Origin of the sequence: Cupriavidus sp. L7L, assembly GCF_004353535.1 — a bacterium.
GTDB classification, from domain to species: Bacteria; Pseudomonadota; Gammaproteobacteria; order Burkholderiales; family Burkholderiaceae; genus Cupriavidus; species Cupriavidus oxalaticus_A.
Map to the genome: position 1 here is coordinate 56088 of NZ_SMNY01000021.1, position 55382 is coordinate 111469.

Below are 55382 nucleotides of genomic sequence, written 5' to 3' on the forward strand. Positions count from 1 at the left end.
CGCGCCGCTGACATCGACGTTCTCGACCAGATGCGCGAAACGGACCTCGGCGCCCTGGCGTGCCGCCTCGCGGATCAGCACATCGTCGAAGCGGGCACGCTGCACCTGGTAGGTCGTGCCCCAGCCGGGAGAGAATTTTTCCCGGAAGTCGAAGGTGGTGTGCTGGCCGGCGCGGGAGAACGCGGCGCCGTTCTTGTACTGGAAGCCGGCTTCGACCACCGCGCGCAGCATGCCGGCACTTTCGATATAGGCCATGCTCTGCGGCAGCAGACTCTCGCCGATCGAAAAGCGCGGGAAGATTTCCTTCTCGATCACCAGTACCGGGATTCCGTGCTTGCGCAGCAGGCCCGCCGCGACCGAGCCGGCCGGGCCTGCGCCGATGATGACGACATCCGTGGTTTCCGTTTGCATGGTGTCCGATCCTTGTTCCTGGTCAGGCCGGCGGGGTGGGCGCCGCCGGCAAACGCAAGAATATGGCGGTAAATCGTCGCCAGTTGGCGTTCCAGCAACATCTTGAAACCATTTCAGGGCGCTGTCGCGCGGAATCGGGTGTGCAGCAAAGGTGCTGCAAGGGGCGCAATAAAAAGAGCATGGCGGCCGCGTTTATTTCGCTGCCCGCCATCTGACGGTGCGCTTGCCGGCAAGCCTGCCCAACTCCCGGCAAAATGTGGGACCGTGGTCACACCCCCCTTCCGGAGAATCCCATGCCAGCCACCCCCATGCCCTACCGCCGCCTCGGCGTCAGCAACCTGCGCGTTTCGGCGCTGTGCCTGGGCACCATGATGTTTGCCGACCAGACCGACGAGGCCGAGGCGGCGCGCATCGTTGCCAGCGCGCGTGACCACGGCGTGAATTTCATCGATACCGCCGATGTCTACACCAAGGGCGCGTCGGAGCAGATGGTCGGCCGGCTGCTGACCGCGAACCGCCACGACTGGGTGCTGGCGACCAAGCTCGGCAACGCCATGCAGCCCGCGCCCAACCACTCGCACTACTCGCGCGTGTGGATCACGCGCGCGGTCGAGGACAGCCTGCACCGGCTCGCGACCGACTACATCGATATCCTCTACCTGCACCGCGACTATCCCGGCGAGAACCTGGAAGAGGCGGTCCGCGCGATGGGCGACCTGGTGCGCAGCGGCAAGATCCGCTACTGGGCGGTGTCGAACTTCCGCGGCTGGCGCATTGCCGAGATCGCGCGGCTGTGCGGCGAGCTGGGCGTGCCGCGCCCGGTGGCCTGCCAGCCGTACTACAACCTGCTGAACCGCTTGCCCGAGGTGGAGATCCTGCCGGCTTGCGAGCACTACGGCCTGGGCGTGGTGCCCTACAGCCCGGTGGCGCGCGGCGTGCTGACCGGCAAGTACGCGCCCGGACAGGCGCCGGAACAGGGCACGCGCGCCGGCCGTGCCGACCGCCGCATGATGGAAACCGAATTCCGCGAAGAATCGCTGGTGATCGCACAGCAACTCAAGGCGCATGCCGAGGCGCGCGGCCTGACGCCGGGGCAGTTCGCCACGGCGTGGGTGCTGGCCAACCCCATCATCTCGTCGGTTATCGCGGGGCCGCGCACGCTGGCGCAGTTCGAAGATTACTTCGGTGCGCTCGGGGCTGCGATCACGCCCGACGAAGAATCGATGATCGATGCGCTGGTCGCGCCGGGGCATGCGTCGACCCACGGCTACAACGACCCGGGCTACCCGTTCGGGGGAAGGCCGGTGGCACGCGCGCAGCAGGCATGACAGCGACGCACGCCGGCGGTGCAGGGCACGCCGGCATGTGGCGCAAGCGCGTCTCCGAATGACGCGCGTTAGCGACGGCGCGATGCACGGCGAGGGTCAATAACGCCATGACCTCGCGCATGCTTGATGCACGCCGGCCAGACTCCTACTAATATCAAGACAGGCGGCACGCGCAATGCGCGTGCCGCGAGAACATTGCGCTTCGAGCTGGTGCGCGGATTCCGATGCGCGCAACGCCGGCCAAACAGGGAAGCCCAAACGTGTCGCGTCGTGGCTGGATTTTCGCTGGCTTGGCGGTCGCCCTCACCGGGGGCGTCTACGTCGTGTATAGCTTTGTCGCGAGCGAAGTGCGCAATTCGCACTGGCAGGCGCGGCTCATCGGCGAGCTCGGCCAGCGGCTGACCTTCGAGATCCAGCCTGGCGCCAGCGACAGCATCCGCTTTCCGCATTCCGGTCCTTACGACGCACGCATGGGCTACGGCCTGCTGCCGCAGTTCGCGCAACGGCTGCAGCAGCGCGGCTACGTTCCCGCCGAGCAGGCGCGCATGTCGCCCGACATGGTCAGGCTGATGGACCAGGGCTTGTTCGCGCCGTACCGCGAGAAGAACCAGGCCGGCCTCCTGCTGCGCGACTGCAACGGGCTGACGCTGGCGTTCGAGCGCTATCCGCAGCGCCAGTATCCCGACTTCGCCACGGTGCCGCCGCTGCTGGTGAGCGCGCTGCTGTACGTCGAGAACCAGGGCCTGCTCAACCCCGAATACCCCAACATGAACCCGGCGCTGGACTGGCGCCGGCTGTCGCGCGCGGTGCTCGACCAGTTCATCCGGCTGGCCGACCGTTCGCACGACGCGCCCGGCGGCAGCACGCTGGCCACGCAGATCGAGAAGTACCGGCACTCACCCGAAGGACGCACCGCGTCGATCCCCGAGAAATTCCGGCAGATGGCATCGGCGTCGTTGCGCGCTTACCTGGACGGACCCGACACGCAGCGCGCGCGCGAGCGCATCGTGGTCGACTACCTCAACACCGTGCCGCTGTCGGCGCGCGAGGGCTTCGGCGAGATCAACGGCATCGGCGACGCGCTGTGGGTGTGGTATGGCGAGGACTTCGGCGAGGTCAACCGGCTGCTCAAGGAAATGGACCAGCGCGCGCCCGAGCCGCGCCAGGCGCAGGTATTCAAGCGAGCGCTGTCGCTGATCATCTCGCAGCGCCGGCCGTCTTACCATTTGCGCCGCGACGACACCAACCTGGATGCGCTGACGGCCAGCTACCTGCGTCTGCTGGCCGCCAACAGCGTCATCACCGCCGAGCTGCGCGACGCGGCGCTGGCGCAGCCGCTGGACAAGGCCGCGCCGCCGCAGCGCGGGCCGCAGGAGCCGTTCGTCACGCGCAAGGCCGTCAACCGCGTTCGCGCCGATGTCACCCGCCTGACCGGCGTGGAAAGCCGCTACGACATGGACCGGCTCGACCTGACGGTCGACAGCACCATCAACCGCGAGGCGCAGCGCATCGTCACCGAGACGCTGCAGCGCGTGAACAACAAGACGGACGCGCGCGCCATGGGCCTGTACGGCCATAACCTGCTGCGCGACAACGACGACCCGTCGAAGCTGATGACCAGCTTCACGCTGTTCGAGCGTGTCGGCAACGCCAACGTGGTGCGGGTGCAGGCCGACAACATCGACCAGCCGTTCGACATCAACAGCGGCGCGCGGCTGAACCTCGGTTCGACCGCCAAGCTGCGCACGCTGGTGACCTACCTGGAAATCATCAGTGAGCTGCATGCGCAATACGCCGGCATGGGCCGCGCCGAACTGGCCGGGGTGCGGCTGGCACGGCAGGATGTGCTTGCCCACTGGGCGGTGGATTACCTGTCCAAGGCGAAGAAGCCCGAGGAGCGCGAACTGATGGCGATGCTCGAGGCCGCGATGGAGCGCAAGTACTCCGGCAGCGCCGGGGAAGGCTTCTACACCGGCGGCGGGCTGCAGAGCTTCACCAACTTCGAGCGCTCGGCGGGCGAGCGCAACATGACCGTGCGCATCGCGTTCCAGCATTCGGTCAACCTGGTCTTCATCCGCATGATGCGCGACATCGTGCGCTACGAGACCTTCCACGCCAATCCGGACATCGGCGACCTGTTCGAGGACCGCAACGCCCCGGGCCGGCGCGAGTACCTGGAGCGCTTTGCCGACCAGGAAGGCAGCGCCTACATGGTCAACTTCTACCAGCGCTACCGCGGCAAGACTTCCGAGCAGCGGCTGGATACGCTGCTGGGCCGCGTGCGCATGACCATCCCGCACATCAACGCGGTGCGCATGTCGGTGACGCTGCTGAGCGCGCGCCCCTACCTGGACGAGGACAGCTATATCCGCATCATGCGCGCGCGCCTGGGCGACAAGCAGCTCGCCAAGGAAGACCTGCCCGCGCTGTACCGCAAGTACGGCAAGGACAAGTTCAACCTGAACGACCGCGGCTACCTGTCACGGGTGCATCCGCTGGAACTGTGGATGGTGGAGTACCTGGACCAGCACCCCGACGCCACGCTGACGGAGCTGCTGCGCGCCAGCACGGCGGAGCGCCAGGAAGTCTACAAGTGGCTGTTCAAGACGCGCAGCAAGGCGGGCCAGGACAACCGCATCCGCACGCTGCTGGAGCAGGACGCCTTCACCCGCATCGCCAGGCGCTGGCAGCGAGTGGGCTATCCGTTCGATTCGCTGACGCCGTCGTACGCCAGTGCGATCGGCGCGGCGGGCGACCGTCCGGCGGCGCTGGCCGAGCTGGCCGGCATCCTGCTGGCCGGCGGCGTGGCCACGCAGAGTGCAGCGGTGCGCAGCCTGGCCTTTGCCGACGGCACGCCCTACGCCACGCGCTACGTGCTGCAGCCGGGCCCGGGCAAGCGCGTGCTGCCGGCCGAGGTGGCCGAGCTGGCGCGGCGTTCGATGCTGGATGTGGTGGAACGCGGTACCGCCAAGTCGATCCGCGGCGCCTTTACCGTGCCGGGCCGCGACGGCGCGACGCTGGTGGTGGCGGGCAAGACCGGCACCGGCGACCAGCGCTTCCAGGTGTACGGGCCGGGCGGGCGGCTGATCTCGTCGCGCTCGGTGAACCGCTCGGCGACGTTCGTCTTTACGCTGGGCGAGCGCTTCTTCGGCACCGTGGTGGTCAATGTGCGCGAGCCGTACGCGGTGCGCTACAGCTTTACCAGCGCGCTGGCGGTGCGGGTGCTGCGCGCGATCGCGCCGCAGGTGGCGGCGATGGCGCCAGGCGGCGACCGTGCGCTGCTGCGCTGCCGTGATGCGGCGCCGGGCCTGCGCATGCCGCGCGTGCCGACCATGGCGTCACCGGCCGAAGCCGTGCCGGGCGCCAGCATGGCGCAGGGGCTGGAAGCCCCGCCGCCCCGCGCCGACGCGGTGGCTCAGCCCGCGGCGCCTGCGCCGGCCAAGCCCGAAGCGCCGAGCCTGGCCGACGCCAACGATGCCATCACCGTGCGCAAGGCCAGTCAGCCCTTGCGGCGGACCATGCCGTAGATCACCAGCAGCACGATCGCTCCGATCACCGAGGCGATCCAGCCAGCCGGTTGGCCCGGCTGGTACCAGCCCATCGCGCGGCCGACGTAGCCGGCCACCACCGAGCCCAGCACGCCGAGGATGATGGTCATGATCCAGCCCATCTTGTCTTCGCCGGGCTTCACCGCCCGTGCGATCAGTCCGACGATGAGGCCAACGAACACGGTGCCGATGAATGCCATCATGGTGCGCTCCCGGTAGTGGACTGCTTAGGATGGGGGCCGGCTGCATGGTGTAGCCGGCTGCGCTTCATGATACACGCAGCCGCCGGCCGCGTATGACGCTGACGTGACAGCGCCGCTGCGGTCAGGCGCGCGCCAGCCGGAACTGGCCGACGGCCCGGTGCAGCATGTCGGCCTGGTCCTCCAGCGACGCCGCCGCGGCCGCCGCCTCTTCCACCAGCGCCGCGTTCTGCTGCGCCATCTGGTCCATCTGCGACACCGCCTGGTTGACCTGCTCGATGCCGCCGGTCTGCTCCTCGGTGGCGGCCCGCATCTCGCCCATCAGGTCGGTCACGCGCTTGACCGCTGCCACGATCTCGTCCATCGCCTTGCCGGCGCTTTCCACCAGCACCGCGCCGTCTTCCACGCGCTGCGCCGAGTCGCCGATCAGCGCCTTGATCTCCTTGGCGGCGGTGGCGCTGCGCTGCGCCAGCGTGCGCACCTCGCCGGCCACCACGGCGAAGCCGCGGCCCTGCTCGCCGGCGCGCGCGGCTTCCACTGCGGCGTTCAGCGCCAGGATGTTGGTCTGGAAGGCAATGCCCTCGATCACGCCGATGATGTCGGCCACCTTGCCCGAGGCCTGCTTGATCTCGCCCATGGTGCCGACCACCTGGTTGACGATGGTGCCGCCGCGCACGGCGATGTCCGAGGCACCCTCCGCCAGGCGGCTGGCCTGGCGCGCGTTGTCGGCGCTCTGGCGCACGGTGCTGGTGAGCTGCTCCATGCTCGCCGCGGTTTCCTGCAGCGAGGCGGCCTGCTCTTCGCTGCGGCGCGACAGGTCGGCGTTGCCCGCGGCGATCTGCTTGGCGGCGCCGGCGATCGAATCGGCCGAGCCGCGGATGCTGCCGATCGCGCCGGTCAGGCGCGCCTGCATGCGCTGCATCGCGAACAGCACGCTGTGCTCGTCGCCCGGGCGCACTTCGACATGGCCGGCGAGGTCGCCCTCGGCAATGCGGCCGGCGATCTGCGCGGTGGCCGCCGGCTCGCCGCCGAGCTGGCGGTGCAGGCTGGCGGAGACGCGCACCATCACCAGCGACATCAGCGCGCCGACCGCCAGCAGCAGGCCCAGCGCCTTCCACAGCTCGGCGCGGAACGCCGCCTCGATGTCATCCAGGTACAGCCCGGCGATAAAGTTCCAGTCCCACGGGCGGAAGTTGGCCACGTAGCTCAGCTTCGGCTGCGGCGCCTCGGCGCCCGGCTTGGGCCACAGGTATTCGACGAAGCCCTTGCCGGCACCCTTGCCGATCGCGGCGATATCGCGGAACAGGTAGACGCCGTTAGGGTCTTTCATCCCCTCCATCGCCTTGCCGTTCATCTCCGGCTTGAACGGGTGCATCAGCACCACGGTGTCGGAGCGCATCAGCGTGAAGTAGCCGTCGGCGCCGAAGCGCATCGCACGCACGCGCTCGATGGCCTGCTGCCTGGCCTCGTCGGCGGGCAGCTTGCCGGCCCTGGCGAGCGCTTCGTACTCGGCCACCACCGAGACCGCGGTGTCGGTGACGTGAGCCAGGTCGAGCCGGCGCTCATCCATGCGCAGCGTGCGTATGTGCCAGGCGTTCCACAGCGTGATGCCGAGCAGGCAGACCCAGCTCAGCACCAGCGGCAGCATCAGTTTTTTCTTCAGGCTCAGGTTGTCCAGCATGCTTCCATTCCTCCTTCAGCGCATTGCGCATTGCTCATCGGTGACACGCATCTGCGGCGTCATTCGTGGTTGGCGCCTGTCCGGGCATGCGTGTGCGTCTGCGGGCTAACGGCGGGGCAGGAAACTAACTTGATTGGGGTAATACCGTCCATGGAAGCGGTGTGGTTGTTTGGCTTTAATGCATTTGCCGTATAAGTGCTGTAGTGAGCGCTTATTTTTTATGGGTGGCATGCGAGACGTGCTGCTGCCGGCTCTTGTCACGCCGTTGCCCCCGGAAATCCGGCAGAATCGGCGCGTTGCACCGACGTAGCCTTTCTTATCTCCATCATTCCCCGCGCACATGGCCACCTTGCCGAGCCCCTCCGAAAACACCCACCGCCACGACGGGCCGCTTGCCGTGTTCCTGGTGTTCCTGCACCTCGGCCTGACGTCGTTCGGCGGTCCGGTTGCGCACCTGGCGTTCTTCCGCGATGAGCTGGTGCGGCGCCGCCAGTGGCTGAGCGAGGCCGCCTATGCCGACGTGGTCGCGCTGTGCCAGTGCCTGCCTGGCCCAGCCAGCAGCCAGACCGGGATCGCGCTGGGGCTGTCGCGCGCGGGGTACGCTGGCGCGCTCGCCGCATGGCTGGGTTTCACGCTGCCGTCGGCATTGCTGATGATCCTGTTCGCGCTGGGCGTTTCGCACTACGGCATGGCCGCGGCACCCGGGGTGCTGCACGGGCTCAAGCTGGTGGCGGTGGCGGTGGTGGCGCAGGCGGTGTGGGGCATGGCGCGCACGCTGTGCCGTGGCCCGGTGCGCATCGCCATCATGATCGCCGCCACGGGCGCGGTGCTGGCGCTGCCGGGGGCGTGGACGCAGGTGGCGGTGATGGCCGTTGCGGCGCTGGCGGGCGCCCTGCTGCTGCGGCCGGCGCTGGCCGGCACGCATGAGCCGCTCGGACTGCCGGTCAGCCATCGTGCCGGGGCGCTGCTGCTGGTGGCATTCGCCTTGCTGCTGGCCGGTCTGCCGGTGCTGGCGCAGCTGAGCGCCGATCCCGCCGTGCGCCTGTTCGATGCCTTCTACCGCGCTGGCGCGCTGGTCTTCGGCGGCGGCCACGTGGTGCTGCCGCTGCTGGACGCCGAAGTGGTGGCGCCCGGCTGGGTCGGCAAGGAAACCTTCCTCGCCGGATACGGCGTGGCCCAGGCCATGCCCGGCCCGTTGTTTACGTTTGCCGCCTTCCTGGGCGCCTCGTTGCAGGTGCCGCCGTCCGGCTGGGCCGGCGGGTTGCTGTGCACGGTGGCGATCTTCCTGCCCGGCGCGCTGCTGGTCATCGGCGCGCTGCCTTACTGGGATAGCCTGCGCCGCAACCGCCGGGCACAGGCGGCTCTGGCCGGCGTCAACGCGGCCGTGGTGGGGCTGCTGCTGGCGGCGCTGTGGCAGCCGGTGTGGGTCAGCGCGGTGCGCGGGCCGCTCGATATCGTGCTGGTCGCGCTGGCGCTGGTGGCGCTGATGCTGTGGAAGCTGCCGCCCTGGCTGGTGGTGCTGGCCAGCGGCGTGGCGGGGTGGGCGGCGGGCACGTGGTTGTAGCGCCGCTGTCATAGCGGCTATAGCGGCGCATCCGAGGAGGGCGCGCGCCGCACACACACACAACAAAGCCTGCCCCTTGTAATGCGCCGTAACCTGACGCGCCCGGAACCGTTTGCGCATTCAAATGCGAACGATTATCCTTCTCTCCTGCGTCCGTCATTGTGATGGCAATGGCACAACCCCTGCGTCTTGTGTGCAAGGCGGCGCTCCAGCTTCCCAGGATTCCCAGCAGGGCCGGCCGCCGGTCCTACCGGGGCCAGCCGCCTACCACCGCGATGACCGAATCCCAGCCAGCTTTCGGCCAGCAGCGCCGCGCGTTCTGGCTCAAGCACCTTCACCAGTGGCACTGGATCAGTTCCGCGATCTGCCTGATCGGGATGATGCTGTTTGCCGTGACCGGATTTACGCTTAACCACGCATCGCAGATCGAGGCAAAGCCCGCGGTCGAGACGCGCCATGCCACCGCGCCCGCTGCGCTGCTCGACACGCTGCGCGCGCAGGAGCCCGCTGGCGACGGCAAGGCCCGCGATCGCAAGGCGCCCGTGCCCGAAGCGCTGGCCGCCTGGCTGGCACAGGCGCTCGATGTCGATGCCGGCGGGCGCGAGGCCGAATGGTCGGCCGATGAAATCTACGTGGCGCTGCCGCGCCCGGGCGGCGATGCCTGGGTCAGCCTTGAGCTCGACAGCGGCGAGGCCCAGTACGAGAAAACCACGCGCGGCGCGATCTCCTACCTGAACGACCTGCACAAGGGCCGCAACACCGGCCAGGCATGGAGCCTGTTCCTGGATGTGTTCGCGTTCGCGTGCCTGGTCTTCAGCGTCACCGGCCTGTTCCTGCTCAAGCTGCATGCGGGCGGGCGGCTGGCGACCTGGCCGCTGGTCGCCCTGGGGCTGGTGGTGCCGCTGCTGCTGGCGGTGTTGTTCATTCACTGAGCCTGGCCCTGGCCAGGCTCGCCGGCATCCCGATCGATTTTCCTGCTGCATCTCACTGACGAGGTTTCTCCGAATATGCGCCGACTGCTCTCCGTCACCCTGACCGGCATGGCCACGGTCCCGTTCGCGGGCCCCGCGCTGGCCGCCGACCTGAACGTCAAGGTGGAAATCCCGCGACTCAACGTGGCCGAGTACCACAAGCCCTATGTGGCGATGTGGGTCGAGCGCGCCGACCAGAGCCCGGTGCAGACCCTGGCGGTCTGGTATGACGGCAAGCTCAAGGAAAACGAGGGCACCAAGTGGCTCAAGGACATGCGCCAGTGGTGGCGCAAGGCCGGCCGCGACCTGAACATGCCGGCCGACGGCATCTCGGGCGCGACCCGCGCGCCGGGCGAGCACACGGTCAGCTTCCGCGACGGCAAGAACCCGCTGGGCAAGCTGCCGGCGGGCGACTATCAGCTGGTGGTCGAAGCCGCGCGCGAAGTCGGCGGACGCGAGCTGGTGCGCGTGCCGTTCACCTGGCCGCCGCAAGCCGCACAGACCACCCGCGCCAAGGGCGACCACGAACTCGGCGGTGTCACCGTCGACCTGAAGCCGTAATCCTTCCCGGAGCCTGACGATGAAACCCGCCGCCAACCTGTCTGCCATCCTGTCCCCCGCCCGTTCCCGCATGGCCACCCACATGGCCACCAACCTGGCCGTGCTCGCCCTGGCCGCGCTGGCGCCGCTGGCCGCGCACGCGCACCGCCAGTGGCTGCTGCCGTCGGCCACCGTGCTGTCGGGCAACGATTCGTGGGTGACCGTGGACGCCGCGGTCTCCAACGACCTGTTCTACTTCGAGCACGTGCCGCTGCGCCTCGACAACCTGCAGGTGACCGCACCGGACGGCAGCGCCGTCAAGGCCGAGAACGCGGCGACCGGCAAGTACCGCAGCACCTTCGACGTGCACTTGACGCAGCCGGGCACGTACCGCGTGGCGGTGGTCAACCAGGGCCTGTTCGCCAGCTACAAGGTCGATGGCCAGGCAAAGCGCTGGCGCGGCTCGGCGGAGAACTTCGCCAGGGAAGTCCCGGCCAACGCGCAGGAGCTGACGGTCACGCAGGCCGAAGGGCGGGTCGAGTCCTTCGTCACCGCCGGCAAGCCCAGCGACAAGGGCCTGCGCACCACCGGCCGCGGCCTGGAGCTGGCCCCGATTACGCATCCCAACGACCTGGTCGCAGGCGACACCGCCAGCTTCCGCCTGCTGCTCGACGGCAAGCCCGCCGCCAATCTGAAGGTCGAGGTGGTGCCGGGCGGCATCCGCTATCGCGACAAGCTGCAGGAGCTCAGCGTCACCACCGACGCCGACGGCAAGTTCAGCGTCAAGTGGCCGGCGCCCGGCATGTACTGGATGGAAGCCGAGGTGCGCGACGACAAGGCGACCTTCAAGCAGGCCAAGTCGCGCCGCGCGACCTACGCGGTCACGTTAGAAGTGCTGCCGCAATAAGCATTGCGCTGATGAACCGCATCCTGGTCCCCGTCGCGCTGCAAGCACCTCCGGTGCCGCCGGCGCGCGATGCGCGGCAGCACCGCTGGGGCGGCGCGAGCATGGGCACGACCTGGTCGGTCGTGGCCATGTTGCCGCCGGTTGCGGATGCCGATGCCATCGGCGCAGGCATCGCCGCGGTGATCGACGGCGTGATTGCGCAGATGAGCAACTGGGCGCCGGATTCCGATATCAGCCGCTTCAACCGCGCCGGGGCGGGCAGCTGGCACGAGCTGCCGCCCGATTGCTTTGCCGTGCTGCAATGCGCGCTGCAGGTGGCGCGCGCGAGCGGCGGCGCATATGACCCGAGCGCCGGGCCGCTGGTCGACCTGTGGGGTTTCGGCCCGGCGCCGCGGCGCGGCGCGCCGCCGTCGCCCGATGCCGTCCAGGCAGCGCGCGGCCGCTGTGGCTGGTCGCGCATCGAACTCGATGACGATGCAAGGCGCGCGCGCCAGCCCGGCGGCGTGTCACTGGATTTCTGCGCCATCGCCAAGGGCTTTGCCGTCGACGCGGTGGCGCGCTACCTCGACACGCAGGGTTTGGCGCACCACCTGACCGAGATCGGCGGCGAACTGCGCGGCCATGGCGTCAAGCCTGACGGCATGCCGTGGTGGGTCGCGCTGGAAGCGCCGCCGGGCCTGGGCAGCGACGAACAAGAAAAACAGGAAAAACAGCACGGGCAGACCCTGCTGGCGTTGCACGGCCTGTCCGTCGCCACCTCCGGCGACTACCGGCGCTACTTTGACCGCGACGGCCGGCGCTATGCGCATACCATCGACCCGCGCACCGGCTACCCGGCCAGCCACGCGCTGGCTTCGGTCACGGTGATCCACCCGCAGTGCATGCTGGCCGATGCGCTGTCCACCGCGCTGACCGTGCTCGGCCCCGAGGCCGGCATGGCGCACGCGCGCCGCCACGGCATTGCCGCGCGCTTCCTGGTGCGCACGCCGGGCGGTTTCGACGAACATCTTTCCCCGGCTTTTGCCGCGATGCTGGCATGAGCCGTCCCATCCTTTCACCCTTTGCCGGCGCCAGCTGGCTGGCGCTGGCCGGCGGCGTGGCGCTGTCGCTGCTGGGACCGTCGCGCAGCGCCATCGCCGCCGGCGTGGTCGCCGCCTATGCCGGCTTCTGCGGCACGGTGCTGGCGACCCACCGCCAGCGGCGCACGCGCGTGGCGGCATTGGCAGGCACCACGGACGGCGCCACGCTGGTCGCCTATGCCAGCCAGACCGGGTTTGCCGAGCAGCTCGCGCTGCAGACCGCGACCGCGCTGCAGGGCGCCGGCATGCCGGTGCAATTGCTGTCGCTGGCCGATGTCGATGCCGGCCGGCTGGCCGCCTGCCGGCAGGCGCTGTTCGTGGTCAGTACCACCGGCGAGGGCGACGCGCCCGACAGCGCCTGCGGGTTTGCGCGCCGGCTGCTGGCTGGCCGCGCGGACGGGCTGCGCGAGCTGCGCTACGGCATCCTGGCGCTCGGCGACAGCAGCTACGCGCGCTTCTGCGCCTTTGGCCACGCGCTCGACCACTGGCTGCAGCGCCATCGCGCGCAGCCGCTGTTCGACCTGATCGAGGTCGACAACGGCGATGCCGGCGCGCTGCGCCACTGGCAGAACCACCTGTCGGCGCTCAGCGGCGGCGCCGAGATTGCCGACTGGGAGCGCCCGCGCTACGGCGACTGGGTGCTGGCCCAGCGCCGCCGCCTGAATCCCGGCAGCCACGGCGCGCCGGCGTTCCACGTGGTGCTGGAGCCGCGGGACCGCGACGCGCTCGACTGGCAGCCGGGCGATATCGCCGAAGTCGGCCCATGCCATGCGCCGGCCGAGGTCGCGCGGCTGCTGGCGCGCCTCGCGCTGGACGGTGCCACGCCGGTGCGCTGCGACGCCCGCGACCTGACGCTGGCCGAGGCGCTGGCCACGCGCATGCCGCTGCCCGACGTCCACTTTGCCGCGATGCAGGCCGTACCGCCGCAGCAGCTGGTCGATGCGCTGTCGCCGCTGCCGCACCGCGAGTATTCAATTGCTTCGCTGCCGCAGGACGGCCGCCTCGAACTGCTGGTGCGGCAGGCGCGCCGCGACGACGGCCGGCTGGGGCTGGCCTCCGGCTGGCTGACCGAGCATGCAGCCGTGGGCGCGCGCATTGCGCTGCGCATCCGCGCCAACCGCAGCTTCCATCCACCCGCCGACGATCGGCCGCTGATCCTGGTCGGCAACGGCACCGGGCTGGCCGGCCTGCGCGCCCACCTGAAGGCGCGCGCCGCGGCGGCACGGCGCCGCAACTGGCTGCTGTTCGGCGAGCGCTCGGCGCAGCATGACGCCTTCTTCGCCGACGAACTGGCCGCATGGCGGGCCGACGGCACGCTGCAGCGTGTCGACCACGCCTGGTCGCGCGACGGCGCCACGCCGCACTACGTGCAGGACGCGCTGCGCGCGCAGGCGGCGCTGGTGCGCGAGTGGGTGCAGGAAGGCGCGGCCATCTATGTTTGCGGCAGCCTGCAAGGCATGGCCGGCGGCGTCAACGAGGCCCTCACGGAAATCCTCGGCGAACCCGCGCTGCGCCAGCTTGCCGACGAGGGCCGCTACCGGCGCGACGTCTACTGATTGCACCACGTGCCGTGCGGAGATCGGCCGCGCCTTCCTTTACCCACTCGCGCCCCGGCCGCGCATGCACTATCTTCGGTGTGGACTGCAAAGCATTTGCAGCGAACACAGAACCGAGGAGACCTGATGCGACGCACCCCCCGCCGCCTTGCCGCTGCGCTGGCTTTGGCTGCCACCACCGTTGCCACCACCATCCCCGCCGCCATGGCCGAGGCGCCCGCGCGCGCCGACCCCCTGGCCGTTCCCGGCCTGGAGAAACCCGCGACCGTGCTGGTCGACCGCTGGGGCGTGCCGCATATCTACGCCGGCACGCTTTACGACGCCTTCTACGTGCAGGGTTTCATGGCAGCGCGCGACCGCCTGTGGCAGATCGACCTGTGGCGCAAGCGCGGCCTCGGCGAGATGGCGAAGGACTTCGGCCCCGCCTATGCCGACGGCGACCGCATGGCGCGCGCGGTGCTGTTCCGCGGCGACATGTACCGCGAATGGCTGGCCTACGGCTCCGACGCCAAGCGCGTCGCCGAGGCCTTCGTTGCGGGCGTGAACGCCTACGTGGCGCTGACCGAGCAGAAGCCGGAACTGCTGCCGCCCGAGTTCCGCAAGCTCAACTACAAGCCCGCGCGCTGGCAGGCCGAGGATATCGTGCGCATCCGCCACCACGGCCTGACGCTGAACTTCACCGGCGAGATCGATCGCGCCCGCCTGTTCTGCGAAGCCAAGGCCGATGCCGTGCGCGCCGACTGGATCCGGCGCGAGCTCGACCCGCCGGTCGAACCCAGACTCAGCGCCGGCCTCGATCCCTGCACGGTGCCCGCTGCCGAGCTGCGCCGTGCCTACGAGCTGGCCACCGCCGCTGCGCGCTTTCCCAAGGACGCATGGAGCGGCGCCCAAAACGCCAGCATCCCGCTCGACCAGCTCTACGCACTGGTCGACCCCAACAGCGACACCGGCCGCAGCCTCGGCTCCAACAACTGGGTCATCGGCGGCAAGCGCACCACCACCGGCCGGCCGATCCTGGCCAACGACCCGCACCGCTCGCATGGCGCGCCCAGCCTGCGCTACATCAGCCACCTGAACGCGCCCGGCATGTCGGTGATCGGCGCGGGCGAGCCGTTCCTGCCAGGCATCTCGATCGGGCACAACGGCACCATCGCGTTCGGCCTGACGCGCTTCTACATGGACCAGGAAGACCTCTACGGCTACGAGCTGAACCCGGCCAACGCGCGCGAATACAAGTACAAGGGCCGCTGGGAGCCGATGGAGACCGTCACCGAGGAGATCGTCGTCAAGGGCGAGTCAGCACCGCGCAAGGTCACCGTCGACTTCACCCGCCACGGCCCGGTGCTGTACGCCGACGCCGCGCGCGCCTGGGTGCTGCGCGCCGCGTGGCTCGACTACGGCATGGCGCCGTACTTCGGCTCGATGGACTACATGCGCGCGCGCAACTGGGACCAGTTCCGCGCCGCCATGAACCGCTGGGGCGCGCCCGGCGAAAACCAGGTCTATGCCGACACCGGCGGCAATATCGGCTGGATCCCCGGCGGCCTGACCGTGAAGCGCCCCAACTGGGACGGGCTGACGCCGGTGCCGGGCGACGGCCGCTATGAATGGGCCGGCTACCGCAACATGGACGAGCTGCCGTGGGCCTACAACCCGGCGCCCGGCTATATCGTCACCGCCAACGAGAACAACATCCCGCCCGAGCATCCGGCGGCAAAGCCGGGCGTGGGCTACGAATGGAGCGACAGCTCGCGCGCGCGGCGCCTGAAGGCGGTGGTGGGCGCCAGTCCGCGCAGCTCGGTGCAGGACTCGATGGCGTGGCAGAACGACACGGTGTCGCTGCCGGCGCAGCGCGTGGTGGCGCTGCTGAAGGACGTGCGCAGCGACGACGCGCAACTGGCGCGCGGCCTTGACCTGCTGCGCGGCTGGGACGGCAACGAACGCGCCGACAGCGCCGCGGCGGCGTTGTTCGAAGTCTGGTTCAGCAAGCACCTGCGCCCGGCGGTGGTGCGCGCGGCCTTGCCCGCCGATGCCGCCCGGCTGGTCGGCGCCGGCGATGCAGCGCGCGTGGTCGCGGTGCTGGAGCAGCCAGATCCGTGGATGCCGGCGGCGCGGCGCAATGCGGTGATGCTCGAATCGCTGAAGGCCGCGCTGGCCGAGGTGGAAGGCAAGCTCGGCCCCGACCCGCGCGGCTGGCAATGGGGCAAGCTGCACACCGCGGTGTTCACGCATCCGATGGACCCGATCCTGAACGACGCCGAGCGGCAGCAGTTCAACATCAACGCTGGCCCGATCGGCGGCTCGGCCTTTACGCCGATGAATACCAGCTACCGAAACAACGATTTCCGGCTGACCGCGGGGGCCTCGTTCCGCATGGTGCTGGATGTTGGCAACTGGGACGGCTCGCGCGTGATCAACACGCCGGGGCAGTCGGGCAATCCTGCGAGCGCGCATTACCGCGACCTGGCGCCGTTGTGGGCCAAGGGGGAGTATTTCCCGCTGGTTTATACGCGCAAGGCGGTGGAGAGGGTGAGCAGGGAGAGGTTGGAGCTGGTGCCGCAGTAAGAACCTTCAACCGGCGCATCGCAAGCTCAACCGTCTGCCGCAAGCTACCACCCCCTGCAAACGCACCCCTCTCCCGCAAGCGGGCGAGGGGTGCAAACCGCCAGCAGGTGGAAGACTCTCGCCTTACTTCAACAACCCCAACACCGCCTCAGCCCCCGCCTCCGACGACGCCGGGTTCTGCCCCGTCACCAGCCGTCCCGCCACCGCAACGTGGCTGGCCCAGTCATCTCCTCGCGTAAACCGCCCGCCGCTGGCCTTCAGCACATCCTCCACCAGGAACGGCACCACCTCGGTGAGCTGCACCGCCTCTTCCTCGCTGTTGGTAAAGCCCGTGACTTCCTTGCCCTGGACCAGCGGCTGCCCGTCCGCGCCCTTGACGTGCCGCAGCACCCCCGGCGCATGGCACACGGCGCCCACCGGCTTGCCGAGCCGGTCGAACTGCTCGATCAGCGCGATCGAACGCTTGTCTTCCGCCAGGTCCCACAGCGGGCCATGGCCGCCGGGATAGAACACGGCGTCGAAGTCGTCGGCCTTTACCTGGTCCAGCGTCAGCGTGCTGGCCAGCGCCTGCTGCGCGGCGGTGTCGGCGCGGAAGCGGCGGGTCGCATCGGTCTGTGCATCCGGATCGTCGCTCTTGGGATCGATTGGCGGCTGGCCGCCTTTGGGCGAAGCCAGCGTGATGTCGGCGCCGGCGTCCTTGAAGACGTAGTAGGGCGCGGCGAATTCCTCCAGCCAGAAGCCGGTCTTCTTGCCCGTATTGCCAAGCTGGTCGTGCGAGGTCAGCACCATCAGGATTTGCATGTTCGTTCTCCGGTTTTGCGTCCACGGTCAGCCGGGGCAGCCCCGGCATTGGCAACATCCTACGCAGCTGGATATGATTCGAAAACTTCGAATCTTCGATTTCTGCCATCCAAAAAATGAATATCGTCAGCAAGGACCTGAACCTGCTCTACGTCTTCCATGTGCTCTACCAGGAAGGCAATGCCTCGCGCGCGGCGGCGCGCATGGCGCTGAGCCAGCCGGCGCTCAGCCACAAGCTGAACCGGCTGCGCGACGAACTGGGCGACCCGCTGTTCGTGCGCGCGCCGCGCGGCCTGACGCCGACGCCGCGCGCGCACGAGCTGGCACCGCAGGTGCAGCGGCTGGTGGCGGAACTGGATGCCTTCTACGAGGCCTGCGATGGCCGCGATTTCCTTGCGCGCGGCGAGGCCGTCCATCTCTACACCACCGACTACATGGAGCAACTGCTGCTGCCCGCGTTGCTGCCGCGGCTGCGGCGCGACGCACCCGGGCTGGTCGTGGTCACGCATAACACCCGCGGCGAGCTGCCGCGCGAGGAGCTGGAAAAGGGCACCTGCGACCTGGCGATCGCGGGGTTCTACGAAGACCTGCCGGATACCTTCCACCAGCAGCGGCTGTGCAGCGAAGACTTCGTCGTGCTGGCATCCAGGTCCAACCCGCACCTGGCGCGCGGCCTCGATCTCGATGCATTCCTGGCTTGCGAGCACCTGCTGACGACGCTGACCGGCGACCTCAACGGCGTGGTCGACCGCGCGCTGGCGGCGCAAGGGCGCAAGCGCAAGGTGGTGGCGGGGCTGTCGAGCTTCCTGGCGCCGAGCCGGCTGGTGCGCGGCACGGCCTTGCTGCTGACCTGCCTGCGGTCGGTGGCGGATGAGGCGGTCGCGCGCGACCCGGACCTGTTGCTGCTGCCGGTGCCGTTTGCCTTGCCCAGGGTGGAGATGATGCAGATCTGGCATGCCCGCACCGACGCCGACCGGCTGCGGCGCTGGCTGCGCCAGCAGATCCAGGAAGTGGCCGGCTCGGTGCAGCCGCAGCCGCTGTTGCAGCCATAGCCGCAGGACAGGCCTGCGGCGCGCAAGCCGGCCCGGCCAGCGGTCAGGCGCGGTTGACCACCGGCACCAGCGCCCCCTGCACCGCGCGCGCGGCGTCGGAGGCGAGGAACAGGATCACGTCGGCCAGCGCATCGAGGGCGACCCAGCGCGAGGTATCGGCATCCGGCATGGCCTGGCGGTTCTCGGGCGTGTCGAGGATGCTGGGCAGCACCGCGTTGACGCGGATGCCCTGGTCGCGCAGCTCGGCCGACATCGATTCGGTGACACGCGCCAGCGCGTCCTTGGACGCGCAGTAGGCGCCCATCTGCGCCAGCCCGCGCGCCGCCGAATTAGCGCCCACGTTGACGATGGCGCCGCCGCCGGCGGCCAGCATGTGCGGCACCACCGCGCGCGCCATGTTCAGCACCGTGCCCACGTTCATGTCGAACAGGCGGTTCCAGTCGGCGGCGCTGGTCTCGTGGATGCCCGTGCCCATCGCAAAACCACCGGCCAGGTTGCACACCACGTCGATGCGCCCGCACGCCTGCACGGCTGCGCCGATGGCCTTGCCGAGGCTGTCCGCATCGAGCAGGTCGGCCTGCAGCGCCAGGTGGCCGCTGCCGACTTCCGGCAATGGTGCGTCGTGACGGTCCAGCAGCACCACGCGCGCGCCCGCCTGCGCGAAGGCGTGCGCGACTGCGCGGCCCAGGTTGCCGCGTGCGCCGGTGACCAGTACGTTCTTGCCGTTGAAGTTCATTTGCGTGCTCCTGCGCCGTGGCGGCGCGCATTGTCGTGATCAGGCTTCACACCGGCTTTTACCATCGTGGCCGGCAGCGAAAAACGCAAGCCAGTCTACGCAACGGCACGCAACATAAGCTTGCGAAAACACCTCGGGCTAACCCTCGAAACACACAGGAAGTTGCGCGCGGGCCTTATCGCTTGCGCCGTACCAGGGTCTTCGCGGGCACAACGCCTGCAGCCGCCGCTTCCTTCGCCGCGGCTTCTTCCAGGAACTGCACCAGCAGCTGTGCCGCGGGCGACAGCAGCGAGAAGTCGCGGCAGCAGATCGCAAAGCGCCGCCGCGCCCAGTCGTTGCGCAGCGGGATCACGCGCAGGCCAAAGGCCGTGGCGACCAGTGTGGCGATCTCCGCCGGGATGATGACGATGCCGAGTTCCGCGCGCACGCAGCGCAGCGCGGCGTCGAAGGTGGACACCACCGCGCGATGCGCCATGCGGCGGCCCAGGATCGCGGCATAGCGCGTCAGCATGATCTGCACCGCGGTCTGCGCCGGCATGGCGATCTGATCGTAGTCCAGCGTGTCTTCGAACAGGCAGGTATCCGCGCGCGCCAGCGGGTGCCCCGCGTGGACCACGGCGGCGAGGTGGTCGGTGCGGTAGGGGCGGGTCTGGAAGCCTTCCAGGTCGGCCGCGTCCCAGCAGATGCCCAGCGGCGCCGTGCCGTCGCGCAGCGCGCGCACCACTTCGCTGCTCAGGCTCTCCTCGATCGTCACGCGCACGTCGCGGTGCGCCGGCAACTGCATGAAGGCGGCGATGTCGTCCGGCAGCGATTCCGCCATGATCGACACCGTGGCGAGCAGGCGCACCTGCCCGCGCACGCCGGAGCCGTAGTCAACCATGTCGCGCGTCACGCGGTCGGCCGCCGCCAGCATGGCGCGCGCATGACCCAGCACGATCTCGCCGGCGGGGGTGGGGATGACACCGCGGCGGCGGCGTTCCAGCAGCGTGGCGCCGACGGTCTCTTCCAATTGCGCCAGCCGCTTGCTGATGGCGGACGCAACGATGTGTTCCTGTTCGCCCGCGCGCGCCATGTTGCGGGTTTCGCAGACGGCGACGAACAGGCGCAGCGTGGTGAGGTCGAGGTCTCGCATGGCGGGGGCAACTTGGTTTCCGGATTGGAATGCTACGCCGCCTGGAGGCGCGATGACATCGCATCCGGGAAATCCCGGAGCGTGACAGAGGGCACGTGATGACTTTCCGTTTCGGCATGTCTGGATGCGTAAACCATCGCTTCAGCTTGCCTGGAGAAACTCATAGAGTTATCCCGTCGCCCCCGCACGGACGCCTCACCAGTCCCCGAGAACCATGACCCTTTCCTTCCCCAGCCAGGCCGTGATCCGCGAAGTCGGTCTGCGCGACGGCCTGCAAAGCATCCGCACCATCCTGCCTACCGCCAGCAAGCTCGCCTGGATCCGCGGCGCCCACGCCGCCGGCCTGCGCGAACTGGAAGTCGGTTCGTTCGTCCCCGCGCGCCTGTTGCCGCAACTGGCCGATACCGCCGAACTGGTCGCGTTCGCGCGCACGCTGCCGGGTATGTTCACGTCGGTGCTGGTGCCCAACCTGCGCGGCGCGCAGGACGCGCTGGAGTGTGGCGCCGACCTGATGATCGTGCCGCTGTCGGCCAGCCACGCGCACAGCCTTGCCAATCTGCGCAAGACGCCCGATGAAGTCGTGGCCGAAGTGGCGCGCATCCGCGCCGCGCGCGATGCCAGCGGCGCGAAGACGCTGATCGAAGGCGGCGTCGGTACTGCGTTCGGCTGCACGCTGCAGGGTCATGTCGATGCCGATGAAGTGCTGCGGCTGATGCAGGCGCTGCTCGATGCCGGCGCCGACCGCGTCAGCCTGGCCGATACCGTCGGCTACGCCGATCCGGTCATGGTGCGCGAGCTGTTCGCGCGCGCTATCGCCATCGCCGGCGAGCGCTTCTGGTGCGGCCATTTCCACGACACGCGCGGGCTCGGGCTGGCCAATGTCTATGCCGCGCTCGAGGCCGGCGTGACCCGCTTCGACGCCTGCCTGGCCGGCATCGGCGGCTGCCCGCATGCGCCCGGCGCCAGCGGCAACGTTGCCACCGAAGACCTTGCCTACCTGCTCGGCAGCATGGGCATCGACACCGGCATCGACATCGGGCGCCTGCTGGCGCTGCGTGAAGACGTGGCCGGCTGGCTGCGCGACGAGACCCTGCACGGTACGCTGTGGCGCGCCGGCCTGCCCAAGACTTTCGCGGCCGAGCGCGTCGCGGCCACCGTTTGAGAACCAACATGCCCCAAGACAGCAACAGCAATTCCCTGCCGCTCGCCGGCGTCCGCGTGGTCGAATTCACGCACATGGTGATGGGCCCCACCTGCGGCATGATCCTGGCCGACCTCGGCGCCGAGGTGATCAAGGTCGAGCCGCCCGGCGGCGACAAGACGCGCAACCTGCCGGGCCTGGGCATCGGCTTCTTCCGCGCCTTCAACCGCAACAAGAAAAGCGTGGTGCTCGACATCACCACCGACGAAGGCCGCGCCGCCGCCGCCGAACTGGCGGGCCAGAGCGACATCCTGCTGGAGAACTTCCGTCCCGGCCTGATGCAGAAGCTGGGGCTGGACTACGCCACGCTGTCGCGCGACTACCCGCACCTGATCTACGTCTCGCACAAGGGCTTCCTGCCCGGCCCGTACGAGAACCGGCTGGCGCTCGATGAAGTCGTGCAGATGATGGGCGGCCTGTCCTACATGACCGGCCCGAGCGGCCGGCCGCTGCGCGCCGGCACCTCGGTCAACGACATCATGGGCGGCATGTTCGGCGCGATCGGCGTGCTCGCCGCGCTGCGCGAGCGCGACCGCACCGGCAAGGGGCAGGAGATCCAGAGCGCGCTATTCGAGAACTGCGTGTTCCTGGCCTCGCAGCACATGCAGCAATTCGCGATGACCGGCGAGCCGCCGCCGCCGATGCCGTCGCGCGTGTCGGCGTGGAGCGTGTATGACGTGTTCACGCTGGCGCAGGACGAGCAGCTTTTTATCGGCGCGGTCAGCGACAAGCAGTTCGTCACGCTGTGCCACGTGCTTGAGCATCCGGAACTGATCGACAAGCCGGAGTACGCCAGCAACACCGCGCGCGTGGCCGTGCGGGCGCAACTGCTGGAAGAACTGGGTGCGATCCTGCGCCACCATCGTTCCGCGGAACTCGCGCCGAAGCTCGAAGCGGCCGGCATTCCCTATGCGCCGATCGTGCGCCCCGACCAGTTGCTCGACGATCCGCACCTGCTCGCCAGCGGCGGACTGGTGCCGATGCAGGCCGACGACGGCTCGACCACGCCCACGGTGCTGCTGCCGTTGCTGATGGGCGGCCGCCGCCCCGGCGTGCGCAGCCCGCTGCCGAGGCCCGGCGAGCACAATGAAGAGATCCTGGCGCAGCTCGGCAAGGGCCGCGGCTGAACTGCGCCTGCCCGGCAGGCCGCGGCACAGCGGCGCCGGCATCGCCCCACGATAACGATACGGAGACAAATCCATGCAACGTCGCACCCTGCTCAAGTCCGTGCTGGCAATTTCCGCCACGCTCGCCGTTACCCTCGCCGTTCCTGGCTTAGAAGCGCTCGCACAGGGCGGAGCGGGCAAGCCCGTGCGCCTGATCCTGCCGATCAGCGCCGGCTCCGGCGTCGACACCATCGCTCGTGCCGCGGGCCCCGCGCTGGGCAAGGCATTCGGCCAGCCGGTGGTGATCGAGAACCTGCCTGGCGCGGGTGGCATCACTGGTGCCGCGGCCGTGGTCAAGGCGCAGCCCGACGGCAGCACGCTGGGGCTGGTATCGAACAACCACGTGATCAACCCCAGCGTGTTCCGCGCGATGCCGTTCGACGCAATCAAGGACATCACGCCGATCAGCGTGATCGGCACCACGCCGCTGGTGCTGGTGGTCAACCCCAGGGTGCCGGCGAAGAACGTAAAAGAGCTGGTGGCGCTGCTCAAGGCCAGGCCCGATGGCTACAACTACGCGTCGTCGGGCAACGGCACCATCATCCACCTGGCCGGCGAGATGTTCCTGGACGAGGCGGGCGTGACGGCACGCCATGTGCCGTACAAGGGCACCGGCCCGATGATCAACGACCTGCTCGCCGGGCAGGTGGAAATGGGCGTGGTCGCGCTCAATGCGGTGGCGCCGCACCTGAAGGCCGGCACGCTGCGCGCGATCGGCCTGTGCGGCGACAAGCGCACGGACGCCGCGCCGGACATTGCCACCATCGCCGAACAGGGTTTGCCGCGCTACAACGTCGCGGGCTGGTTCGCTGTCATCGGCCCGGCCGGCATGCCGGCGCCGGAAGTCAGGCGCGTGCACGATGCCTTTGCCAGGGCCTTCACGTCGCCCGAAGTGCTGGAAGCGATGAAGAAGCAGGGCACGGTGGTCGAGCCCGGCACGCCCGAGGCCGCTGCAGCGTTCTTCCGCAGCGAAGCCGCGCGCTACGCCGCGCTGGTGAAGAAGGCCAACGTCAAGGTCGAATAGGCCGGCGACCACACACGCGGCACATAAACCGGCAAGCGCCTAGAATGCCCTGATCCCGCCATGCAGGAGCACGACGATGCCAGGCAAGCCCGTCAAGATACCCGGCCCCGACCATCCCATCACTATCACGCCGACACAAGGACGAGTGGTGGTGAAGGTGGCGGGCCGTATTGTCGCCGACAGCACCGCGGCGCTGACGCTGCAGGAAGCCAGCTACGCGCCGGTGCAGTACATCCCGCGCGCCGATGTCGACATGGCGCAGCTCGCACGCAGCGATCACGCCACCTACTGCCCCTACAAGGGCGACTGCAGCTACTTCTCCATCCCCGCCGCCGGCGAGCGCGGGCGCAATGCGGTATGGAGCTACGAGACGCCTTACGACGCGGTCGCCGCGATTGCGTCGCACGTGGCCTTCTACCCGGATCGCGTCGACAGCATCGATATCGGCGGCATCGGCGATTGAATGTGCCGGCGCAGTCAGGGAGACAGCGCCGCGTCGATCATGGCCACGGCCAGTCCCGTCAGCAACGCCAGTGCGGAAGCGATAAACCACCGTACGGTCTTGCGATATTCCTCCACCGCATCGTCCTCGATGCGCAGCGCGCGGAACAGCGCCACGATCTGCAGCGAGACCGCCGCCAGCAGCGAGATCGCAGCGAACACCGCGCGCACGTTCCAGTGGCCCGGGCTTTCGAAGCCCCAGAAGCGCCAGAACGCCAATGAAAAGCCCAGCAGCACCGTGATGGCGGTGATGATGCCCTGGCGGTAGCCGCTGGGCACCAGCGGTGGTACGGGCCTTGGTGGCGTAGCGGGTTCGGTGGGTGGTTCCATCGGGCGCCTCAGCCGCGGCCTTCGGGCAGTTGCACCGCGGCGAGCGTGGCGTCGTCAGTACCGATAACCCTGCTGACGTGCCCCTTGCCCGTGGTGTCTTCCAGCAGCAGCGCACTGCCCGGGGCAAGCGGCCGGCGCTCGCCATCGCTGGCTTCGAACTCCATCGCACCGGCCAGCACGAAGATCCACATGCGTATCGGCGACGGGTGCAGCGTGCCGACCCAGCCGGCCGGCACCAGCAGGAACCCCTGTCGCGCCGCATCGGCCAGCGGCGATACCCAGAAGGCCCGCGCGGGCGGGGCAAACAGCCTCTCCGTGATGGCCACGGAAACCGGGCCGAAGTGGGATTCGCCGTCGGCATCGGCATAGAGACGCTCGAAGGCCAGCGGCGGACGCTGGGTTGTGACGGTTTCGGCAGTGGCAGCCATGACACCCCCTGCGGCGCATTGCAAGTGCGGGTTGTTATCCACGCAGTCTAGGCTGCCATGCGGCGAGTGCAATACCAGGCCGGCGCACCGGGTGCTTCAATCAACCCTTGCTGAAGATGCTGTAGAAGTCGGGCGCGCCGCTGTCGGGCATGCTCAGGTCGAGCGAGCCTTCGATGTGCTCGAGGTGCTCGGCCATCAGTGCGCTGGCACGCGCGGCATCGCGCTGCTCGATGGCATCGATCAGCTGGCGGTGCTCGTGCTCGGCGCATGCGGGTGCGCCGGGGCGGTCGTACAGCGTGATGATCAGGCAGGTGAGCGAAACCATCTCGCGGATCAGTTTTTCCAGGATCGCATTGCCGGCCATCTCGGCCAGCAGGATATGGAATTCGCCGGACAGCCGGATCATCGCGGCGCGGTCGCCGCGGGCGCGAGCGTTGTCCTCTTCCATGGCATGGCGGCGCAGGCTGCGGACCTTGGCCGGCGTGGCGCCCAGCGCCAGCTCGGCGGCCAGCGCGGGCTCGACCACGCGGCGGGCCTGAAAGACCTCGCGCGCCTCGTCGACGGTGGGGCTCGACACGAAGGCGCCGCGGTTGGGCACCAGCGTCACCAGCTTTTCATGCGCGAGGCGGGCGAACACCTGCCGGATGCGGGCGCGGCTGGCGCCGGTGACCTCGCACAGGCGTTCTTCGACCAGCTTGGTGCCGGCCAGGAGGCGATGCTCCATGATCGCCGTCAGCAGGCCAAGGTAGATGGCCTCGGTGGCAGAGGCCTCGCCGGCGGCGGACTCGTTGCCGGCCGGTTCCTCCGGGGTGGCTGGCGGGACGGGCCTGGGTGCGGCTTTCGGTGCCGCTTTGGATGCGGGCCGGCGCGGCGCTTTTGCCGCGGCGCCGGGCGCCGCCTTCTTCGATGTGGTTGCCATATCAGGGTACGGACAGTCGGGGTGTCGCCGGAAGTGGCGACGAAACACGGCTATATCGTACACAAATATGGCGACGCGGACGTTCCTGGTCAGGCCGTCGCGGCTTCCTTCACCGGGTTGGCAACGGCAGCGCCAGCCGTCGCGGGGCGGAACGGATGCGCCTGCGCCCAGTGCCGCGCGATGTCGACACGGCGGCAGATCCACACCTTGTCATGGCCCTGCACATAGTCGAGGAAGCGCTGCAGCGCGCGGAAGCGGCCGGGGCGGCCGAGCAGCCGGCAGTGCATGCCGATCGACAGCATCTTGGGGCTGTCGTGTCCTGCGGGATCGCCTTCCTCGTAGAGGACGTCGAACGAATCCTTCAGGTACTGGAAGAACTGCTCGCCGGTGTTGAAGCCTTGCGGCGTGGCAAAGCGCATGTCGTTCGAGTCCAGCGTGTACGGCACCACCAGGTGCGGCTTCTTCTCGCCGCCGGTGACTTCCACCTCGGTCCAGAAGGGCAGGTCGTCGCCGTAGTAGTCGGAGTCGTACAGCAAGCCGCCGTGCTCGACTACAAGCCGGCGCGTGTTGGGGCTGTCGCGGCCGGTGTACCAGCCCAGCGGCAGCTCGCCGGTCAGCTCCTTGATGATCTGCATGCCGATGCGCATGTGCTCGCGCTCGGTGGCCTCGTCGATGTTCTGGTAGTGGATCCAGCGCCAGCCGTGGCAGGCGATCTCGTGGCCCAGCTCGACGAAGGCGCGCGTCAGTTCGGCATGGCGCTGCAGCGCCATCGACACGCCGAAGATGGTCAGCGGCAGGCCGCGCTTCTCGAACTCGCGCAGGATGCGCCAGACGCCCGCGCGCGAGCCGTATTCATAGATGCCCTCCATGCTCATGTGGCGGTCGGGGTAGGCCGCGGCGCCGACGATCTCGGAGAGGAACTGCTCGGAGGCGGCGTCGCCGTGCAGCACGCAGTTCTCGCCGCCTTCTTCGTAGTTGAGGACGAACTGCACGGCGACGCGCGCGCCGCCCGGCCAGCGCGCGTGGGGCGGCTGGGCACCGTAGCCGGTCAGGTCGCGGGGATAACGTGTCTGGAGCATGTTGCGCGATAAGGTAAGAGGTTCTGGAAACATCAGTTCAGCGCATACGGCGCCAGCATGCCGGCATACGCCTTGGGCAGCGGCCGCGCCCAGTCGCCGCGCTTGCTGGTGGCCAGCCGCACCGAGACCATCGCCTCGGCCAGCTTGACCGCGCACGTCACGCCGTCGATCACCGGCGCGCCGATGGCGTCGGCGATTTCGTCGCACAGGTCGGTCATGCCGGCGCAGCCGAGCACGATGCATTCGCTGCGGTCTTCCACCAGCGCGCGGCGGCAGGCCTCGGTGATGATGCGGCGCGCGTCCGAGCCGGGGCGCTCCAGGTCGAGCACCGGCAGGTCGCAGGCGCGCACGTTGCTGCAGAAGCGCTTCATGCCATAGCGCTCGGCCAGGTGCCAGGCGATATTGCAGGTGCGCGCCAGTGTGGTCACCACGCTGAAGCTGCTGCCGACCATGCTGGCCATGTGCATTGCCGCCTCGGCGATGCCGATCACCGGGCCGCGCGCCACCTCGCGCGCCGCGTACAGGCCGGGGTCGCCGAAGCAGGCGATGACGTAGCCGTCCACGCCTTCCTGTTCGCCGGCAAGGATCTCGTCGAGGATGCCGGGCACCGACAGCGCCTCGTCATAGTGGCTCTCGATCGAGGCCGGGCCCATGCGCGGGCTGACCGCGCTGATGCGCGTGCCCTGCTCGGCCACGGCGCGGGCGCACTGGCCGATCTTCTCGGTCATGCTTTCGGTGGTATTGGGGTTGATGATCTTCAGCTTCATGGGACGCGGCTCTGGGATGGATGCTGTCGAAGGAGTGATGTCGTTTCAAGCCTGGCTGGAGGCAGCGGCGGGCGCGGCCAGGTGGCCCGGCATCATGCGCGGTGCCAGCTGGCGGTACAGCACCAGCGCGATGCCCATGCCGATGAACCAGCTGTAGTTGGCCGCAGCCTGCCAGGCCGGCACCACCACGCACAGGATCGGGATGATGGCCGCGGGGATCATGGTGGCCACCGCCGCCGGGTTGAAGCCGTTGCGGTACCAGTAGCGGCCGCGCGGGTTCAGCGTGTACAGGTCATCGACTTCCACGTGCTGGCGCCGCACCAGGTAGTAGTCGGCGATCAGGATGCCGAACAGCGGGCCGATGAAGGCGCCCAGCACATCCAGCGTGTAGTGGATCACGGCCGGGTTGTTGTACAGGTTCCAGGGCGTGATGAAGATCGAGGCCACCGCGGCGATCATGCCGCCCGTGCGCCAGCTGATGTGCTTGGGCGACACATTGGAGAAATCGAACGCCGGCGATACGAAGTTGGCGACGATGTTGATGCCGATGGTCGCGGTCATGAAGGTGAAGGCGCCCAGCAGCATGGCGAAGGTGCTGTCGATATGGCTCACCGTTTCAACCGGGTCGGTGATCAGCTTGCCGAACACCGGCAGCGTAGCCGAGGTGGTGATCACGGTCAGCAGCGAGAAGCCCAGGAAGTTGACCGGCAGGCCCCAGAAGTTGCCGCGCTTGACCGACTTGAAATCCTTGGCATAGCGCGAGAAGTCGCCGAAGTTCAGCATCGGGCCGGAGAAATACGACACCACCAGTGCGATCGCGCTCAGCATCACCGGCACCGCTTCCCAGCCGGTGTACTTGACGAAGCTCAGCGTGAAGTTGACGTTTTCCCAGCCGGCCTTGTTCACCAGCCAGATCGCCAGCGCGATCATTACCACGTACACCGCCGGGCCGGCCCAGTCGATGAACTTGCGGATGGTCTCCATGCCGGTCCAGAAGACCAGCGCCTGCAGCACCCACAGCACCATGAACGCGGCCCAGCCCAGCGTCGACAGCCCGGCGAAGCCGTGCAGCTTGACGTCGGCATATGGCGCCAGCGATGGGAAGAAGTGCAGCGCCAGCACCAGGAAGGCGCTGGACGCAAGGTAGGTCTGGATGCCGTACCACGCCACCGCGATCAGTCCGCGGATGATGGCCGGGATATTCGCGCCGAGCACGCCGAACGAGGCCCGGCAGATCACCGGGTAGGGCGTACCGGTCACCTGGCTGGGCTTGGCCACCAGGTTGCAGAAAAACTGCACGATCACGATCCCGACCAGCAGCGATACCAGCACCTGCCAGCTGGTCAGCCCAAGCGCGAACAGGCTGCCGGCGGTGATGTAGCCGCCCACGCTGTGTACGTCGGACATCCAGAAGGCAAAGATGTTGTAGGTGCCCCAGGTCTGCTTGCGCAGCGGCGCCAGGTCCTCGTTGGTCAGCCGCTCGTCGTAGGTGGGCTTGATCAGGGCATTGCCGTGTGCGGCATGCCCCGCCTGCGGCGCGCCGGCGGTCGCATCTGGCGTTACGGTCGTTTGCATCATCTGAGTCTCCTGGCAGATGGTTGTCTTGACGATAGGCGAACGTGCGGCTGTCTGGCTCTTTCGTGCGCCATGGGATTGCTTGCTGTGCTGTCTACTAAATTGTCTACAAAATCTGTTTGGTGTGTAGACGATGTTGTAGATCACGGTTTGGTGATTGTCAACATTCGTTTTCCCGAAAGAGCGAGGCGGGTAGACATGCTGGCGGGTAGGCAGAGGGAAGCTGCAATATGCGGAACAGGGCACATGAATGCCGTCCCGGCGAGGGGCGCCTTGCCGCAGATAAAAGACACGTGGCAGGGGAAAGCCGCGGCCGCCCTATTGGATCGGGCGCAGTGCATGGCAAGGCAAGATCCCGACCCGATCACCTGCGCGCCGTTGAACCTGGCGGCCAGTTGCGGCAGCACGGCATCTAGCCAGCCTCGGGCAATGGCAGTTTGTCGTTGGCGAAGTGCCCAGCACTACCGCTACCGGTTATCCGTCCCCAAGGTTCAGAAGGACGAGGCGAAGGGTACGGTGACGAGGCTGGACAGCGCCTTGCATGCGGCCATGACGAGAGCGCTTGCTCAAGTGAGCAGCGAAGTCGCTCGCGATGTAGGCCCGCCGCAGGACAAGCCCTTGCTTCGTTATTGTCCGCAGGAGCCTGCCATGTCCGCCTCGACTTTCGTTCGTGCCCGGATCGATCAGCAAATCAAGGAAGAGGCCGCGGCCGTGCTGGAAGCAATGGGTTTGACCGTTTCCGACGCCGTCCGCATGCTGTTGACCCGCATCGCGCTGGAGCAGGCTTTGCCTTCGGGGCTGATAACTCCGAACCCTGCAACCATTGCCGCGCTGAAAGAAGCGCGGGCCGGCGGCCTGCGCAAATTCGGGTCCGTGGCGGCGTTGATGGCGGATCTCAACGATGAGGATGAATGAACTGACGAGCCAGTTCAGACGAGACTACAAACGCGAATTGGAAGGCCCATACCGGTCGGCGTTGCAGGGCCAGAAAAACGAACTTTCCGCCACCATCGAATTGCTGGCGCGCGACGAGGCCTTGCCTGCACGATGCCGCGACCACGGCCTGGTCGGCGCGCCGCGCGCCTGCCTCAAGCATAGCGTGCGGCCGCCCGGGGACGGGCGGCACAGTGCCATCCGCGGGACTGGCCCCTATTCTCCCGGAACCGGAACCGGAACCGGAACCGCGGCGCGCGTAGCCACGCCATTGGCGCCGGCCGGCAGCGCGGGGAATTCCATCTCGGCATAGCGCACGAAGCGGGTCTTGCGCACGATGCGGTAGCCCGCCCAGATCGCCAGGAAGATCGGGATGCCGATATAGGTGGCGGCCACGCCGACCCAGTCGATCCTGCCGCTGGTGAAGGCCTGGTAGTTCTGGCCCAGCGTGACGATCAGGCACAGTGCGAAGGCGAAGATCGGTCCGTAGGGAAAGAACGGCGAACGGTAGGGCAGGCGCGACAGGTCATGGCCCTGCGCGACGAAGCCCTTGCGGAAGCGGTAGTGGCTGACCGCGATGCCCAGCCACGCGATGAAGCCGGTCATGCCCGACAGGTTAAGCAGCCACAGGTACACGGACTTGCTTTCGAACAGCGAGGTGAGGAAGCACAGCGCGCCCACAGCGGTGGTCGCCAGCAGCGCCAGCAGCGGCACGCCGTTGCGCGTCAGCCGCGCGAAGATGCGCGGCGCGCGCCCCTCGGTGGCGAGGTTGTACAGCATCCGGGTCGAGGCGTACATGCCGGAATTGCCGGCCGACAGCACCGCGGTCAGGATCACTGCGTTCATCACGCCGGCGGCAAAGGCCAGGCCGGCATGGCGGAACACCAGCGTGAACGGGCTCACGCCCACGGTCTGCACGTCGCTCTTGAGCAGGCTGGGGTCGGTGTAGGGGATCAGGATGCCGATGATCAGGATCGCCAGCACATAGAACAGCAGGATGCGCCAGAACACCTGCCGCACCGCGCGCGGGATGTTCTTCGCCGGGTCGGCCGATTCGCCGGCGGCCACGCCGATCAGCTCGGTGCCCTGGAACGAGAAGCCGGCGATCATGGCCACGCCGATCAGCGCCGGCAGCCCGCCGACGAAGGGCGCATCGCCAAGGGTCAGGTTGGCCAGGCCGTTCGCGGCCGGCATGTCGCCGCGCAGGATGCCGAAGATCATCAGCGTGCCGATGCCGATGAAGGCGATCACCGTCACCACCTTGACCAGCGCGCACCAGTACTCGGCCTCGCCGAAGCCGCGCACCGAGATGGCATTGAGCGCAAACATCAGGCCGAGGAACAGCGCGCTCCACAGCACGCCTGGCGTGTCGGGGAACCAGTACAGCATCACCAGCTGCGCCGCGGCCAGTTCCACCGCGATGGTCACCGCCCAGTTGTACCAGTAGTTCCAGCCCAGCGCGAAGCCGAAGCCTTCGTCGACATAGCGCGCGCCGTAGGTGGCGAACGATCCCGATACCGGCATGTACGCGGCCAGTTCGCCCAGGCTGGTCATCAGGAAATACACCATCGCGCCGATCAGGATGTAGGCGGCCAGCGCGCCGCCGGGCCCGGCCTGCGCGATGGTGGCGCCCGACGCCACGAACAGCCCGGTGCCGATCGAGCCGCCGATGGCGATCATGGTGAGATGGCGGGCGCGCAGCGTGCGGCGCAGCGTTGGCGCTGGCGCGCCGGAAATGGAAGGTTGGCTGGACATCGGGACTTGGGTCGGGACGCGCAAAAGCGCGCAACTATGCCGGGGATCGGCCGCGGAGGCAACGCGGCCGGAGGTTCCGCCGGGGCGGCCTACCGGCCGGTATATACAACTGGCTACGCGGCGGGATCATAAGAGAAAACGCAGTGCAGGAAAAGCCGCAAACTTGACGCCACCCAACGCAAGTCATGCCGCAGCGCACAAGCCATGTAGGACAACGACCCCGCCTGGAAAGGAATGGCACCGCTGCCGTCACCTGTTGCCGCGGTGTATTGTCGTGATAGCGGGGTCTGGCACGCCACATGCGGTCTGTATGGAGTTGACTGCAGCGCGCGTCCCGGCCCGGCGCCTTTCCGGCGCAGGGAGCTCCATGGATGTTCCAGACTTTCTTCTGCCACTATCCGTCCGATACCTGCTGCCAGCGGCCGCAACCGCTGGCAGCGCTGCCGCTGGCGATCACGCTGACGCTGGCGCTGGCCATGGGGCTGACCGGTTGCGCAAGCCTGCCGGCATCGGCCCAGCGCCCGCCGTCCAGCGCGCCCGCCGCCACCGCCACTGCCGCGGACACGCCGCTGGGCAAGGCGCTGGCCCCGCGCCTGGCGCAGCGCCCGGGCGAGTCGCTGTTCTACCCACTCTCGTCAGGCCCCGATGCGCTGGCCGCGCGCCTGGCGCTGGCCCGCGCGGCGCAGCGCAGCCTTGACCTGCAGACCTACATCCTCGAGCCGACCGGTACCGGCGCCGCGGTGCTGGGCGATATCATCGACGCTGCCGACCGTGGCGTGCGCGTGCGCATGCTGCTCGACGACCTGCGCACCGGCGGCGAGGTAGACAAGGTCCTGTCGGCGGTCGATTCGCATCCCAATATCGAAGTGCGCCTGTTCAACCCGTTCGCCAACCGCAGCCTGCGCTGGCTGGAAATGCTGGCGGACTTCAGCCGGCTGGACCGGCGCATGCATAACAAGTCGATGACGGTGGACAACCAGATGTCGGTGGTGGGCGGGCGCAATATCGGCGATGCCTACTTCTCCGCGCGCACCGACATGGATTTCAGCGACCTCGACGTGCTGATCGCCGGCCCGGCCGTGCCGCAGGTATCCGCGGTCTTTGACGAATACTGGAATGACGAGTCTTCCTACCCGGTGGTGGCGCTGATCCCCGAGGGCAAGGAGGCGCCAGTGGAAATGCGCAACCTGCGCAAGCGCCTCGAGGCGCGCGGCGACCAGGCCAAGGCCAGCCAGTACGTGCAGGAACTGCTCGACTCGGGCCTGGCCAAGGGCATCGAAAGCGGCCGCATGCCGGCCTACACCGGCAAGGCTACGGTGGTCTCCGACAAGGCCGCCAAGATCACCCACCAGACCCATGACGATCCCGGCCATGCCACCGCCCGGCTGGAGAAGATGATCAGCGGCGCGCAGAAGGAAGTCCTGCTGATCTCCCCATACTTCGTCCCCGACGACGACGGCGAAGCCTGGCTGATCGCGATCGCAAAGCGTGGCATCCGCGTGCGCATCCTGACCAATTCCTTCTCGGCCACCGACGTCAGCGCCGTGCACGCGGGCTATGCCCCGCACCGCGAGGCACTGGTGGCCGCCGGCATCGAGCTGTACGAACTCAAGCCCAGCGCCTATGCCGAGCTGGCGCAGCGCGGCAAGGCCGCCAAGGGTTCGCGCTCGCGCTCCTGGCTGTCGTCCAGCCGCGCCAGCCTGCACGCCAAGAACTACATCGTCGACCGGCGCCTGGTGTTCATCGGCTCGCTCAACATGGATCCGCGCTCGGCCAAATTGAACACCGAGATGGGCATCGTGCTCGACAGCCCGGCGCTGGCCGAGCGCATGATCAAGACCACCGAGGACGGCCTGCTCGACATGGCCTACCGCGTCGGCGTGCGCACCGATGCCGACGGCAACAACGCGCGGCTGACGTGGACCACGCGCGAGAACAGTCAGCTCACCACCTACGACAGCGAGCCCGGCATGGGCGCACTGCAGCATCTGGGCATCGGTGTACTGCGTGTGCTCCCGATCAAGAAAGAGTTGTAAACATCGCTGCACGGCGCCGACGCGCCTTTCCTGAACCATCGTTTGCGGTTATGGTTTTTCGCTTCATTGCACCGTGCCGTCCCGGCACGCCCGCCGCAAAGGAGCGTTATGAAAGCCGCCGTCCTGCATCAACCCAAGACCCCGCTCGTGATCGAAGATGTTGCCATCGGCAAGCCCGGCCCGCGCGAAGTGCTGGTGCGCACCGCTGCCGTGGGCGTGTGCCACTCTGACCTGCATTTCCTGGACGGCGCCTATCCCTACCCGATGCCGGCCATCCTGGGGCACGAGGCCGCCGGCGTGGTCGAGCAGGTTGGCGCCGAGGTGCGCACGGTCAGGCCCGGCGACCACGTCATCACCTGCCTGTCGGCGTACTGCGGCCATTGCGAGCATTGCCTGACGGGGCACCTGTCGCTGTGCATCGAGCCCGACACCCGCCGCCGCGAGGGCGAGGAGCCGCGGCTTATGGCGCGGCAGGGCGGACCCATGAACCAGTTCCTGAACCTGTCGGCCTTTGCCGAGCAGATGCTGATCCACGAGCACGCGCTGGTGGCGATCCGCCGCGACATGCCGCTGGACCGCGCCGCGCTGATCGGCTGCGCCGTCACCACGGGCATGGGCGCGGTCATCCATACCGCCAGGGTGCAGCCGGGCGAGAGCGTGGCCGTGATCGGCTGCGGCGGCATCGGCCTGGCCACTGTCAACAGTGCCGCGATTGCCGGCGCCGGCCGCATCATCGCGATCGACCGGGTGCCGGCCAAGCTGGAACTGGCGCGCAAGTTCGGCGCCACCGACGTGATCGATGCCGGCAATGCCGACGTGCTCGACGCCGTGCGCGGGCTGACCGGCGGCGGCGTGCATCACGCCTTCGAGGCCATCGGCCTGAAGCAGACCACCGAGCAGGCCTTTGCCATGCTGCGCCGCGGCGGCACCGCCACCGTGATCGGCATGATCGCGCCGGGCGTCAAGATCGAACTGAAGGGCAGCGACTTCCTCTGTGAGAAGCGCATCCAGGGCTCGCTGATGGGCTCGAACCGCTTCCCGGTCGACATGCCGCGCATGGTCGATTTCTACATGGCCGGCCGGCTGCACCTGGACCAGCTGATCGCGCAGCGCCTGCCGCTGGAGCGCATCAACGATGCCTTTGACGAACTGCGACGGGGCGAACTGGCGCGATCGGTGATCCTGTTCGAGTAAGAGTCAAGTAAGCGATCGCCTCAGGGTTGCGCGGGACCGCTGCCGAGCGCTGCTTGCATCGACCGGTGCCATTGTCCACACTGTGGGACAATGCCGCTCTCCCACCGCAGCCGCCCCCAACCCTATCCCAGCTTCCCCCTGCATGAAGACCATCGACTGGAAAGACTGGGAAATCTTCTGCCGCGTGGTGGAAGGCGGCGGCTTCACACAAGGCGCCGAACTCGCGCAAGTGCCCAAAGCCTCCGCCAGCGCCGCCGTGGCGCGGTTGGGCCAGCCGCAGCGTTCGCCGTGGATGGCTCAGTAGGGCTGGTTCGCGGGCCGGACCTCGAAGCGCAACTGCTCGGCCAGGTCCAGCATCTCTTCATCATCCTCGCTGCGCGTGATCCAGCCGGCGTAGGCGTCGCCGCCGGTATCCCAGTTCCACAGCGTATAGCCGGCCACGCGCAACTGGTTGTGCGCCAGCTCCATCAGCTCGGGCACGCTGGTGCTTTCCAGGAACGACTCTTCCTCGGGCTCGTCCGTGCCCCAGTCGATTTCCAGGTCGATGCGCTCGCACAGCTGGTTCAGGCAGCCGATAAAGGACTGGCAGTCCTTCCAGTCGACAAAGAAGCCGGATTGCCAGTCGATGACTTCGCGCACCACCCACAGCAGCTCGCCGCCGTCGGTGTCGTCGTCCTCGGCGTCAAGCAGCGCGTCTTCGAACATCGACAGCTGCGCCGCCGTCTGCGCGCTGTCGTCGAGGTTGATCAGGGCGAAGAAACGCGCCATCGCGTCCTGCGTGTCGTCGTCCAGTGGTGTGGCCATGCGGGATCTCCTGTGGTGCCGTGCGGCTTGATCATGCCGCGATTAGTGCCGCGGACCTATGCCGCGATGCGCATGATCTCGCGTTGGCCCGCCGGTGTCACGCGCAACGCGCGCGAAGTGCGCGTAGTCTCGACCCAGCCGCGCTCCAGCAGGCTGCCCAGCAGCGCCGCGCCCAGCGCGCCGCCCAGGTGGGGTTTGCGCTCGCTCCAGTCCGGGCAGGTGCAGGCGAACCGGCGCCGCTTGCGCCGCGCTGCAGCAATGTCGATGCCCAGTCCCGCCAGCGCCTGCGCGCCGTCGCCGCTCAGCTCCACGCGCTGCGCGTCCAGCACCAGCCAGCCGCTATGCGTCATCCGCTCGAACAACCCCACCGCCAGTTCGCCGGCCAGGTGGTCGTAGCAGGTACGCGCCTGCCGCAGCGCCGGCGGCGCGGTGCGCGACACGGGCACGTCGCGCAGCCGCGGCGGCCGGCTGGCCAGCGACGCCGACGCCAGCGCTTCGATCGCCACGCCAATCTCAGGCGCCGCCAGCCGGTAATACCGGTTGCGCCCGCGCGTCTCCACCGCCAGCATCCCGCCCTCGGTCAACCGCGCCAGGTGCCCGCTGGTGGACGACGCCGACAGGCCGGCGATCAGCGCCAGCTCGCCCGCGGGCCGCGCGCTGCCGTCCATCAGCGCCCATAGCATGGCGGCGCGGCCGGGGTCGGCGAGCAGGCCGGCCAGCTGGCTGATACCGGGGGTGTAATCCATGGTTCGGCTCCGGGTAAAGGGTGCAAGGCGGAGTATATGGCCGAACTCGGGGCCATTACGTGCGAGATAGCTTCATCGCGCGCACGTAGTCTTGCGCCGGTCGATCACTCTCACAAATCTGTGGACAGGTATTTCAGGCCGGAATCGCAGATGAGGACGGCGATTGGCAAGTTGTCTCTGGTGGCGAAGATTGGACAATCGTGAGGGTTTCTAGGAGCGGGCAGACTTAATCCTTTTCAAGGTGAGTAGTCGCCGTTAGAGCGATGGCAGCCTAAGTGCGGCGCGATGGTCGCTCCTTCGAGGTCAAGCCACTCTACGCCAGGTGGGAGCGCACCATCAGCGGCCGAGAATGGCCGAACTTGGGCTCACGTCAAGGCGGTGCTGGCGCAGCGCTTACTCTGCTCCGAGATTAGCCGCGTGTTCTGAGACTTTCCGCACAAACGTCATCAATCTTTGGGATGAAACGGCCCATGCTTGTTACTAGTCTGAAACATCCGAAGCAGGCCCTAGACAGGAGACAATATGACTACGGCAGCCACTCCCACAGGTTCCGTGCTGGCGCAACGATTCAAGCAACGCTTGAAGCCATTCATGCCGGCGTGGCTGCTGAAATTCCGCCGCGACGGTGTGATACGCAGGGAAGGCTCATTGTACGAAGGCAAGTCGCTGGGCGAAATCTTCACCCATGTGTACGAAACCGGCGCCTGGGGCGTGGCCGAGGACCAGTCGGGGTTCTATAGCGGCAGCAGTTCCCACGACCCGAAGATCGTCGAACCCTATGTCGAGGCGGTGACTGCGTACCTGACGGCAATGCCGGAGCGGCCGTCCGTCGTCGACCTGGGCTGCGGCGACTTCAATGTCGGCAAACGCCTGCGCGCCGTGTGCGGACGCTATATCGGCTGCGACGTGGTGGACGCGGCGATCCAGTCGAACCGCACGAGGTTCGCCGATCTTGACGTCGACTTCTGCTGCGTCGACATCACGACCGACCTGCTGCCTCCTGGCGACATCGTGTTCCTGCGCCAGGTGCTGGACCATCTGGACAATGCGCGCATCGCCACCGTGCTGTCGAAGCTGGGGCCGTACAAGGTCCTGATCCTGACCGAGTACCTGCCACAAAGCGCAAACTTCACGCCCAATCTCGACAAGACGATCGGCTCGCACCTGCGCCTGTTCGGGGCGCAACCGAGCGGGCTCGTGCTGACCGCGCCGCCGTTTAATCTGAAGGTGCTGTCCGCGCGGATTCTCTGCGAAGTTCCCGACAGCGGTGGTGTCATCCGCACCATCGCGTACAGATTGCCGGGACGCTGAGTCCTGTCGATCGGGAGCCGTCTCGGCAATTGCACGCGAGACGGCCTCGAACACCACGCGCGGCGCTTCGTGCGCTACCAGCAGCGCTTCGGCGCGCAGTTTGTCGCCAGCGGGCCGGCGTGGTCGCTCGACGCCAAGGGCGCGGCCGAGCTGACGCGCGTGCCCGACGGCGTGGCGGCGCGCTGCGTCAATGACGAGGAACGGCTCGCGCGCCGGTTCGAGATGAGCTGCGATGCGTCGTTCTGGCGCGAGGCCGGGGTGGAGGCGGGCTTCGAGTCGGTGCCGCTGCACGGCTACGTGCATCTCTTCCACCTGGAATGGCACCGCAACCTGTGGGTGCATGTACAGCACCTGACCGAATACCGCTACCAGCCCGAGCTGCGCGACAAGCTGGTGCTGCCCGACCACCACCGCGACCTGATCGATATCCTGACCTCGCACATGGACGTGCTGGTGCCGGACTTCGTGGCCGGCAAGTCGGGCGGCACCACCATCCTGTGGGACAACGACCTCGAGCACAACGCCATCGTCGCCGAGTTCCTGCGCACGCTGGAGTACTTCAACGGCCTGCTGTTCATGACCACCAACCGCATCGGCGAGGTCGACGATGCCATCCTGTCGCGCTGCATCGCCACCATCCACTACGAAACGCCGGGCAAGGTCGATGCGCGGCGCCTGTGGCGGCTGCAGGCGGCGCAGTTCGGCGCCGAGCTGGGCGACGGGCTGGTCGAGGCGCTGCTGCGGGCCTATCCGAAGACCAGCGGGCGCGATATCAAGGAGCTGCTCAAGCTGGCCACCCGCTATGCCCGCGCGCGGGAGGTGCCGCTGAACGAGGACGTGTTCAGGCTTTGCGGGCAATTCCGGGGACTGAACTGAAGCGCATGCCGTGAAGCGCGGGCCAGCGGTATCATGGCGCATCTGCCAACGCCGCTGACGCGCCCCATGAGCCTCGATCCTGCCGAACTGCAGGCTGTACGGCCCTACCTGCTGCGCTTTGCGCGCCTGCAGCTGCGCGATGAGGGGCTGGCGGAAGACGCCGTGTCGGAAACGCTGCTGGCCGCGCTGGAGCACCCGGAGCGCTTTGGCGGCCAGTCCTCGCTGCGCACCTACCTGGTCGGCATCCTCAAGCACAAGCTGATCGACAGCCTGCGCAGCGGCCGGCGCGAGGTGCGGCTGGCGCTGGTAGCGCCGGAGAACGGCGAGGTGCCGTCCGAACAGGAGGCGCTGGATGCGCTGTTCACGCGCAACGGCCACTACCAGGACCCGCCTTCCGACTGGGGCGACCCCGAGCGCGCCTTCGAGCGCCGCGAGTTCTTCGAGATCCTGCAGTTGTGCGTCGACCGGCTGCCGCCGCGGCTGGGCCGGCTGTTCATGATGCGGGAATGGCTGGAGCTGGATACCGAAGAAATCTGTCAGGTCTTGCAGATCAGCGCGACCAATGCATGGGCCATGCTGTACCGGGCCCGCATGCGGCTGCGCGCGTGCCTGGAACTGCACTGGTTCGGGCGCCGCGACGCGACCGGCAAGGGGTGATCGGCCTCCTGCGAACGATCTCGTCCACATAACCCTCGGCAACCACCATGCCCGACCGCCCCGCCCGCCGCCTGCTGCCGGACTGCGAAGAGGTTCACCACCTGACCATGAAGGGCCTGGACCAGCCCTTGTCATGGGTGGAACGGCTGCGCATGCGCAGCCACCTGGCGATCTGCGAAGCCTGCACCGTGTTCAGCGCGCAGATGCGGACCATGCGGGAGGCGATGCGGCGGATGGGGCGGGAGGATTGAGGCCACTGCTCGCAATCAGGTGCGCGAGGTGCTGAACGCAAGCCAACGTCTCTCGCAAACGCTCCCCTCCCCCGCGAAGTGGGAGAGGGGAGCAAACCGGCGGCAATCACGCACGCGCACCTTCGCCGTAGGGATCGAAACCACCCACGCGGCTGCCTTCGCTGTACGGGTCGAAGCTGCGCGCCGGGGCTGCCGATACGCCGCTGCGGTCCAGGCCGGCCACCGTGCGGGCGCCGTCCACGTACGGATCGGGCTTGCCGGCGCGGGCGCCATCGGTGAAGGCATCGTGCGAACGGAACTCATAACCGTACTTGTCGCCAGGCAGCGTGGCGGCGGCCAGCGTGCGCGCACCGTCGGTGAAGACGTCGTGCGAGCGGAACTCGTAACCATACTTGTCGCCGGGCAGCGGTTCGGCTGCGCTAGCGGCGTGCGCGGCGCCGAGGGCGGCCAGCGACAGGAACAGGGCGGAAGCGAAACGGGCGGTCTTGGTCATGATTTTCTCCAGTATTATTCGTTGAATTTGGCAGAACGTCTTGCTGTGTGTGCGTGCCGTTCATGTAACGAACTATAGGAGTCTTGACCGGGCATAAGCGGGGAGCAGTATGGACAAATCGTTCAAATAAATTGAAATAGATGCCGGCTGGCGCGCCGCGTTAGTCATGACGCAAATGTAATCGGCTCGCCGCGTGAACACCGCCCGGCCTCGGTTAAACTTGCGGCTCGCTGCCATTCCCGACATGCAACGCCTGCTCCTCATCGTCCTCGCGCTGATCCTGCCGCTCCAGTTCGCCTGGGCGGGAGCGGCCGCCTATTGCCGGCACGAGGTGGCAGCGGCGGCCAAGGCGCACCTGGGGCATCACGAGCACCAGCACCAGCAGAAAGGCGAGGCCGGCCAGCCCGCAACCAAGGCCGACGCTGATGTTGACAAGCTGGGCATCGCCGATCCCGACTGCGGCGTCTGCCATGTCGCCTCGGTCCCGTTCGCACGGGCCGACGGGCCACGCGTGCAGGCCAGCCAGCGCGTTGAACTGGCGCAGGCCCCGCGGCAGGCCGGCTTCTCCTCCCACAGCGCCAGGGCGCCCGACCGCCCGCAGTGGCCCCGTCTCGCTTAGCCGGCGAGACGACGCTACCCGCTTCCCTGACTTCTTCCTGATTCGCTGAACTCAGGCGTCTCGCCGAATTCCCGGTTTCTTTCCTGGTGCAATTCGATGCGAAGACTTTTGCTGCCGCTGGGGCTGGCGGCCGTACTGACCAGCCCGCTTGCCGGCGTCGCCCAGACGCCACCATCCGCCATCCAACCCTCGCCGTACGCCGCCAGTGCGGACGGCGCGGGCGTACGCGAGCCATCCGGCACGCTGACGCTGGACGCCGCGCTGGCGCTGGCCGAAGCCGGCAGCTTCGCGCTGTCCGCCGCCGGCAAGGAGCTGGATGCCACCGAGGGCGACCTGACGCAGGCGCGCGTGATCCCCAATCCCGAGCTGGCAGTGTCGATGGAAGACACGCGCCGCGCCACGCGCTCGACCACCGGCCAGTTCAACGTGCCGATCGAACTCGGTGGCAAGCGCGCCGCCCGCATCGGCGTGGCCGAGCGCGGCCGCGAGCTGGCGCAGGCAGAGCTGGGCGGCGTGCGCGCCGAACTCCGCGCCGCGGTGATCGCGCGCTTCTTCGGCGTGCTGGTGGCGCAGGAGCGCGTCAAGCTGGCCGAGGGCTCGGTCGGCATCGCCAGCCGCGCGGCGCAGGCTGCCTCGCGCCGAGTCGCCGCCGGCAAGGTGGCGCCGCTGGAAGCGACGCGCGCGCAGGTCGAGCAGGCCAACGCCGAGCTGGAACTGGCCGAGGCCACCGGCGCGCTGCAGTCCGCACGGCAGTTGCTGGCCGCGCTGTGGGGCAATGCCGCGCCGCGCTTCGCGCAGGCACAGGGCGACCTCGACGCGTTGCCGTCGCGCCCCGCGCCCGCCGCGCTGGAAACGGCGCTGGAAGATTCGCCGTTGCTGGCCGCAAGCCGGCTCTCCGCCGAACGCAGCCGCGCCGAAGCCGCGGTGGCGCGCAGCCGCCAGTACCCCGACGTCACCGTCAGCCTCGGCGCCAAGCGCGACAACGAGGCCAACCGCAACATGGCCGTGCTGGGTGTGGCGATCCCGCTGCCGCTGTTCGACCGCAACCAGGGCAACCTGTACGCGGCGCTGCGACGGGCCGACCGCGCGCAGGATGTGCATGCCGCCAACCGCATCCGGCTGGCCAATGAATTGCAGCAGGCGTCGACGCAGCTGTCGGTGTCGCGCGCCGCGGCCCAGACGCTGCAGGGTTCGGTGCTGCCGGCGGCGGAGCAGGCGTATGCCGCGGCTTCGCGCGGCTTCGAGGCCGGAAAATTCAATTTCCTCGACGTGCTGGACGCCCAGCGCACCCTGTTCCAGGCGCGCATCCGCTACCTGGACGTGCTGGCCCGCACCTATGACGCGGCCGCCAGCATCGATCGCATCCTCGGACACTGATACGGAAGGCTCCAGGCATGGCAATAAGCAAGCAACAACGGGCCGCGGTGGTGGCCATTCTGGTCGCGGGGCTGCTGGGCGGCGCGGCGATCCTGTTCACGGGCAAGGGCGGCGGGTCGGGCGAGGCCGGGCATGAGCATGGCGAGCACGCTGAAAAGGGCGAGCAAGCCGACCATGACGACGGCCACGCGCACGACAAGCCGGCGAGTACGCAGGCCGACGCCCCCGCTGCCGCCGCTGCGCCGGCGCAGGCCGCGGACCAGCCCCATGTCATCAAGCTGACGCCGGAGCAGGTGCAGCAGGCCGGCATCGGTATCGCCACGGCAGGCCCCGCGCCGTTGCGCGGCAGCATCGATTTCCCCGGCGAAATCCGTTTCAACGACGACCGCACCGCGCACGTGGTGCCGCGCGTCGCGGGCGTGGCGCAGGCGGTGCCGGCCAACCTGGGCGAGCAGGTCGCCAAGGGCCAGGTTCTGGCAGTAATCGCCAGCACGGCACTCGCCGAGCAGCGCAGCGAACTGCTCGCGGCGCAGCGGCGCGAGGCGCTGGCGCGCGCCACCTACGCGCGCGAAAAGACGCTGTGGCAGGAGAAGATCTCTGCCGGGCAGGACTACCAGCAGGCCCGCGCCGCGCTGGAAGAAGCGCAGATCGCGGTGCAGAATGCCAGGCAGAAGCTGGTCGCGATCGGCGCATCGGAAAGCGCCGGCAAGGATCGAGTGGACGGCAAGGGCGGCAGCCTGAACCAGTTCGCGCTGCGCGCCCCGTTCGACGGCATCATCGTCGAGAAGCACCTGTCGCTGGGCGAAGCCGTCAAGGAAGACGCCAGCGTCTTCACCATCTCGGACCTGAGTTCGGTCTGGGCCGAGTTCGTGGTCTCGGCGCGCGACCTCGACCAGGTGCGCGTGGGCGAGACCGTCAGGATCCGTTCCACCGCCTCGGAGACGCAGGCCGAGGGCAAGGTCTCCTACGTCGGCGCGCTGCTCGGCGAACAGACCCGTACCGCCAAGGCCCGCGTGACGCTGTCAAATCCGGGCATGGCGTGGCGGCCCGGGCTGTTCGTCACCGTCAGCGTGCTCGGCGCCGCGACGCAGGTGCCGGTTACGGTGGAAGCCGATGCCGTGCAGCAGGTCGATGGCCGCAGCGCCGTGTTCGTCGCGGTGCCGGGCGGGTTTGCCATGCAGGCGGTCAAGACCGGCCGCAGCGGCGGCAAGCTGGTCGAGATCACCGAAGGCCTGCAGGCCGGCGCGCGCTACGCCGCGGCCAACAGCTTCATCCTCAAGTCCGAGCTGGGCAAGGCCAGCGCCGGGCATGAGCACTGAGCGGGAGGCGCCATGTTCGAACGCCTGATCCGCTTTGCCATCGAGCAGCGCTGGCTGGTGCTGCTGGCCGTGCTCGGCATGGCCGCGCTGGGCCTGTACAACTACACCCGGCTGCCGATCGACGCCGTGCCTGACATCACCAACGTCCAGGTGCAGATCAACACCGCCGCGCCCGGCTATTCGCCACTGGAGACCGAGCAGCGCATCACCTATCCGGTCGAGACCGTGATGGCGGGCCTGCCGGGGCTGGAGCAGACCCGCTCGCTGTCGCGCTACGGGCTGTCACAGGTCACGGTGATCTTCCGCGAAGGCACCGATATCCATTTCGCGCGGCAGCTGGTCAACCAGCGCATCCAGGAAGCGCGCGACAAGCTTCCACCCGGCATCACGCCGGCGATGGGCCCGATCTCGACCGGCCTCGGCGAGATCTACCTGTGGACCGTCGAAGCCGAGCCCGGCGCGCGCAAGCCCGACGGCACGCCCTACACGCTGCCCGACCTGCGCGAGATCCAGGACTGGGTGATCCGTGCGCAGCTGCGCAACGTGCCTGGCGTGGCCGAGGTCAATGCCATCGGCGGCCATGCGCGCGCCTACGTGGTGGCGCCAAGCCTGGAGCGGATGGCGTCGTACGGGCTGTCGCTCGCCGACGTGGTCACGGCGCTGGAGAAGAACAACGACAACGTCGGCGCCGGCTACATCGAGCGGCGCGGCGAGCAATACCTGGTGCGTGTGCCGGGCCAGGTGCGCTCGCTCGACGATATCCGCGACGTCATCGTCGGCACCGCGCAGGGCCAGCCGATCCGCGTGCGCGATTTGGCCAGCGTGCAGACCGGCGGCGAGCTGCGTACCGGCGCCGCCACCGAGGATGGCCGCGAGGTGGTGCTGGGCACGGTCTTCATGCTGATCGGCGAGAACAGCCGCACGGTGTCGCAGGCCGTCGACCGCAAAATGGCGGAGATCAACCGCACGCTGCCGGCCGGCGTGAAGGCGATCACCGTGTACGACCGCACCAAGCTGGTCGACAAGGCCATCGCCACGGTGAAGAAGAACCTGCTGGAAGGCGCCGTGCTGGTGATCGCCATCCTGTTCCTGTTCCTCGGCAACCTGCGCGCGGCGCTGATCACCGCGCTGGTGATCCCGCTGTCGATGCTGTTCACCTTTACCGGCATGGTCCACACGCGCACCAGCGCCAACCTGATGAGCCTGGGGGCGCTGGACTTCGGCATCATCGTCGATGGCGCGGTGGTGATCGTCGAGAACTGCGTGCGGCGCCTGGCGCATGCGCAGCAACGGCATGGCCGCGCGCTGACGCGCACCGAGCGCCTGCACGAGGTCTTCGGCGCCGCGCGCGAGGCACGCCGGCCGCTGCTGTACGGCCAGCTCATCATCATGGTGGTGTACCTGCCGATCTTTGCGCTGACCGGCGTCGAGGGCAAGATGTTCCACCCGATGGCGATCACGGTGGTGCTGGCGCTGCTGGGCGCGATGGTGCTGTCGGTAACCTTCGTTCCCGCCGCGGTAGCGCTGGCCATCGGCAATCGCGTGGCCGAGCGCGAGAACCGGCTGATGGCGTGGGCGCGGCGCCGCTATGCCGTGCTGCTGGACCGCTCGCTGTCGGCGACGCCGGTGGTGCTGGCGCTGGCCGGCGTGGCGGTGGCGCTGTCGCTGGCGATCGCCACGCGCCTGGGCAGCGAGTTCGTGCCCAGCCTCAACGAGGGCGACCTCGCCATCCAGGCGCTGCGCATTCCCGGCACCAGCCTGACGCAATCGGTGGCGATGCAGCAGCAGGTCGAGACCACGCTGAAAGCGAAATTCCCCGAGATCGAACGCGTGTTCGGGCGCACCGGCACCGCCGAGATTGCCTCCGACCCGATGCCGCCGAATATCTCGGACGGCTACATCATGCTCAGGCCGCCGTCCGAATGGCCCGCGCCGCGCCGCACGCGCGACGAACTGATCGCCGCGATCCGCGCGGAGGTCGGCAAGCTGCCCGGCAACAACTACGAGTTCTCGCAGCCGATCCAGCTGCGCTTCAACGAGCTGATCTCGGGCGTGCGCTCCGACGTTGCGGTCAAGGTGTTCGGTGACGACAACGCCGTGCTGGAAGACACCGCCAACCGCATCGCCGCGGTGCTGCAGGGCATTGCGGGCGCGGCCGAGGTCAAGGTCGAGCAGACCACCGGGCTGCCGATGCTGAGCGTCAATATCGACCGCGACAAGGCCGCGCGCTACGGGCTCAACCTGAGCGATATCCAGGAAGCGGTGGCGATCGGCATCGGCGGCAAGGTGTCAGGGACGTTCTTCAGCGGCGACCGCCGCTTCGACATCGTGGTGCGCCTGCCCGATGCCGTCCGCGAAGACATGGACGCGCTGCGGCGCCTGCCGGTGGCGCTGCCGAAGGACACCGTGGCGGGCGCGCGCACCAGCTATATCCCGCTCAGCGAAGTCGCCACCGTGGAGATCGCGCCGGGCCCCAACCAGGTCTCGCGCGAGAACGGCAAGCGCCGCATCGTGGTCAGCGCCAACGTGCGCGGGCGCGATATCGGCAGCTTCGTGCCCGAGGCGGAGGCCGCCATCCGCGAGCGCGTGCGCATCCCCGCTGGCTACTGGACCAGCTGGGGCGGCACCTTCGAGCAGCTGCAGTCCGCCACGGCGCGCCTGCGCGTAGTGGTGCCGCTGGCACTGGGGCTGGTGTTCGTGCTGCTGTTCGCCATGTTCGGCAACGTCAAGGACGGGCTGCTGGTTTTCACCGGCATCCCGTTCGCGCTGACCGGCGGCATCCTCGCGCTGTGGCTGCGCGGCATCCCGCTGTCGATCTCGGCCGCGGTGGGCTTTATCGCGCTGTGCGGCGTGGCGGTGCTGAACGGGCTGGTGATGCTGTCGTTCATCCGTTCGCTGCGCGAGGAGGGCGTGGGGCTCGACCAGGCGATCCGCGACGGCGCGCTGACGCGGCTGCGGCCCGTGCTGATGACCGCGCTGGTGGCGTCGCTGGGTTTCGTGCCGATGGCGCTGGCCACCGGCACGGGCGCCGAAGTGCAGCGTCCGCTGGCCACGGTGGTGATCGGCGGCATCCTGTCGTCGACGGCGCTGACGCTGCTGGTGTTGCCGGTGCTGTACCGGCTGGCGCACAGGAAAGATGAGCCGGTGACTGCGGACCGCCAGGCCGGCAATCCATCTTTCACGTCGCCGTGAAGCGTTTGCCGTGCCCAGGCGGCAAACTGGCAGCATATTTCAGCCCCCGTGTGCCGCCATGCTGCCTGCCGCCGAATCCCATGCCAACGATGCCAACCATGCGCTCGACCCGCTAAGCGCCGTCACGCACCCCGATCCCTATCCCTACTACCGCGAACTGGCGACGCACCGGCCGTTTTTCCGCGACCAGCGGCTCGGCCTGTGGGTTGCGGCGGGCGCACGCGAAGTGGCGACGGTGCTGTCCCACCCCGACTGCCGCGTGCGTCCGCCAGCGCAGCCGGTGCCGCCCGCACTGGCTGGTACCGCCGCCGGGGATCTGTTCGGCCGGCTGATCCGCATGAACGACGGCGCCGCGCATGCGCCGTTGAAGGACCTGCTGATGCCATTGCTTGCCGCCATCGATCCGGCGGCAGCTGCACGTCGTGCGGCAGCGCTGGCTGAGCTGATGGACGCCGGCACGGCATGGTCCGCGGAACGCATCAATGGCGTCCTGTCGACGCTGCCGGTCGTGACGCTGGCTGACCTGCTCGGCCTGCCCGTCGCGGTGGATCGAGCCACGGCAGCGGCCGTGGCCGCCCACGTCGCAGCATTTGCCGCCGCACAGTCACCGCTTGCCGATGCGAACGCCGTGCAAGCCGGAGTGGTCGCCGCACAATGGCTCGGCAACTGGCTCGCCAATGCCGTACCGGCAGCAGGCCCGTTGCCGTCGCTGCAGCAGGCTGCCTGTGCGGCGGGCATCGATGCGCAAGCGGTGGCCGCCAACACCATCGGCCTGCTGGTGCAGGCCTGCGAAGCCACCGCCGCGCTGGCAGGCAATTCGCTGCTGCATCTCGGCCGTGGCAAGGCGTTGCCCGGAATATCACCGGACCAACTGGTCACAGAGGTGGCGGTGTCGGATCCCCCGGTGCAGAACACGCGCCGCTTCCTCGCCGCCGATGCAACCCTGTGCGGCCATGACGTCAAGGCCGGCGATGTGGTGCTGGTGCTGCTCGCCGCAGCCTCCTGCGGCGGTATGGCGGATGGCGAGCGTCCGTGGACCTTCGGCCACGGACGCCACGCGTGCCCAGGCGACAGGCTGGCGCAGGCGCTCGCCGGCGCGACGGTGACGGCACTACTTGCACGCGGCGCCGCCCCGGCCGTACTGGCGCGCGCGTTTCGCTATCGTCCTTCCCTGAACGCCCGCATCCCGCATTTCTGCTGAACTCACCATTCAAAACACGGAGCCCTCATGATCGCCGTCATCTTTGAAGTCGAGCCCGCACCGGGCCGCCGCGACGCCTACCTCGATATCGCCGCAAGGCTGCGCAGCGAGCTGGAGAGCATCGACGGCTTTATCTCGGTCGAACGCTTCCAGAGCCTGGCCAACCCGGGCAAGGTTTTGTCGCTATCGTTCTTCCGCGACGAGGCGGCCGTGATCGCCTGGCGCAATACCGTGGCGCACCGCGAGGCACAGGCCGCGGGCCGCGGCGGCGTGTTTGCCGACTACCGCCTGCGCGTGGCACAGGTGCTGCGCGACTACGGCATGCACGCACGCGACGAAGCCCCCGCCGACAGCCGCGCAGTGCACGACCGCAAGCCCGGCTGAAGGAGCATGCGATGACGATGGAAGCAATCGGCACGCAGGCTGCCTTTATCGGCCTGACCTTCCTGCTGGCAGGCTTGGTCAAAGGCGTGGTGGGCCTGGGCCTGCCCACCGTCGCGGTGGGATTGCTCGGGCTGGTGATGCCGCCGGCGCAGGCCGCGGCGCTGCTGGTGGCGCCGTCGATGGTGACTAACGTGGTGCAGCTGTTCAGCGGTCCGCGCTTCGGCCAGCTGGTACTTCGGCTATGGCCGATGCTGGCGGCGATCTGCGCCGGCACGTGGCTGTGCGCTGCGCTGGTCGCGGCCGGGATGATGACCCACGCTACCTCGGCGCTTGGCGTGGCGCTGGTGCTGTATGCGGTGGTCGGACTGGCAGCGGTCAAGCTGCACGTGCCGCCGGCGGCAGAGGCCTGGCTCGGGCCGGTGGTCGGGGTGGTGACCGGCGCGATCACTGCGGTGACCGGTGTGTTCGTGATTCCCGCTGTGCCTTACCTGCAAGGGCTGGGGCTCGAAAAGGAGGGCCTGGTGCAGGCGCTGGGGCTGTCCTTCACGATCTCGACCATTGCGCTGGCGGTCGGCCTGGCGCTGGACGGATCGTTGCTGCACACCCCGGTGCTGGGGGCTTCGTTGCTGGCACTGGTGCCTGCGCTTGGCGGCATGTTCATCGGGCAATGGCTGCGCCATCGCATCAGTGCGGAGCGCTTCCGCAAGCTGTTCTTCTGCGGGCTGCTGGTGCTGGGCGGCGAGCTGGCGATGCGCGGGCTTTCGTGATCACGCTTTCGCATACGATCGGTTTTCTCCCCACTCCCGCTTGCGGGAGAGGGAGCACCCAGTCGGTTAAGCAAAGGTCATGGATACGCGAACGATCCTCACCGCCCCGCCTGCACCACCCGCCCATTCAACGGCTGCACCGGCCGCGCATTCATCGGGTAGAGCTTGCGGAACGTCGCCAGTTGCGCCGCCGAAATCTCCACCGGCGTCTTCAACACCTGCCATCGCACATCCTCGCTGCAAGGCGGCGTGGTCAGCGAGCCGGTGAACGCCCAGTAGGATTGCTGCGCAGGCAGCAGCGCCGCCACGTCAATCGGCGCACCCAGCTCGCGCGACTCGCCGGCCTTGGCCGGCAGGCTGGCAAAGACCGGCTGCAACGCCGCGTTTTCGCGCCCGGTCTTGAACAGCACCGCCACCACCGCCAGCTTGCCTTCGGCGTTCTGGTGCACCAGGTGCGCCACCAGCGGATAGGCCTTGCCGTTGATCTTCTCTTCGCTCGGCGTATGGAAGTGGAATTGCACCAGCTTGTACGCCGCGCCGTCGAACTCGGCCTGCCCGCCCGCAGGCAGGTTGACCTGGATGGTATGGCCGTTGTTGACCACGGTTGCCGGCGTTGCGGTGTAGCCAAAGCCGATCGGCTTCAGGTCCGCGCTCACGGTCTTGTTGGTACGGATATCGATGGGCGACTGGTGCTTGCCCAGCGTGCAGGTCTTGTAGCCGGCGTCGAGCTCGCCCCAATGGCTGGCGCCGGTCGGCCCGGCGTAGGTCCAGTGGGTGTCGTTGCCTGCCCAGGCGGCAGGGGCGAGCAGGGCTGCGCAAATGGTGATGGCCGGCAGCTTGATGGTCATGTCGATGCGTCCTCGTGTAGGTGACCCCTTCGTACTCCGAACTCCCGGGTTGGCGCGATCTGCTGCCACGCCTGATCCGGGCCCGAAATCATGCAGCAAAAATCGCCCCGCGCGAACTCAGCATTACTGAATTCCGGTCTGCACTGCGCTTATTCCGGGTATGCGGCTGACGCTGGCGCACTGGCCAGCACTGGGACGGTCCGGGGTATTCGAGCCGTTTGATCGACGGCGCGGCCCTGGACCGGCAAGCGGGTTCATGACAGGCACGGCCGGCGTGATCCGGCCGTGCCTGCGCTTTCAGTGGGGCGGGGTGCCCGGCTGGCTTGACTCCAGCTGGTCCCGAACTGCGGCGATATGGTCGCCGGCGGCATCGACGGCCGCTTCGAGATCCTGCTCGCTGCAGTGAAGCTCGCGGCACCAGTACTGCACTTCAAGCGGATCCATCAGGTTAACGCGGCCCGGATCCAAAGGCCTGAACTGGCTCGTTGCATCGATCATGCTCGCCTCCTGTCCGTGCCTCGGCGCGACACGACCCTTGCATTGTAGGCAGTGATCGCGATCGCGTTGCATGCAAAGCCGATGCTGTGCGCCATGCCATGCACGCGACTCGGCATATGATGCACGGGTTACCCACACCGACAGGACGACGCATGCCCCGCTCTTCCGGTGCAAAGCTCTGGTCCGCGCTGAACAAGGCCGCCACGCGCAATGCCCGCCGCATGCAGCGCGCGGTCAACCGCAACATCACCAAGCCGATGACCGAAGCCATCGTGCGCAACGCGGTGAAGCAATCCGCTGCAGTCACCGCGGCCACGCAGCGCGCGCTGTCCGGCGTGGTGTCGCCGGCCGAGCCGCCGCGCAGCCGCGGCAGCGGCCGCTGGGAGGAGGGCAGCTGGGGCGCCGGGCCGCTCGCGCCGCGGCGCTATCGCATCTTCGTGCCGGCGGGCGCCAACGGCAGGCGGCGCGCCCCGATGCTGGTGTTGCTGCATGGCTGCGGGCAGGACACCGCCAGCTTTGCAGCGGTCACGCGTGCTGCCGCCGTGGCGCGCGAGGCGGGCTGGGTGGTGCTGTTGCCCGAGCAGAGTTCGCAGGCGAACGCGCAGCGCTGCTGGAACTGGTTTAAACCCGCCGGGCACGGTGCGGTGGAAGCGGGCCTGCTGATGGCGCTGGTCGAGCAGGCATGCCGCACGCATCCGGTGGCGGCTAACCGCGTCAGCGTGCTCGGCTTGTCAGCGGGCGGGGCGATGGCTTTGACGCTCGGCCTGCGCTATCCCGCGCGCTTCGCGGCGGTGGGCTCGCATTCCGGTGCGGTGCCGTGGAGCGCCACCAACGCGGCGCAGGCCACACGCGCGATGCGCGGCCAGCGCGGGCCCGATGCGCAGGCCGTCCACGCGCTGCGCCTCGGCCTTGCCGGCCGGCGCCCGCCGCCGCTGCTGCTGCTGCATGGCGACGCCGACGCCATGGTCGACTTCAGCAATGCCACCGCGGCGGCGGCACTGTGGATGCACCTGCAGCCCGAAGGCGCCCATCCGCTTGCCGCGGTGCCGGCGCGGCGCGCCCAGCGCGGCATGCGGCGTGCGGTCGATGTGTTCGACTGGACCGAGGGCAAGGCGCCTTACATGCGGCTGGTGCGGGTCGAAGGGCTCGGCCATGCGTGGAGTGGCGGGGCGGGGGGGCACGCGTTCTCGGATCCGGCGGGGCCGGATGGGCTGAAGCTGGCGTTGCGGTTTTTTCTGGCGGTCGGGGGGTGAGGAGCGTCACCCCGGCGTCACCCCGGCGTCACCCCGGCGTCACCGGCTCGATCACTACATCAGTGACCGCACAAGCCACGCACGGGAGGATCAACCCTTCCTCTTTCTCATCCAGGCTCAGCCCGGGCCATTCGATCCGGTAGCGGATCGATCCGGCATGCAACCGGCTGGCACAGGCGCGGCAAGTGCCGTTGCGGCAGGAGTTGGGCAGCGGCACGCCGTCCAGCAAGGCGGCTTCCAGCAAGCTTAGCGCGGCCGGGGCGGCAAAAGTCTGGCCGCCTGGCAGCACCTGCGCGGTGAATTCGCCGCCGATGTCCGCTATGGACGCATCGCGTTCATCCATGGGAATCGTCCTGTGCCTGCGGAAATTGCGCGCGCCCATGGGTGGCGTCGCGCAAGGCATCGCGCGCCGTATCCACTTGCGTGGCGGGAAGGCGCAGCACCAGCGTTGCCAGCGCGCCATAGGCGGTATCGGCCAGCGTGCAGCCGTGCTGGGCGGCCTGTTCGATCCAGCGGCGCACGCGTGGCTCGTCGGCATAGTCGATCGATATCGTCAGCGTGGCGTAGGCGATGCGCTCGATGCGTTCGGCCGATTTCAGCGCGGCGGCGATGGCATCGGTGTAAGCGCGCACCAACCCGCCAGCGCCCAGCTTGACGCCGCCGTAGTAACGCACCACCGCGGCCAGCACGCCGTCGAGGTCGTGGTGGCGCAGCACTTCCAGGATCGGCCGGCCGGCGGTGCCCGAAGGTTCGCCGTCGTCGGACATGCCCGACGCGCCGCCGGCGAGCAGCGCCCAGCACACATGGGTAGCGGTGGGGTGTTCCGCGCGCAGCGCCTGCAGCGCGGCCATGGCCGCGTCGCGGTCGGCCACCGGCAAGGCCAGGGCCAGGAAACGGCTCTTGCGGATTTCGACTTCGGCCTGGACAGGGTGGGCTAGCGTGTAGGTCGGCAAGCGGGAAGGGCGGAAAAAGCTGGAAGAAGCTGCGCGGTGCGAGCCGCGGACAGAAGCGGGAAGTGTACCGCAGCGGATGAGTCACCCCGGCCGTGGCTCCCATGTGAAGTGTTGCATCGTCAACTTCCTGTCACAAAGACGCCCTACGATCTCCGGCTGTCGGGCGCAATGCCGCCCGCCGCCCGCCTGTGCCAACAGGTGCCCGGCCGCCCGCGCGGTGCCGGCGCGATCAAGCGGTCAAAAAAACCAGATCCATCCCTTTCCCCGGATAAAACCATGCAACAACAACCTGATGCTGGCCGCCGCAAGGCCCTGAAACTGCTGGCGGGCGCGCCGATGCTTCCGTTTGGCCTGGCTTCCGCCGGCCTGCTGGCCGGCTGCGGCGGCAGCGACGATGCCGTGGCCGCGCCCGCCACTGGCCCGGCGCCTGGCGCCACCTTCACCACGGCCGAGTTCATTCCCATGAGCGCGCCCACGCTGTCGGATGCCGCCGCGATGGCGACCACCACCGTCGGCTCGAGCCTGAAGGTGTCGTTCAGCGACGGCAGCAGCACCACCTACAAGCTTGCCTACCAGCCGTTCTTCGTCACCGGCGACACGCTGCCGGACGGCAAGGGCGGCACCATCGTGGCCGGCGGCTACTACAACATCAACAACCAGCCGATCATGGACACCTCCGTGGCCGGCAAGGAACGCCAGTTCTTCTCCGACGCACCGGACGGCAGCTCGCTGCTGAAGCTGGCCAACCCGACGGTGCCCGGCGTCAAGGGCAATACCGTGTTTGCGGTGGTGCAGTTCGAGTACACCTCGCGCAACCAGAACAACACCAGCATGTACGGCCTGCTGCCGTCGCCGATCGCTGTCGTGACGCTGGACCAGGACCCGGCCACCGGCAAGCTGACCCCGGTGAAGTACCACAACGTCGATACCTCCGGCGTCAACGGCCTGTGGATCACCTGCGGCGCGAGCCTGTCGCCGTGGAACACCCACCTGTCGAGCGAAGAGTACGAGACCGACCTGAAGGACGCCGCGGCGGTCACGCAACTGCAGGGCTACAGCCAGAACCTGTATGGCGACCCCGCCAGGGCCAATGCCTACAACTATGGCCACCTGCCCGAAGTGACGGTCAACCCCGACGGCACCGGCACCATCAGGAAGCACTACTGCCTGGGCCGCATCTCGCACGAACTGGTGCAGGTCATGCCCGACGAGCGCACCGTGCTGATGGGCGACGATGCCACCAACGGCGGCTTGTTCATGTTTATCGCCGACAACGCGCGCGACCTTTCCAGCGGCTCGCTGTACGTGGGCAAGTGGCAGCAGACCTCGGGCGTCGGCCCGGGCAGCGCCACGCTGTCGTGGATCAAGCTGGGCAGCGCCACCAGTGCCGAGATCCGCGCGCTGGTCGATGGCGGCATCAGGCTGGCCGACATCATGGACGTGCAGACCGTCAACCCGAACGACAGCAGCTACACCCGCATCCTGTACAACGGCAAGGCCAACTGGATCAAGCTGGTGCCGGGCATGGAAAAGGCCGCGGCCTACCTGGAAACCCACCGCTACGCCGCGCTGGTCGGCGGCAGCCTGGGCTTTACCAAGATGGAAGGCACCACGGTCAACATCAAGGACAAGAAGGCCTACTCGGCGATGTCGCGCATCGAGTCGAGCATGCTCACCGGCAATGCCGCCAACCAGGGCGACATCCAGGTCGAAGGCCCGTACTCCGGCGCCGTCTATGAGCTGAACCTGAAAGGCGGACAGACCGACAAGAGCGGCAACGCCATCAACAGCGAATGGGTGCCGGTCGACATGGCCGCGGTGCCGGCACTGGTCAGCGAAGACCTCGGCGGCGGCAAGATGAAGCAGCAGGATGCGCTCGGCAACTTCGCCAACCCGGACAAGGTCGCCACGCCCGACAACCTCAAGTTCTCGGAGAAGCTGCGCACGCTGTTCGTCGGCGAGGACAGCAACACCCACGTCAACAACTTCCTGTGGGCCTACAACGTCGACACCAAGGTGCTCAGCCGCGTGCTGTCGTGCCCGGCCGGCGCCGAGTCGACCGGCTTGCATGCGGTGGACGAGATCAACGGCTGGACCTACGTGATGAGCAACTTCCAGCACGTGGGCGACTGGGAATCGCCGCTGCATGACGTGGTCAAGCCGACGCTGGACCCACTGGTGCGTGCCAATTACAAGGACCGCTTCGGCGCGGCGGTGGGGTACCTGACCGGCGACCCGACGGGCGTGAAGCTGGCGAAGGCCTGACCGCAAGCGGGCGCTGTAGCATGAAGGCGGCGGCCTTGGCCGCCGCCAGTGCATCCCGGGTCCGCGCAGACTCTGCTACGCTAGCCGTTCACCCGGCAAACGAGCCAGTCGCCATGACCGACCAGACCCACGACCCCGACGCACGCCGCATGGCGCCCGCCACCGAGCGCAATCGCGAGCCCATCCTCGCGGTGCTGCGCAATGTGCTGCCCGCCAGCGGCACGGTCCTGGAAATCGCCAGCGGCACTGGCCAGCACGCGGCGCACTTTGCCGCGGCGTTTCCAGGCCTGACCTGGCAGCCGAGCGATCCCGACCGTGCCGCGCGTGAATCGATCGCCGCATGGACCGCGCATGCGGGGTTGGCCAATGTGCGCGCGCCGCTGGACCTTGACGTGTGCCGCCAGCCCTGGGGCATCGATGCGGCCGATGCGATGGTCTGCATCAATATGCTCCATATCTCGCCGTGGGCCGCGGCCGAAGCACTGTTCGCAGGCGCAGGGAGGCTGCTGAAGCCTGGCGGCGTGCTCTACCTGTATGGTCCCTATCGCCGCGGCGGCGCACATACCGCGCCGAGCAATGCCGCCTTCGA

Annotated in this window: 52 protein-coding genes and 2 pseudogenes (2 of these 54 cut by a window edge); 34 read left to right on the forward strand and 20 right to left on the reverse strand. The window is 68.3% G+C overall.

The window, feature by feature from the left end:
• A protein-coding gene (locus tag E1J61_RS19160; RefSeq protein ID WP_133095611.1) for an NAD(P)/FAD-dependent oxidoreductase crosses the window boundary here: on the reverse strand, window positions 1-411 show its 5' end (the start). It extends 819 nt beyond the left edge of the window; 411 of the gene's 1230 nt are visible here — the first part of the coding sequence; the start codon lies at window positions 409-411; the stop codon falls past the left edge of the window.
• A gap of 35 nt (window positions 412-446) precedes the next feature.
• On the opposite strand from E1J61_RS19160, the gene E1J61_RS19165 reads away from it, so the two are divergent.
• The 3 genes from E1J61_RS19165 (at window position 447) to E1J61_RS19175 (ending at window position 5266) form a co-directional block, all read left to right on the forward strand.
• On the forward strand, window positions 447-626 hold the full coding sequence (locus E1J61_RS19165; RefSeq protein WP_133095612.1) for a hypothetical protein: 180 nt from the start codon (window positions 447-449) through the stop codon (window positions 624-626).
• 78 nt (window positions 627-704) lie between these two features.
• Window positions 705-1739: an aldo/keto reductase gene (locus tag E1J61_RS19170; RefSeq protein ID WP_133095613.1), complete on the forward strand. Its 1035-nt coding sequence runs from the start codon at window positions 705-707 to the stop codon at window positions 1737-1739.
• 260 nt (window positions 1740-1999) lie between these two features.
• Window positions 2000-5266, forward strand: coding sequence for a transglycosylase domain-containing protein (locus E1J61_RS19175; RefSeq protein ID WP_133095614.1), 3267 nt, complete (start codon window positions 2000-2002; stop codon window positions 5264-5266).
• On the opposite strand, the gene E1J61_RS19180 is transcribed toward E1J61_RS19175, so the two are convergent.
• Complete coding sequence (locus tag E1J61_RS19180) at window positions 5239-5490, reverse strand: GlsB/YeaQ/YmgE family stress response membrane protein (RefSeq protein ID WP_133095615.1); 252 nt, start codon at window positions 5488-5490, stop codon at window positions 5239-5241. The genes E1J61_RS19175 and E1J61_RS19180 overlap by 28 nt on opposite strands.
• A 121-nt stretch (window positions 5491-5611) precedes the next feature.
• Complete coding sequence (locus E1J61_RS19185) at window positions 5612-7168, reverse strand: methyl-accepting chemotaxis protein (RefSeq protein WP_133095616.1); 1557 nt, start codon at window positions 7166-7168, stop codon at window positions 5612-5614.
• A gap of 340 nt (window positions 7169-7508) precedes the next feature.
• Between E1J61_RS19185 and chrA the strand changes: the two genes are divergently transcribed.
• The 7 genes from chrA to E1J61_RS19220 all read left to right on the forward strand — a co-directional run bounded on the left by chrA (window position 7509) and on the right by E1J61_RS19220 (window position 16350).
• On the forward strand, window positions 7509-8732 hold the full coding sequence (gene chrA, locus E1J61_RS19190; RefSeq protein ID WP_133095617.1) for a chromate efflux transporter: 1224 nt from the start codon (window positions 7509-7511) through the stop codon (window positions 8730-8732).
• 275 nt (window positions 8733-9007) lie between these two features.
• Entirely contained in the window at window positions 9008-9664 is a 657-nt protein-coding gene (locus E1J61_RS19195) for a PepSY-associated TM helix domain-containing protein (RefSeq protein ID WP_133095618.1), read from the forward strand.
• Window positions 9665-9739: 75 nt separating this feature from the next.
• Window positions 9740-10264 (forward strand): DUF2271 domain-containing protein, encoded by a 525-nt coding sequence (locus E1J61_RS19200; protein WP_133095619.1) that lies wholly within the window; start codon window positions 9740-9742, stop codon window positions 10262-10264.
• 19 nt (window positions 10265-10283) lie between these two features.
• The gene (locus E1J61_RS19205; protein WP_133095620.1) at window positions 10284-11150 is read left to right on the forward strand and encodes a DUF4198 domain-containing protein; all 867 of its coding nucleotides are present in this window, start codon (window positions 10284-10286) and stop codon (window positions 11148-11150) included.
• 11 nt (window positions 11151-11161) lie between these two features.
• Window positions 11162-12190 (forward strand): FAD:protein FMN transferase, encoded by a 1029-nt coding sequence (locus tag E1J61_RS19210; protein WP_207951232.1) that lies wholly within the window; start codon window positions 11162-11164, stop codon window positions 12188-12190.
• On the forward strand, window positions 12187-13785 hold the full coding sequence (locus E1J61_RS19215) for a sulfite reductase flavoprotein subunit alpha (protein ID WP_207951233.1): 1599 nt from the start codon (window positions 12187-12189) through the stop codon (window positions 13783-13785). The genes E1J61_RS19210 and E1J61_RS19215 overlap by 4 nt, the downstream gene beginning before the upstream one ends.
• Before the next feature lie 126 nt (window positions 13786-13911).
• Window positions 13912-16350 carry a penicillin acylase family protein gene (locus E1J61_RS19220; protein ID WP_133095621.1) on the forward strand — a complete coding sequence of 813 codons (2439 nt, stop codon included), beginning with the start codon at window positions 13912-13914 and terminating at the stop codon, window positions 16348-16350.
• A 123-nt stretch (window positions 16351-16473) separates the two neighbouring features.
• Here the strand turns inward: E1J61_RS19220 and E1J61_RS19225 are convergent, their stop codons facing one another.
• The gene (locus tag E1J61_RS19225) at window positions 16474-17151 is read right to left on the reverse strand and encodes a type 1 glutamine amidotransferase domain-containing protein (RefSeq protein ID WP_133095622.1); all 678 of its coding nucleotides are present in this window, start codon (window positions 17149-17151) and stop codon (window positions 16474-16476) included.
• 116 nt (window positions 17152-17267) lie between these two features.
• Here E1J61_RS19225 and E1J61_RS19230 point away from each other — a divergent pair, with 116 nt between their 5' ends.
• Window positions 17268-18203, forward strand: a complete 936-nt coding sequence (locus E1J61_RS19230; RefSeq protein ID WP_133095623.1) for a LysR family transcriptional regulator — start codon at window positions 17268-17270, stop codon at window positions 18201-18203.
• A gap of 43 nt (window positions 18204-18246) precedes the next feature.
• On the opposite strand, the gene E1J61_RS19235 is transcribed toward E1J61_RS19230, so the two are convergent.
• The gene (locus tag E1J61_RS19235; protein ID WP_133095624.1) at window positions 18247-18939 is read right to left on the reverse strand and encodes an SDR family NAD(P)-dependent oxidoreductase; all 693 of its coding nucleotides are present in this window, start codon (window positions 18937-18939) and stop codon (window positions 18247-18249) included.
• 175 nt (window positions 18940-19114) lie between these two features.
• On the reverse strand, window positions 19115-20071 hold the full coding sequence (locus E1J61_RS19240) for a LysR family transcriptional regulator (RefSeq protein ID WP_133095625.1): 957 nt from the start codon (window positions 20069-20071) through the stop codon (window positions 19115-19117).
• 214 nt (window positions 20072-20285) lie between these two features.
• Between E1J61_RS19240 and E1J61_RS19245 the strand changes: the two genes are divergently transcribed.
• The 4 genes from E1J61_RS19245 to E1J61_RS19260 all read left to right on the forward strand — a co-directional run bounded on the left by E1J61_RS19245 (window position 20286) and on the right by E1J61_RS19260 (window position 23925).
• Window positions 20286-21233, forward strand: a complete 948-nt coding sequence (locus E1J61_RS19245) for a hydroxymethylglutaryl-CoA lyase (RefSeq protein WP_133095626.1) — start codon at window positions 20286-20288, stop codon at window positions 21231-21233.
• An 8-nt stretch (window positions 21234-21241) separates the two neighbouring features.
• A complete protein-coding gene (locus E1J61_RS19250; RefSeq protein ID WP_133095627.1) occupies window positions 21242-22399 on the forward strand; it encodes a CaiB/BaiF CoA-transferase family protein in 1158 nt (385 codons plus the stop codon).
• 73 nt (window positions 22400-22472) lie between these two features.
• Entirely contained in the window at window positions 22473-23462 is a 990-nt protein-coding gene (locus tag E1J61_RS19255) for a tripartite tricarboxylate transporter substrate binding protein (RefSeq protein ID WP_133095628.1), read from the forward strand.
• Between the two features lie 76 nt (window positions 23463-23538).
• Complete coding sequence (locus tag E1J61_RS19260) at window positions 23539-23925, forward strand: DUF427 domain-containing protein (protein WP_133095629.1); 387 nt, start codon at window positions 23539-23541, stop codon at window positions 23923-23925.
• Window positions 23926-23939: 14 nt separating this feature from the next.
• Here the strand turns inward: E1J61_RS19260 and E1J61_RS19265 are convergent, their stop codons facing one another.
• The 6 genes from E1J61_RS19265 to E1J61_RS19290 form a co-directional block, all read right to left on the reverse strand.
• Complete coding sequence (locus tag E1J61_RS19265; RefSeq protein WP_133095630.1) at window positions 23940-24293, reverse strand: hypothetical protein; 354 nt, start codon at window positions 24291-24293, stop codon at window positions 23940-23942.
• An 8-nt stretch (window positions 24294-24301) separates the two neighbouring features.
• Entirely contained in the window at window positions 24302-24721 is a 420-nt protein-coding gene (locus E1J61_RS19270) for a cupin domain-containing protein (protein WP_133095631.1), read from the reverse strand.
• Between the two features lie 100 nt (window positions 24722-24821).
• Entirely contained in the window at window positions 24822-25640 is an 819-nt protein-coding gene (locus tag E1J61_RS19275; RefSeq protein ID WP_133095632.1) for a GntR family transcriptional regulator, read from the reverse strand.
• An 89-nt stretch (window positions 25641-25729) separates the two neighbouring features.
• Window positions 25730-26719, reverse strand: a complete 990-nt coding sequence (gene puuE / locus E1J61_RS19280) for an allantoinase PuuE (protein ID WP_133095633.1) — start codon at window positions 26717-26719, stop codon at window positions 25730-25732.
• A gap of 32 nt (window positions 26720-26751) precedes the next feature.
• Window positions 26752-27486, reverse strand: coding sequence for an aspartate/glutamate racemase family protein (locus E1J61_RS19285; protein WP_029045211.1), 735 nt, complete (start codon window positions 27484-27486; stop codon window positions 26752-26754).
• Between the two features lie 45 nt (window positions 27487-27531).
• Window positions 27532-29064: an NCS1 family nucleobase:cation symporter-1 gene (locus E1J61_RS19290; protein WP_133095634.1), complete on the reverse strand. Its 1533-nt coding sequence runs from the start codon at window positions 29062-29064 to the stop codon at window positions 27532-27534.
• Window positions 29065-29709: 645 nt separating this feature from the next.
• On the opposite strand from E1J61_RS19290, the gene E1J61_RS19295 reads away from it, so the two are divergent.
• Both E1J61_RS19295 and E1J61_RS38880 read left to right on the forward strand, forming a co-directional pair.
• Window positions 29710-29976, forward strand: coding sequence for a type II toxin-antitoxin system RelB/DinJ family antitoxin (locus E1J61_RS19295; RefSeq protein WP_133095676.1), 267 nt, complete (start codon window positions 29710-29712; stop codon window positions 29974-29976).
• Entirely contained in the window at window positions 29969-30307 is a 339-nt protein-coding gene (locus E1J61_RS38880) for a type II toxin-antitoxin system YafQ family toxin (RefSeq protein ID WP_165971501.1), read from the forward strand. Before E1J61_RS19295 ends, E1J61_RS38880 begins: the two co-directional genes overlap by 8 nt.
• Here E1J61_RS38880 and E1J61_RS19305 read toward each other — a convergent pair.
• Window positions 30211-31749, reverse strand: coding sequence for an amino acid permease (locus E1J61_RS19305; RefSeq protein ID WP_243736923.1), 1539 nt, complete (start codon window positions 31747-31749; stop codon window positions 30211-30213). The genes E1J61_RS38880 and E1J61_RS19305 overlap by 97 nt on opposite strands.
• A 371-nt stretch (window positions 31750-32120) precedes the next feature.
• Here E1J61_RS19305 and E1J61_RS19310 point away from each other — a divergent pair, with 371 nt between their 5' ends.
• The 3 genes and pseudogenes from E1J61_RS19310 to E1J61_RS19320 all read left to right on the forward strand — a co-directional run.
• Window positions 32121-33785: a phospholipase D family protein gene (locus E1J61_RS19310; RefSeq protein WP_133095636.1), complete on the forward strand. Its 1665-nt coding sequence runs from the start codon at window positions 32121-32123 to the stop codon at window positions 33783-33785.
• 108 nt (window positions 33786-33893) lie between these two features.
• Window positions 33894-34979 carry a Zn-dependent alcohol dehydrogenase gene (locus tag E1J61_RS19315; protein ID WP_133095637.1) on the forward strand — a complete coding sequence of 362 codons (1086 nt, stop codon included), beginning with the start codon at window positions 33894-33896 and terminating at the stop codon, window positions 34977-34979.
• Between the two features lie 142 nt (window positions 34980-35121).
• A pseudogene (locus E1J61_RS19320) lies at window positions 35122-35247 on the forward strand (LysR family transcriptional regulator); the annotation flags it as partial.
• 29 nt (window positions 35248-35276) lie between these two features.
• On the opposite strand, the gene E1J61_RS19325 reads toward E1J61_RS19320, so the two are convergent.
• Together E1J61_RS19325 and E1J61_RS19330 are read right to left on the reverse strand one after the other, a co-directional pair.
• The gene (locus E1J61_RS19325; protein WP_133095638.1) at window positions 35277-35783 is read right to left on the reverse strand and encodes a hypothetical protein; all 507 of its coding nucleotides are present in this window, start codon (window positions 35781-35783) and stop codon (window positions 35277-35279) included.
• A gap of 56 nt (window positions 35784-35839) precedes the next feature.
• Window positions 35840-36529 (reverse strand): helix-turn-helix transcriptional regulator, encoded by a 690-nt coding sequence (locus E1J61_RS19330; RefSeq protein ID WP_133095639.1) that lies wholly within the window; start codon window positions 36527-36529, stop codon window positions 35840-35842.
• Between the two features lie 591 nt (window positions 36530-37120).
• On the opposite strand from E1J61_RS19330, the gene E1J61_RS19335 reads away from it, so the two are divergent.
• From E1J61_RS19335 to E1J61_RS19350, 4 genes and pseudogenes are all read left to right on the forward strand, one after another.
• The gene (locus E1J61_RS19335) at window positions 37121-37840 is read left to right on the forward strand and encodes a bifunctional 2-polyprenyl-6-hydroxyphenol methylase/3-demethylubiquinol 3-O-methyltransferase UbiG (RefSeq protein WP_243736924.1); all 720 of its coding nucleotides are present in this window, start codon (window positions 37121-37123) and stop codon (window positions 37838-37840) included.
• Between the two features lie 48 nt (window positions 37841-37888).
• Window positions 37889-38716, forward strand: a pseudogene (locus E1J61_RS19340) (AAA family ATPase); the annotation flags it as partial.
• Window positions 38717-38782: 66 nt separating this feature from the next.
• A complete protein-coding gene (locus E1J61_RS19345) occupies window positions 38783-39373 on the forward strand; it encodes a sigma-70 family RNA polymerase sigma factor (protein ID WP_133095641.1) in 591 nt (196 codons plus the stop codon).
• A 47-nt stretch (window positions 39374-39420) separates the two neighbouring features.
• Window positions 39421-39624 carry a zf-HC2 domain-containing protein gene (locus tag E1J61_RS19350; RefSeq protein ID WP_133095642.1) on the forward strand — a complete coding sequence of 68 codons (204 nt, stop codon included), beginning with the start codon at window positions 39421-39423 and terminating at the stop codon, window positions 39622-39624.
• A 106-nt stretch (window positions 39625-39730) separates the two neighbouring features.
• Here E1J61_RS19350 and E1J61_RS19355 read toward each other — a convergent pair whose 3' ends face one another.
• Window positions 39731-40117 carry a hypothetical protein gene (locus E1J61_RS19355; RefSeq protein WP_133095643.1) on the reverse strand — a complete coding sequence of 129 codons (387 nt, stop codon included), beginning with the start codon at window positions 40115-40117 and terminating at the stop codon, window positions 39731-39733.
• A gap of 244 nt (window positions 40118-40361) precedes the next feature.
• Here E1J61_RS19355 and czcI point away from each other — a divergent pair, with 244 nt between their 5' ends.
• The 7 genes from czcI (at window position 40362) to E1J61_RS19390 (ending at window position 48976) form a co-directional block, all read left to right on the forward strand.
• Window positions 40362-40736, forward strand: coding sequence for a cation efflux protein, CzcI family (gene czcI, locus E1J61_RS19360; RefSeq protein ID WP_133095644.1), 375 nt, complete (start codon window positions 40362-40364; stop codon window positions 40734-40736).
• Window positions 40737-40832: 96 nt separating this feature from the next.
• Window positions 40833-42113 (forward strand): TolC family protein, encoded by a 1281-nt coding sequence (locus E1J61_RS19365; protein ID WP_133095645.1) that lies wholly within the window; start codon window positions 40833-40835, stop codon window positions 42111-42113.
• 17 nt (window positions 42114-42130) lie between these two features.
• Complete coding sequence (locus E1J61_RS19370; protein ID WP_133095646.1) at window positions 42131-43432, forward strand: efflux RND transporter periplasmic adaptor subunit; 1302 nt, start codon at window positions 42131-42133, stop codon at window positions 43430-43432.
• 12 nt (window positions 43433-43444) lie between these two features.
• Window positions 43445-46624: a CusA/CzcA family heavy metal efflux RND transporter gene (locus E1J61_RS19375; RefSeq protein ID WP_133095647.1), complete on the forward strand. Its 3180-nt coding sequence runs from the start codon at window positions 43445-43447 to the stop codon at window positions 46622-46624.
• Window positions 46625-46682: 58 nt separating this feature from the next.
• Complete coding sequence (locus tag E1J61_RS19380) at window positions 46683-47825, forward strand: cytochrome P450 (RefSeq protein ID WP_133095648.1); 1143 nt, start codon at window positions 46683-46685, stop codon at window positions 47823-47825.
• A 27-nt stretch (window positions 47826-47852) separates the two neighbouring features.
• Complete coding sequence (locus E1J61_RS19385; RefSeq protein WP_133095649.1) at window positions 47853-48209, forward strand: antibiotic biosynthesis monooxygenase; 357 nt, start codon at window positions 47853-47855, stop codon at window positions 48207-48209.
• A gap of 11 nt (window positions 48210-48220) precedes the next feature.
• On the forward strand, window positions 48221-48976 hold the full coding sequence (locus E1J61_RS19390; protein ID WP_133095650.1) for a sulfite exporter TauE/SafE family protein: 756 nt from the start codon (window positions 48221-48223) through the stop codon (window positions 48974-48976).
• Between the two features lie 98 nt (window positions 48977-49074).
• Here E1J61_RS19390 and E1J61_RS19395 read toward each other — a convergent pair whose 3' ends face one another.
• Both E1J61_RS19395 and E1J61_RS19400 read right to left on the reverse strand, forming a co-directional pair.
• On the reverse strand, window positions 49075-49824 hold the full coding sequence (locus E1J61_RS19395) for a carbonic anhydrase (RefSeq protein ID WP_133095651.1): 750 nt from the start codon (window positions 49822-49824) through the stop codon (window positions 49075-49077).
• Between the two features lie 297 nt (window positions 49825-50121).
• Window positions 50122-50322 (reverse strand): DUF3606 domain-containing protein, encoded by a 201-nt coding sequence (locus E1J61_RS19400; protein ID WP_133095652.1) that lies wholly within the window; start codon window positions 50320-50322, stop codon window positions 50122-50124.
• A 152-nt stretch (window positions 50323-50474) separates the two neighbouring features.
• Here E1J61_RS19400 and E1J61_RS19405 point away from each other — a divergent pair, with 152 nt between their 5' ends.
• Window positions 50475-51575 (forward strand): PHB depolymerase family esterase, encoded by a 1101-nt coding sequence (locus E1J61_RS19405; protein ID WP_133095653.1) that lies wholly within the window; start codon window positions 50475-50477, stop codon window positions 51573-51575.
• Between the two features lie 28 nt (window positions 51576-51603).
• On the opposite strand, the gene E1J61_RS19410 is transcribed toward E1J61_RS19405, so the two are convergent.
• Together E1J61_RS19410 and E1J61_RS19415 are read right to left on the reverse strand one after the other, a co-directional pair.
• Window positions 51604-51918 carry a 2Fe-2S iron-sulfur cluster-binding protein gene (locus tag E1J61_RS19410; RefSeq protein WP_133095654.1) on the reverse strand — a complete coding sequence of 105 codons (315 nt, stop codon included), beginning with the start codon at window positions 51916-51918 and terminating at the stop codon, window positions 51604-51606.
• Window positions 51911-52528 (reverse strand): YigZ family protein, encoded by a 618-nt coding sequence (locus E1J61_RS19415; RefSeq protein ID WP_133095655.1) that lies wholly within the window; start codon window positions 52526-52528, stop codon window positions 51911-51913. The genes E1J61_RS19410 and E1J61_RS19415 overlap by 8 nt, the downstream gene beginning before the upstream one ends.
• A 276-nt stretch (window positions 52529-52804) precedes the next feature.
• Here E1J61_RS19415 and E1J61_RS19420 point away from each other — a divergent pair, with 276 nt between their 5' ends.
• Window positions 52805-54793, forward strand: a complete 1989-nt coding sequence (locus E1J61_RS19420; protein WP_133095656.1) for a PhoX family phosphatase — start codon at window positions 52805-52807, stop codon at window positions 54791-54793.
• Between the two features lie 113 nt (window positions 54794-54906).
• A protein-coding gene (locus tag E1J61_RS19425) for a DUF938 domain-containing protein (protein WP_133095657.1) crosses the window boundary here: on the forward strand, window positions 54907-55382 show its 5' portion. 142 nt of this gene lie beyond the right edge of the window; 476 of the gene's 618 nt are visible here — the first part of the coding sequence; the start codon lies at window positions 54907-54909; its stop codon lies beyond the right edge, outside the window.

What these genes read in the sequence shown, in the direction of transcription:
- E1J61_RS19170 (WP_133095613.1), top strand. Translation starts at nt 705, where the DNA reads ATGCCAGCCACCCCCATGCCCTACCGCCGCCTCGGCGTCAGCAACCTG.
- E1J61_RS19180 (WP_133095615.1), bottom strand. Translation starts at nt 5,490, where the DNA reads ATGATGGCATTCATCGGCACCGTGTTCGTTGGCCTCATCGTCGGACTG.
- E1J61_RS19185 (WP_133095616.1), bottom strand. Translation starts at nt 7,168, where the DNA reads ATGCTGGACAACCTGAGCCTGAAGAAAAAACTGATGCTGCCGCTGGTG.
- chrA (WP_133095617.1), top strand. Translation starts at nt 7,509, where the DNA reads ATGGCCACCTTGCCGAGCCCCTCCGAAAACACCCACCGCCACGACGGG.
- E1J61_RS19195 (WP_133095618.1), top strand. Translation starts at nt 9,008, where the DNA reads ATGACCGAATCCCAGCCAGCTTTCGGCCAGCAGCGCCGCGCGTTCTGG.
- E1J61_RS19200 (WP_133095619.1), top strand. Translation starts at nt 9,740, where the DNA reads ATGCGCCGACTGCTCTCCGTCACCCTGACCGGCATGGCCACGGTCCCG.
- E1J61_RS19205 (WP_133095620.1), top strand. Translation starts at nt 10,284, where the DNA reads ATGAAACCCGCCGCCAACCTGTCTGCCATCCTGTCCCCCGCCCGTTCC.
- E1J61_RS19210 (WP_207951232.1), top strand. Translation starts at nt 11,162, where the DNA reads ATGAACCGCATCCTGGTCCCCGTCGCGCTGCAAGCACCTCCGGTGCCG.
- E1J61_RS19215 (WP_207951233.1), top strand. Translation starts at nt 12,187, where the DNA reads ATGAGCCGTCCCATCCTTTCACCCTTTGCCGGCGCCAGCTGGCTGGCG.
- E1J61_RS19220 (WP_133095621.1), top strand. Translation starts at nt 13,912, where the DNA reads ATGCGACGCACCCCCCGCCGCCTTGCCGCTGCGCTGGCTTTGGCTGCC.
- E1J61_RS19225 (WP_133095622.1), bottom strand. Translation starts at nt 17,151, where the DNA reads ATGCAAATCCTGATGGTGCTGACCTCGCACGACCAGCTTGGCAATACG.
- E1J61_RS19230 (WP_133095623.1), top strand. Translation starts at nt 17,268, where the DNA reads ATGAATATCGTCAGCAAGGACCTGAACCTGCTCTACGTCTTCCATGTG.
- E1J61_RS19235 (WP_133095624.1), bottom strand. Translation starts at nt 18,939, where the DNA reads ATGAACTTCAACGGCAAGAACGTACTGGTCACCGGCGCACGCGGCAAC.
- E1J61_RS19240 (WP_133095625.1), bottom strand. Translation starts at nt 20,071, where the DNA reads ATGCGAGACCTCGACCTCACCACGCTGCGCCTGTTCGTCGCCGTCTGC.
- E1J61_RS19245 (WP_133095626.1), top strand. Translation starts at nt 20,286, where the DNA reads ATGACCCTTTCCTTCCCCAGCCAGGCCGTGATCCGCGAAGTCGGTCTG.
- E1J61_RS19250 (WP_133095627.1), top strand. Translation starts at nt 21,242, where the DNA reads ATGCCCCAAGACAGCAACAGCAATTCCCTGCCGCTCGCCGGCGTCCGC.
- E1J61_RS19255 (WP_133095628.1), top strand. Translation starts at nt 22,473, where the DNA reads ATGCAACGTCGCACCCTGCTCAAGTCCGTGCTGGCAATTTCCGCCACG.
- E1J61_RS19260 (WP_133095629.1), top strand. Translation starts at nt 23,539, where the DNA reads ATGCCAGGCAAGCCCGTCAAGATACCCGGCCCCGACCATCCCATCACT.
- E1J61_RS19265 (WP_133095630.1), bottom strand. Translation starts at nt 24,293, where the DNA reads ATGGAACCACCCACCGAACCCGCTACGCCACCAAGGCCCGTACCACCG.
- E1J61_RS19270 (WP_133095631.1), bottom strand. Translation starts at nt 24,721, where the DNA reads ATGGCTGCCACTGCCGAAACCGTCACAACCCAGCGTCCGCCGCTGGCC.
- E1J61_RS19275 (WP_133095632.1), bottom strand. Translation starts at nt 25,640, where the DNA reads ATGGCAACCACATCGAAGAAGGCGGCGCCCGGCGCCGCGGCAAAAGCG.
- puuE (WP_133095633.1), bottom strand. Translation starts at nt 26,719, where the DNA reads ATGCTCCAGACACGTTATCCCCGCGACCTGACCGGCTACGGTGCCCAG.
- E1J61_RS19285 (WP_029045211.1), bottom strand. Translation starts at nt 27,486, where the DNA reads ATGAAGCTGAAGATCATCAACCCCAATACCACCGAAAGCATGACCGAG.
- E1J61_RS19290 (WP_133095634.1), bottom strand. Translation starts at nt 29,064, where the DNA reads ATGATGCAAACGACCGTAACGCCAGATGCGACCGCCGGCGCGCCGCAG.
- E1J61_RS19295 (WP_133095676.1), top strand. Translation starts at nt 29,710, where the DNA reads ATGTCCGCCTCGACTTTCGTTCGTGCCCGGATCGATCAGCAAATCAAG.
- E1J61_RS38880 (WP_165971501.1), top strand. Translation starts at nt 29,969, where the DNA reads ATGAATGAACTGACGAGCCAGTTCAGACGAGACTACAAACGCGAATTG.
- E1J61_RS19305 (WP_243736923.1), bottom strand. Translation starts at nt 31,749, where the DNA reads ATGTCCAGCCAACCTTCCATTTCCGGCGCGCCAGCGCCAACGCTGCGC.
- E1J61_RS19310 (WP_133095636.1), top strand. Translation starts at nt 32,121, where the DNA reads ATGTTCCAGACTTTCTTCTGCCACTATCCGTCCGATACCTGCTGCCAG.
- E1J61_RS19315 (WP_133095637.1), top strand. Translation starts at nt 33,894, where the DNA reads ATGAAAGCCGCCGTCCTGCATCAACCCAAGACCCCGCTCGTGATCGAA.
- E1J61_RS19325 (WP_133095638.1), bottom strand. Translation starts at nt 35,783, where the DNA reads ATGGCCACACCACTGGACGACGACACGCAGGACGCGATGGCGCGTTTC.
- E1J61_RS19330 (WP_133095639.1), bottom strand. Translation starts at nt 36,529, where the DNA reads ATGGATTACACCCCCGGTATCAGCCAGCTGGCCGGCCTGCTCGCCGAC.
- E1J61_RS19335 (WP_243736924.1), top strand. Translation starts at nt 37,121, where the DNA reads ATGCCGGCGTGGCTGCTGAAATTCCGCCGCGACGGTGTGATACGCAGG.
- E1J61_RS19345 (WP_133095641.1), top strand. Translation starts at nt 38,783, where the DNA reads ATGAGCCTCGATCCTGCCGAACTGCAGGCTGTACGGCCCTACCTGCTG.
- E1J61_RS19350 (WP_133095642.1), top strand. Translation starts at nt 39,421, where the DNA reads ATGCCCGACCGCCCCGCCCGCCGCCTGCTGCCGGACTGCGAAGAGGTT.
- E1J61_RS19355 (WP_133095643.1), bottom strand. Translation starts at nt 40,117, where the DNA reads ATGACCAAGACCGCCCGTTTCGCTTCCGCCCTGTTCCTGTCGCTGGCC.
- czcI (WP_133095644.1), top strand. Translation starts at nt 40,362, where the DNA reads ATGCAACGCCTGCTCCTCATCGTCCTCGCGCTGATCCTGCCGCTCCAG.
- E1J61_RS19365 (WP_133095645.1), top strand. Translation starts at nt 40,833, where the DNA reads ATGCGAAGACTTTTGCTGCCGCTGGGGCTGGCGGCCGTACTGACCAGC.
- E1J61_RS19370 (WP_133095646.1), top strand. Translation starts at nt 42,131, where the DNA reads ATGGCAATAAGCAAGCAACAACGGGCCGCGGTGGTGGCCATTCTGGTC.
- E1J61_RS19375 (WP_133095647.1), top strand. Translation starts at nt 43,445, where the DNA reads ATGTTCGAACGCCTGATCCGCTTTGCCATCGAGCAGCGCTGGCTGGTG.
- E1J61_RS19380 (WP_133095648.1), top strand. Translation starts at nt 46,683, where the DNA reads ATGCTGCCTGCCGCCGAATCCCATGCCAACGATGCCAACCATGCGCTC.
- E1J61_RS19385 (WP_133095649.1), top strand. Translation starts at nt 47,853, where the DNA reads ATGATCGCCGTCATCTTTGAAGTCGAGCCCGCACCGGGCCGCCGCGAC.
- E1J61_RS19390 (WP_133095650.1), top strand. Translation starts at nt 48,221, where the DNA reads ATGACGATGGAAGCAATCGGCACGCAGGCTGCCTTTATCGGCCTGACC.
- E1J61_RS19395 (WP_133095651.1), bottom strand. Translation starts at nt 49,824, where the DNA reads ATGACCATCAAGCTGCCGGCCATCACCATTTGCGCAGCCCTGCTCGCC.
- E1J61_RS19400 (WP_133095652.1), bottom strand. Translation starts at nt 50,322, where the DNA reads ATGATCGATGCAACGAGCCAGTTCAGGCCTTTGGATCCGGGCCGCGTT.
- E1J61_RS19405 (WP_133095653.1), top strand. Translation starts at nt 50,475, where the DNA reads ATGCCCCGCTCTTCCGGTGCAAAGCTCTGGTCCGCGCTGAACAAGGCC.
- E1J61_RS19410 (WP_133095654.1), bottom strand. Translation starts at nt 51,918, where the DNA reads ATGGATGAACGCGATGCGTCCATAGCGGACATCGGCGGCGAATTCACC.
- E1J61_RS19420 (WP_133095656.1), top strand. Translation starts at nt 52,805, where the DNA reads ATGCAACAACAACCTGATGCTGGCCGCCGCAAGGCCCTGAAACTGCTG.